Below are 57671 nucleotides of genomic sequence, written 5' to 3' on the forward strand. Positions count from 1 at the left end.
AAATAATAAGTGAAACATAGGCACCTCCAAATATACCCTTACGGGGTATATTAAACCATGAAGTCAAGCTTTTGTCAAGTAAGTTGTTTTGAGTTGGGATGGGGAATGGTTTCGAGAGTCTAGAAAGAAGTCCTAGACCGGCTTATTCTTGACCTTTCAAAGTCTTTTTGATATGATGGCCTCAAACTAAGTGTGAGGTATTAAGATGACCAGTGAATACCAGAAAATGATAGCGGGAGATCCCTATCATCCGTTTGATTCCGAGCTGCGGACCTTGACTCAGACAGCACGTCAGAAGCAGGCGGATTTCAACCAGGAGTTAGATCCCTTGAAAGGGGCGGAGATTATCAAAAGTTGGTTTGGCTCAACTGGGCAAAATCTCTATGTCAATCCACGCTTGGTGGTCGATTATGGAGTCAATATCCATCTAGGGGAAAATTTTTATTCTAATTGGAATTTGACCATGCTGGATGTTTGTCCGATCCGCATCGGCAACAATGCCATGCTTGGCCCCAACTGTCAGTTTTTAACCCCACTCCATCCACTGGATCCGCATGAACGCAATTCAGGGGTCGAATACGGCAAGCCCATCACCATTGGAGATAATTTCTGGGCTGGAGGTGGCGTCATTGTCCTTCCTGGAGTGACACTAGGAAATAATGTCGTTGCTGGAGCAGGGGCCGTGATTACCAAGTCCTTTGGAGACAATGTTGTCCTAGGTGGGAATCCTGCGCGTGTCATTAAGGAAATCCCAGTAAAAGAAAACTAAAAAGAACAGCTTGGGCTGTTCTTTTTATGAGCTCTAATCTTATAGATTTTTCTTCTTTTTGGCTTTTTTAGTCAAAGAGACATCGCACTGAGGAATCTTGCTTGTCAGGTAGCTCGTCAGTTGGAAGTCGTCTACTTGAGGATTGAGATCGACTTCGTAGACGGTTTGCAAGGATTCACCAGCATTGCTGGTATTTACTGAGATGAGGTCAGACTCGGTGCAAAATTGATCCAGCGCGACCTGGATAGTATCTAGGCGGTCTTCTTTATTGGGAAGTGTGATGGTTAAGAGTCTACGACGTTGGTGATTGCTCTTGCTCTGTTGTTTTTCCAAAAGGAGCCAAATGCTTAGGATAAAGACTGTGAAGAGAACGGCTAATAAAAGGTAGCCTGTCCCTGCCGCAAGACCGATGATCATGGCTAGAAAGATAGCGATCAGCTCTCGAGAGCCACTCGTGGCAGAACGGAAACGAATGAGACTAAAGGTCCCTGCTACTGCAATCGATGTTCCGAGACTGCCATTGACGAGGAAGATGACCAGCGTCATCAAACAAGGTAAAAGGGTCAAACTGATGACAAATTCCCGTGTGTAAAGAGTCCGTTGCTTGTAGGCCCAGCTGAGTGCTAGTCCTAGAAAAAGGCTGACGACGAGGGCAAGTAGGAGTTGGAGGGGATCAGCAGTGGCGGTTGCGTCGTTGAAAATAGAATTAAAAAGATTAGACATAAGCATTACCTACACTTTCTCCGATAGGTTGCGGGACATAGGCCAGTCCTTGTGATTTATGGTAGGCGCAGGAGTATTTTGAGAATTTTTGCTCTACCAGACCATGCTTATCAAGGATATCCTGTAGCCATTGCGGTTTGTCACCAGGCGCCTTGATTTCCATGATGACCAGTTCGTCATCTAAGAGAGGCAAACCTTCCTTGTCTGCGAATAGGCTGACATTTTCATCTCGATAGGTCAGGTTTTGATCAAGAGTGACACGAATTTTCTGGTAGGGGAATCCTGGGATTTTCTTTTTTTCTTTTAGTGAAAAACGGTCATAAGAGATATAGATACGCGGTTTGAGAGCTTCACTGTAGCGTTGACGTAGCTTTTGAACCTCTGCTACCAGAAAGTTATCCTTGATCAAGTCTCCTCCCCACCCCTTAGTGATGAGTTGGGTGATGGTATCTGACTGGGATAGGATGCGGTGCTTATGACCGACACCGGCTTCGTCTTTGGACTTGATTTCTAGAAAGACGGGGCTGTCAGCGCTTGGCTGTGCGAGATAGGTCCGCATACGGATTTTTTCCTTCTTATGCTGATCCTGCAGAGAGTCTTGGATGAGCTGAAAATTTTCTGTGTCAAAGTAGATATTGGAAATGGTCGAAGTCGGATAGTCGTCCTCGATGAGGTAGTCTTTCAAATCTTCTATTAAATCGTGTAGGTCTGTTTTAGAAACCATGTACTTGGTTTCGATCCGTTCAAAGCTTGTTTCTAGGGGTTTCATAAGCAATTTCTCCTTTAGATAAATCATAGATTAAACAAGGTAAACTTGCTTGGAACAAGTCTAGAGGACATTTCTAAAAGTTTTATTAAGCGAAACTTAATTGAAACTGAATTTAAGGAAACTTTCAGAAAAGTTTTAGTTTTGTTTCAGGAATCTTCTGTAGACTGTCTAGCTATATCATACGAAGGAGAGGAAAAAGGTATGAAATCAAAAAAATGGACCCTACTCGCAACGAGTTTAACGGCAATGGTGCTGATGGCAGCATGTGCCCAGTCAACAACTACATCCAATACCAATGCAACGACAAATAGTGCAACAACAACTGCAACAAAGACAAACCAATCTTCCTATTTTACAGAGAAGGACAATGATAATTCTTATGATGAAAGTACAGCTTCTAAGATTGAGTTATCTGGCTCATCAGCAAACGTCTCTGGAGATGGGGTGACAGTCTCTGGATCAACAGTGACCATCACAAAATCTGGGACCTATGTGATTTCAGGTCAGTCTGACGGAGTGCAGATCAAGGTCGAGGCAGATAAGTCGGCAGATGTTCATCTAGTCCTAAAAGGTGCGACCATGACCAATACCAATGCAGCGATTTCAGCGACATCAGCTGGCCACGTCTACTTAACTCTAGCAGAGGGAACCACCAATAGTCTCTCTGACTCAAGCTCTAACAGCGACGAAAAGGCTGACGCAGCTCTCTTTTCTAAGGTGGATTTGACCATCAACGGGAAAGGAACTCTCAATGTAGATGGCAAGAAGAACAACGGTATCAAGGCCAATGACACTCTCTATATCACGGGTGGAACCTATAACATCACAGCAGTCGGCGATGCCTTTAATGTCAATGATGAACTCAACATCACTGGTACAACCATGACTATCGATGCCAAGGAAGATGGCGTAAAGGTCGACAATGATGACGATATGACTGTCGGTAATATGTATTTGGCTAACAATACCATAACAGTCACAGCAGGAGATGATGGAATTCACGCTTCTGGTAACCTAGTGATTGATAGCGGTACCTATACCGTTAAGAATTCAACAGAAGGGATAGAAGGAAAATCTATCACCATAAACGACGGCGATATCAATGTCTATGCGACAGATGATGGAGTCAATGCAGCAAATAAAAATGCCCAACAAAGTGAGATTTTCTTTACTATGAACGGTGGGAACCTGACAATAGAAGTTGGTCAAGGGGATACAGATCCAATCGACTCAAACGGGGATATCACGGTTACAGGTGGAACCATTAAAATGATTGGTCAAACAGGTTTTGACTTTGATGGAACGGCGACCTATACAGGTGGTGACATCTATCTCAACGGCGAAAAACAAACGGAAATCGTCAACTCTATGCCTGGAGGCGGTGGACCAAATGGAGGCCCTCAAGGAAATGGTGGTCCTGGCGGTCCAGCCCCTGGCGGACGAGGATAAAAAAGAATCTCCTTTCTCGAAAGAGAAGGGAGAGTTTTTATGTTTGAGAGATGGATTGTAGCTAAAACAACTCCCCATTAGGTCTTGAAAATTTCTTAGTCTGTTTCATATAAAAATGAGTAAAATGAATTTCCATCGCCAAGGTCATTAGAGTTGCGATAGCAATGACGATGCTAGGATTGGCTGAGAAAAGCAGAGGAAGAATAGGCCTTTAAAAAGTGGACAGGAAAGACGATATCGGAGTATCGAGAAGAGATTCAGAAACACTCCTAAAATCAGAGATATTTTTAATAAGCATCAGATAATATCATCTGGTGTTTTTATTTTTTTAAAGAATTTCAACTTTTTTCTTGACAAGTGAGTGATTACTCACTATAATAGGTTTATATTTAGTAAGTGAGTAATCACTCACCAAGGAGGAAGTAAATGAAAACGTTACTACATTTACAAGATTTAGTAAAATCTTTTGACCATCAAATAGTTCTGAATCATGTCAGCTTTGAATTGCAGACAGGAGAAATTATAGGATTAATTGGTCCGTCTGGTGCTGGTAAATCAACTATGATTAAGACTGCGTTAGGAATGGAAAAGGCTGATGGAGGCGTAGCTTTAGTGTTAAATCACACTATGCCCAATCGCCATATTTTAGGAGATATTGGTTATATGGCCCAGTCAGATGCCTTATATGAGGCTTTGTCAGGTCAAGAAAATCTAGAATTTTTTGGGCAGCTAAAAGGGCTATCCAAAAGAGATCTGACAGCTGAAATTACCCATGTGGCTCAAGTTGTGGATCTGACAGAGCATTTGAATAAAACGGTATCCGGTTATTCTGGAGGAATGAAGCGACGCTTGTCTTTAGCCATCGCGCTTCTGGGGAATCCTCAGCTCTTGATTTTGGACGAACCGACAGTTGGAATCGACCCTTCTCTTCGAAAGAAAATTTGGAAAGAATTATTCGCGCTTAGAGACAATGGGATTGGGATATTAGTTACTACCCATGTTATGGATGAAGCAGAGTTAGCGGATAAGGTCGGCTTGTTATTAGGTGGAAAAATCATTGCTTTTGATACACCGCAACACTTAAAAGATAGTTATCAAGTTTCAAGTATTGAAGAAGTATTTTTGAAAGCAGAAGGAGAGTAAGATGAGAACCATTGCTATTGCTAAAAAAGTTATCAAAGAATTGCTTCGTGACAAACGAACCTTGGCTATGATGTTTGTAGCGCCGGTATTTATTATGTGGCTGATGAACCTCATGTTTTCAGCTAGTACAACCGTGAATGTCAAGTTAGCGACACAAGATCTACCAACTGGTTTGGTAACGAAAATGGATGAGCTCGATCATGTGGACGTCGAGACTTATCAAGACTTAGATCAGGCTAAAAAAGCTCTAGCTGACGAGAAAGTAGATGCAGTCATATCGTATAAAGATGGTGAGTATCAGGTCGACTACGCAAATACGGATGCTTCTAAAACAACTATGACACGACAAGTGTTACGAACAAGTATCGTCAATGAAGGCACCGATCAGTTATTATCTCGTGTCAAACAAGCTCTTCCACAATTGAAATTAGATGCAAAGGCGCCTGAAATCAAAGAATCTTACCAATATGGAGATAAAAATACTGGATTCTTTGCACATATGATTCCAATTTTAATTGGCTTTGTGGTCTTTTTCTTTGTCTTTTTGATTTCTGGTATGGCACTTTTGAAAGAGCGCACAAGTGGAACCTTGGATCGCTTGTTAGCAACCCCAGTGAAACGTTCTGAAATCGTCTATGGCTATATGTTGTCTTACGGTATTATTGCGATTTTTCAAACGGCAGTTGTCGTCTTAGCAGCAATTTGGCTACTAGATGTAGAAGTTGTAGGAAATATTTTAAATGTTATAATAGTTAATGTGGTACTGGCTCTTGTAGCACTAGCTTTTGGAATTCTCTTGTCTACTCTAGCAAAATCAGAATTCCAAATGATGCAATTTATTCCTCTCGTGATTATGCCTCAACTCTTTTTCTCAGGGATTATTCCATTGTCATCCATGGGAGAATGGGCTCCAACTGTGGGGAAATTTTTGCCATTAACCTATTCTGGTGATGCAATAAGCCAGATTATTCTTTACGGACACAATCTTGGTGATATTTTGCCAAATCTTGGTGTTTTAATGATTTTCTTGATCATTTTAACAATTCTCAATATTGTTGGATTGCGTCGTTATCGTAAAGTTTAGAAATCAACATAAATAATGCTAAAAAGGTGTGAAGATTAGATGGATAAGACTGTTTTTGAATCGTTTGAAGATTACTTAGAAGAAGCGAATTACCCTCAAGGAAAGAAAAAAATCATGCAGGCAGCAGTGGATCTCATATCAACCAGGAGTTACCATGGGACCTCAACTCTTCACATAGCTGAGCGTGCTGGACTAAGTCAGGCAACTTTGTTTAAGTATTTTAAGACGAAGGATGATCTACTGACGGCTATTTTACATCCTGTAGTCCCAGGTATTTTCGGTAGTTTTTTTGAGGAACTCTTAGCTTTTGAAACGACAGAAGAGAGGGTTCGTTATCTCGTCCACGATCGTATGAGCTATCTCAAAAAAAATCGTGCTTTGATGAAAATCATTCTGCAGGAGAGTTTTTCAAATAAGAAACTAAAAAATGAACAGATTTTTATCTGGAATGCTATTCAAGATAAACTTCGAGTGCTTCATAAGGAATTGCTAGCAGATCCACGTGTGAATTCAGAGTTAACGATTCCTCAAATGGTTCGTATTTGTGTTGGTCCATTGTTGGCTTACTTCGCTCAGCTTTATATCGTTAGCGACAATGGAGAAATAAAAGAGGAAGACTTAGACTTATTAGAAAAACAGATTTTAGGTGGTTTGTGGAAATAAGGGAGTTCTAGAAGAACTAAGGTTTATTTACTTAACTTTCAAACAAGCTAAAAAAGACATGTTCTGCTTATTTCAGATCCATGTCTTTTTGTTATTGGATTTGATATGTTTTTATAAGTCCTTAATCACTTTGCCAAAACAGAAACCAACCTCTCCAGCGGTGCAACGATTTTTTAAATATATGGAAGAGGAGTTTTCTGGCTTGCTAAAGTCAACTCCTTGACACTCCGTCAGCTTTTGATACAATAGTACAAAATTAGAGGAGGTGGGTTATGATTCAGAAACATGCGATCCCCATTTTGGAGTTTGATGACAATCCCCAGGCGGTCCTTATGCCAACACATGAGGGGCTAGATTTAAAGTTGCCAAAGAAGTGCATCTATGCGTTTTTGGAGGAAGAGATTGATCGCTATGCTCAGGAAGTAGGGGCGGATTGTGTTGGTGAGTTCGTTTCGGCCACCAAGACTTATCCAGTCTATGTCCTCAACTACAAGGGCGAGGAGATCTGTCTGGCCCAGGCGCCCGTTGGGTCTGCCCCAGCGGCCCAGTTTATGGATTGGTTGATTGGCTATGGTGTGGAGCAAATCATTTCCACTGGAACCTGTGGCGTCCTAGCCGATATAGAGGAAAATGCCTTTCTCGTCCCTGTTCGGGCTCTGCGAGATGAGGGGACCAGCTACCACTATGTAGCACCTTCTCGTTATATGGAGATGCAGATTGAGGTTATCTCTGCCATTGAGCAAGTCTTGGAACAAAGAGGCATTCCCTATGAGGAAGTCATGACCTGGACGACAGATGGTTTTTACCGAGAGACAGCTGAAAAGGTTGCTTATCGTAAGGAAGAAGGCTGTGCTGTTGTGGAGATGGAGTGCTCTGCTCTTGTGGCAGTAGCTCAGCTACGTAGGGTTGTCTGGGGAGAATTGCTCTTTACTGCAGATTCCTTGGCAGATTTAGACAACTACGACAGTCGTGACTGGGGTTCAGAAGCTTTTGATAAGGCGCTCGAACTCTGTCTTGCTATTGTGCACCACATGTGAGTGCTCTTACTGTTTTTATGGTACAATGTAGCTATGTTATTCAAATCTTTTTTGGAAAAAATCAAGACGACTCTGGTTCGATTATCACCAGCCCGTCGTATCTTTTTAAGTTTTGCCCTAGTTATCTTCTTGGGTTCGCTCCTTTTAAGCCTCCCTTTTGTGCAAGCAACAACGTCACAAGCGACCTACTTTGATCATCTCTTTACAACGGTGTCCATGGTCTGTGTGACAGGGCTCTTTACCCAGTCAGTGGCTTCTACCTACAATATCTGGGGCCAGTTGATCTGTATGCTCTTGATCCAGATTGGTGGTTTGGGGCTCATGACCTTTATCGGAATCTTTTATATCCAAGGCAAGCAAAAGCTCAGTCTTCGTGGCCGGGAGACCATTCAAGAAAGTTTCAGTTATGGAGAAACCCAGTCTCTAAAGGATTTCATCCGCTCGATCTTTCTGACGACTTTTTTGGTGGAAGGGATTGGTGCCTTTCTCCTGAGTTTCCGCTTCATTCCTGAATTTGGCTGGAGCCGAGGGATGTTAACCTCTATCTTTTTGGCTGTTTCAGCTTTCTGTAATGCTGGATTTGATAATTTTGGAAGTACGAGTTTGGTAGCTTTTCAAACGGACCCCTTGATCAATCTAGTAATTGCAGGATTGATTATCACGGGTGGTCTAGGATTTATGGTCTGGTTTGACCTAGCGACCCAGATTGGGAAAAAGAAAAAACGCCGTCTGCGTTTCCATACCAAGTTGGTTCTATTTTTAACAGCGGGAATTCTGCTCTTTGGAACCGTATCGACTCTCTTAATTGAGTGGAAGAATCCTGGAACGATTGGAAATCTCAGCGCTCCAGAGAAATTGCTGGTTAGTTTCTTCCAGACCGTCAGCATGAGAACGGCAGGCTTTGCTTCCATTGACTACACTCAGGCTCGACCAGTTACCTTACTGATCTACATCCTACAGATGTTTCTGGGCGGGGCACCTGGAGGGACAGCAGGGGGGCTCAAGATTACGACCTTCTTTGTCCTGTTGGTCTTTGCTCGTAGCGAACTATTGGGTTTGCCTCATGCCAATGTGGCTCGGAGAACCATTGAACCCCGAACTGTGCAAAAATCTTTCAGTGTCTTTATTATCTTCTTGCTAACATTCTTGCTGGGCTTGATCCTACTAGGGATAACAGCAGAGGGAAATCCGCGCTTCATCTACCTCATGTTTGAGACCATTTCAGCCCTTGCGACAGTTGGGGTGACGGCAAATTTAACACCAGAGCTAGGCAAGATAGCCCTCAGCATCGTTATGTTGCTGATGTTTATCGGCCGTATTGGTCCCTTGACACTACTGGTCAGTGTAGCGGAATACCAGCCAGACAAGAAAGATACGATTCACTATATGAAAGCAGATATCACCATTGGGTAAGAAAGGAAAAACGATGTCAGATCGGACAATTGGAATTTTAGGCTTGGGAATTTTTGGGAGCAGTGTTTTGGCTGCCCTAGCCAAGCATGACATGAATATCATTGCTATTGATGACCATGAGGAACGCATTAATCAATTTGAACCTGTGCTGGCGCGTGGGGTAGTTGGAGATATCACGGATGAAGAACTCCTTCTATCAGCGGGGATTGACACCTGTGATACCGTAGTTGTCGCAACGGGTGAAAATCTGGAGTCCAGTGTTCTCGCGGTTATGCACTGCAAGAGTCTAGGAGTGCCGACTGTTATTGCCAAGGTCAAAAGTCATACAGCTAAAAAGGTTCTAGAAAAAATTGGCGCGGACGCAGTCATCTCACCAGAGTTTGAAATGGGGCGCTCATTGGCACAGACCATCCTCTTTCATAACAGTGTAGACGTCTTTCAGCTGGACAAGAATGTATCGATTGTCGAGATGAAAATCCCCCAATCATGGGTAGGTAAAAGCCTCAGTCAGCTAGATTTACGTGGGCGATACAATCTCAACGTACTTGGCTTTCGTGCCTACGAAAATGCTCCTCTGGATGTCCAATTCGGACCCAATGACCTCTTGCAGGCAGATGCCTACATCATGGCCGTCATTAATAACCAACATTTGGACACCCTGGCTGAACTGAGTGAGTAGGAGAGGAAGGGTATTCTCTTTTCAACAATTAACGAGTCAATATAAGTATTTTATAAGAGGGATTTAAGAAAAATTTTAACTTTTTCTTAATCCTTTTTAATTTTAGGAGATTATACTAGAGTCATCAAAAAAAGAAAACTCTAAGGAGAATCCTATGAAATTCAATCCAAATCAGAGATATACTCGTTGGTCTATTCGCCGTCTCAGTGTCGGTGTTGCTTCAGTTGTTGTGGCTAGTGGCTTCTTTGTCCTAGTCGGTCAACCAAGTTCTGCACGTGCTGATGTCGTCAATCCGACTCCTGCCCAAGTCGTGCCAGACGCTGCTTCGGTGAGTGAAAAGAACGACTTACCAGCAGAGGTTCTCAAAAAAGCAGTCGATGTAGCTCTTCCTTCAGAACAAGCAGACTCAGCACCTAAAGCAAGCTTGGATACTACAAGCTCTTCAGAAAAAGCGGACGCAACTGCTAAAGAGCCTGCAGTAGCGCCAAAAGAAGAAGTACAAACACAACCTGACTCTAAGAAACAAACAGAAGATGCAGTTAAACCTGTGGAAAGTTCTGCGTCTACAGTTTCTGGACAAGACCGTGAAGCCAGTGAAGCGCAACCAGCGACCACCCCAGCTGAAGTGCAAAATGGTGTGGCTGACAACACCAAAGATACAGTAGATGTCCCAGCTAGTTACCTTGACAAAGCCAATTTCCCAGGACCATTTACAGCTGGTGTCAATCAAGTCATTCCATACGAATTCTTCGCTGGTGACGGCATGTTGACTCGCCTGATCTTGAAAGCATCTGATAAGGCTCCATGGTCAGACAACGGCTCAGCTAAAAATTCAGCTCTCCCACCAGTAGAGAAATTGGGCAAAGGTCTTTACTTTTACGAAGTGGATTTAGCAGGCACCCAAGGAAAATCTGATAAAGAGCTTCTTGACCTTTTGAAACAAAATGGTACACAAAGCTATAAGGCAACCATCAAGGTGTACGGTGCAAAAGACGGCAAACCTGACTTGACTAATCTGGTAGCAACTAAAGATTTGACTGTTAATTTGAATGGCTTGACCACTCCAGCTGAAGTGCAAAAAGGTGTGGCCGACAACACCAAAGATACAGTAGATGTCCCAGCTAGCTACCTTGACAAAGCCAATTTCCCAGGACCATTTACAGCTGGTGTCAACCAAGTCATTCCATACGAATTCTTCGCTGGTGATGGCATGTTGACTCGCCTTATCTTGAAAGCATCTGATAAGGCTCCATGGTCAGACAATGGAACAGCTAAAAATCCTGCTCTCCCACCAGTAGAGAAATTGGGCAAAGGCCTTTACTTCTATGAAGTAGACTTGGCAGACACCCAAGGAAAATCTGACAAAGAGTTGCTTGACCTCTTGAAACAAAATGGAACTCAAAGCTATAAGGCTACTATCAAGGTGTACGGTGCAAAAGACGGCAAGCCTGACTTAACTAATCTGGTAGCGACTAAAGATTTGACTGTTAATTTGAATGGCTTGACCACACCAAGTCAGGTTAAAGAGTCTGTTGTTAACAATGTCAAAGACATGATTGATGTTCCAGCTAGCTACCTTGATAAGGTTAAGGTTCCTGGACCTTTCTTGGCCGGTGTCAACCAAGTTATTCCATACGAAGCTTTTGGTGGAGATGGTATGTTGACTCGCCTCTTATTAAAAGCCTCAGACAAAGCCCCATGGTCAGACAACGGAACGGCTAAAAATCCCGCTCTATTGCCACTTGAAGGCTTGGCTAAAGGCCAATATTTCTACGAAGTGGATTTGAATGGCAACACGACAGGCAAAGAAGGACAAGCCCTGCTGGATCAACTTCGAGCTAACGGAACCCATACATACCTAGCTACTGTTAAAGTCTATGGCGCTAAAGACGGCAAACCTGATTTGACCAATCTGATTGCTACTCGTCAAGTAACGATTCAGCTTCGTGGAAAAGAAATGGCGGCAATACCATCGCAACAAGGTCAGATGAATACGAAGCCTTCTGAAACAGGCTCTACAGGTACGACTGAGGGTATGATGGGTACAAATCACCATATGTCAGATATGAAAGTAGATCAACCAGCTTCTAGCCCAATGGCTAATATGATGAAAAAAGATGATAAAGCGATGCTACCAAATACTGGGGAAGCTAAAACGGCTACAGCTGGCCTTGGTATCTTTGGTCTAGCCTTGGCAGGTCTTGTTGGACTTTTGGGTTTGACAACCAAACGAGAAGATTAAGATTCAAATCACTTAAACATTAGGGAAAATAGTGTTATACTAAAGCAAGTATAACACTGTTTTTATCGAAGGAGCGTCAGATGAAAAAGACAATTTTGCTGGTTGATGATGAGATAGATATTCTAGATATTCAAAACCGCTATCTTTTACAGGCAGGTTACGATGTTTTGGTCGCCCATGATGGTAAGGAGGGATTAGAACTTTTCAGAAAAAAATCTATCGATCTCATTATCACAGATATCATGATGCCCAACATGGACGGTTATGATTTTATCAGTGAAGTTCAGTATATCGCTCCGGATCAACCCTTCCTCTTTACAACTGCTAAGACAAGCGAACAGGATAAGATTTATGGATTAAGTTTGGGAGCAGATGATTTTATAGTCAAACCCTTTAGCCCACGCGAATTGGTTTTAAGAGTGAATAATATCTTGCGTCGCCTTAGCCGTGGAGGAGAGACAGAACAGATCGAGTTTGGAGACTTGGTAATCAACCATGTGACTCATGAGGTTCGCATTGGGGAGCAACCTTTGGAATTGACAGTAAAATCCTTTGAACTTCTATGGGTATTAGCCAGCAATCCTGAGAGAGTCTTTTCAAAGACGGAACTTTACGAGAAGGTATGGCAAGAGGACTATGTGGATGATACCAATACACTCAATGTTCATATCCATGCTTTGAGGCAAGAGTTGACCAAGTATACAAATTCAAATGCTCCTGCTATCAAAACTGTCTGGGGTTTGGGCTATAAGATGGAAAAACCAAGAGGTAGAAAATGAAATTAAAAAACTATATTTTAGTGGGGTATCTAGTGTCGACTCTACTAACGATTTTGGTCGTTTTCTGGGCAGTCCAACGAATGTTGATTGAGAAAAGTGAAGTTTACTTTCTAGTTGGAATGACCTTGATTGCTAGTTTCATTGGCGCTGCAGTGAGCATCTTTCTTTTGTCGCCTGTGTTCTCTTCTCTGAAACATTTGAAAAAACAAGCTCAGGATATAGCAAGCAAGGATTTCAGCACAGAAATCGAAACCAAGGGCCCATTAGAATTTCAAGAGCTGGGCCAGGCTTTTAATGACATGTCCCACAATTTGCAAGCCACCTTTCAATCACTTGATGAGAGCGAGCAAGAAAAGAGAATGATGATTGCGCAGCTCTCTCACGATATTAAAACTCCCATTACCTCCATTCAGGTTACTGTGGAGGGAATTCTAGATGGAGTGATTAAGGAAGAGGAGCGGCTCCACTACTTAGCCACAATTGGTCGGCAAACTGAGCGTCTAAACAAGCTAGTAGAGGAATTGGATGTTTTGACTCTTAACACACAACCTCAAGAAATTGCTGATGAAGAAGTCGAAGAGGTCTTTTTAGATCAGTTGCTGATTGAGTCAATGAGTGAATTTCAACTCCAGATTGAACAAGAGGAGCGGGATGTTTACATTCAAGTATCACCTGAGTCGGCGAAAATCAAGAGCCATTCTGACAAACTTTCTCGCATTCTGGTCAATTTGTTAAACAATGCCTTTAAATATTCAGAACCAGGAACCAGAATCGAGGTTCTTGCCCAATTAAAAGAACAAGAGCTGACAATCAGTGTGAAAGACGAGGGTCAGGGGATCCTTCCTGAGGATTTGGAAAAGATCTTTAAACGGCTTTATCGTGTAGAAACTTCGCGCAATATGAAGACAGGTGGGCATGGATTAGGACTTGCGATTGCACGAGAACTAGCTCATCAGCTTGGTGGCGAAATCACAGCAGAAAGTCAATATGGCTTAGGAAGCAAGTTTACATTCAGACTCAATTTGAAATAAAGGTGTAAAATCCCTTTACAAATCTAGCTTTTCATGGTACAATAGCCTTTGTGTGAAATAGCAGCAGGAAAGCATGAAGCTCGTCAACAGGTGTCTTATGACAAGTAACCTTGGCTGTTTAGGCGAAGGGCATCTGCACGAATCAGGGCTTTCTAAGTGACTATTTCCACCGAAATATTATTTATATCAGGAGGACATACACATGTCACGTTATACAGGACCATCTTGGAAACAAGCTCGTCGCCTTGGCCTTTCACTTACAGGTACAGGTAAAGAATTGGCACGTCGTAACTACGTACCAGGACAACACGGACCAAACAACCGTTCTAAATTGTCAGAATACGGTTTGCAATTGGCTGAAAAACAAAAACTTCGTTTCACTTACGGTGTAGGTGAAAAACAATTCCGTAACTTGTTCGTACAAGCTACAAAAATCAAAGGCGGAATCCTAGGTTTCAACTTCATGCTTCTTTTGGAACGTCGTTTGGATAACGTTGTTTACCGTCTTGGTCTTGCGACTACTCGTCGTCAAGCTCGTCAATTCGTAAACCACGGTCACATCCTTGTTGACGGAAAACGCGTTGATATCCCATCATACCGCGTAACTCCAGGCCAAGTGATCTCAGTTCGTGAGAAATCATTGAAAGTTCCAGCAATCCTTGAAGCAGTAGAAGCTACTCTTGGACGTCCAGCATTCGTATCATTCGATGCTGAGAAATTGGAAGGTTCATTGACTCGCTTGCCAGAACGCGACGAAATCAACCCAGAAATCAACGAAGCACTTGTCGTTGAATTCTACAACAAAATGCTTTAATTTTAGGATATGTGATATAGAAAGCCTACAACAGTGGGCTTTTTGTTTTGTCTTAAAAAACTATAGAACACTTCTTAACTGTGAAGGAGGATAAGAAAATTCCCTGCAAAATAAAATTGCAAGGAACTTTTGTTAATGGTTATGGGTAAGCCAGGCGGAATACTTTTTCCCAAGCCAGAGAGCAAAGAGAAGATTGATGATGACGATTCCTGAACCGACCAGTGAAAATAGGAAAAATTCGCTAGTCGAAACCCGCCACAAATGTACAATGTCTGTAATAAAATAAGCACTGACAGGAAAACAAAGGATAGAAGTGATTAGAGCAGGGATATACTTGCGAAGAAAGATTGATTGTCCAATATGGAGCAAGAGATGAAGTGCAAAGGCCACAAATCCTCCTAACCAAACTAATTCGAGCGCTCTAGATTGAGTAAAATACGCTAATAAAGTGATGGATAAGACAAGAATAAACTCCTCAAAAACAGCAAGGGCAAATCCCTCTGTTGTAATTCCTTTGTGAATCTTGAGAATAGCTGGAGCCTTTTGGACCAGTAAGGTTTCGTTGAGATGAATCCAAGGGACAAGACCGATAATTTCTTCCATATCGTGAAAGATAAAAAGTAGAGGAAACATCCAAAGATAAAATGCCATAAATCTCTCCTGAAGGGCTATAAATCGCTAATCAATAAAGCAAAAAACGCCCAGTAAGGCGTTTTGAGGTAGGTGTGCTTACTTAACCTCTGTAAAAGTTAACTTATATGCTTACAAAGCTTATTCTGACAGACTTTATAACAGTCTAATAAAAAAAGGTAGAGTTTTAACTGGCATCACTATAATACAAAACTCCTCGGGCGTATTTATTTTCATCACAATTTTTACTTATTTATTTTTCTATTTCTCTAAATACCTTCTAAATGTACATTAAAGTAGAAAAAGCACGTCATTGGATCTTTGAAAAACATTACACTATTTTTATTCGTATGTTAACTTGATTGAATCTTTTTCTTCAAGCATTTTTTTAATGTTAATGACAGGTAATAGGAAGTTTGGGAACTCATTACCACGAGTGATCATATCAGATACGATAGGCCGAATATAGGACCAAAGAATTGCTAAACCATTCTCTTTAAGAAAAGTTTCAAAACTAATATCAAATTCTGTTTTGTCGTATATAAACGAAAATTCTCCTACAATATCTACAATAAGCTCAAAAGCAGAATCATCTGAAGACATATTTCCTTGCTTTGTTATTAAGTTAACGTAAGCAAGGTTTTCAGACTTTCTTATTAAAATCTGAGCAGATAATTCAGGTTTTAAATTAATAGTACTATTTGTTTGATCAAAACTAGGATTTCTTCGATATGATACTTCATTTAAAAAATAATCTTTAAATTGTAAAGAGGACATTAAGCTGCCACCTCACTACTTTCTTTTGTTGTAATTAAGTTTTCAGAATCTATTGGGAAATATGAAAAACATGATTTCTTGTTTTTTATAATATATTTAGACATTGCATCTACTTTATTTATATAATTCAAATCATAAAAATCATTTTGATTATCTAATTGAGAGGTAAAATGTATTTCATCTTTATATTTTTTAGGACTTCCTAACATATTCAAATAATAATCAAATTCATTGTTTACTGAATAGATTTTGTTGGCCTTAATATTTTCAACTAATTCTTGGAACATTGGAGAATCCATCAAAGAAAATTCTTCAGTTCCTAAAAAGTTTGATAATAAACTCATAAAAGCCTCCTTATTTATAAAATGTTTGTGATACAATTTAAATCACGTATACAAATTTCTTCTCCATTCTTACCGTTAATTACTGGTAAAAATGAAATATCAGTATATGTTTTGGACTGTACGGCTTCAAAATTCTTTCCATACTGAGACGCTAAATCAAGTAGTAGTTCAATAATTAACCCTTGATTTTGGTTAAGAAGAGTAGCTCTATTTTTGGCTCCGCTATCTGAAATACTTGCAATCTCACGTTCAATTTCAATATATGCCTTTTGTCGATATTCATCTAATATACTTTGGTTTGTTGGTTCATCCAAAATAAAAATATTGTCTATAGATTTTATAGTGATTTTGGCGTTAACTAATTCAGGCTTAACCCCAGGTTTGCTTAGTTCAAATGACTTATACTTTGCTACATAAGCAGAAGCAATAGTTTTGCCAGTATCGTTATTAAAAGGCAGAAAAAAGTAAACACCGTTACCCAAGTCGTTCGGATGTCTCTGTTTATTAATACCAGGTTTATATTTTTTATAAGAAAAACCAGCAGATAGGATCTTTTTTTTACTTTTATTGGTGGTGCCGTGCCACCCACTATATTGTAGCATAGAACCTCCTGATAAAGCTACTACCTCTATTATACTGTTAAAGATTAGATAATTCAACCATTAAGGCCTTTTTTGAAAAAATTCTAAACTATTATGAGTAGTTTTTTAACTGTAATAATGTTATAAAATTAATCTTACCAATAAAGCATCTATGGATCTTTGTATGTCTAAAATTTTATAGTAGTAATATAAAATTTTGCATTAATTTTAAGGTGTTTTATTATATCTAAATATAATAGTCTCTAATTAGTTTTTTTGATTTGTGCAAGTCGTTCTATTAAAATATCGACTGCTTCATTTTTTCGGTTAGGATCTAATTCCGCATAGATATCCATTGTGGTTGAAATAGATCTGTGAAACATACGTTCTTGCAATTCTTTCCAATTTGCTCCAGAGTTGAGCATTAAAGATGCATGAGTATGGCGGAATAAGTGAAAACGATAATCATGTAAACCTAGCTCTTTTAATCGTTTAATAAGAGTAGCTCGCTCATTTCGATCAGTCATGTAATTTCCATAGATAGTGGGAATATCAACTTAGATTTTGGAAGCCCATGTTTTTCAAAGTAATTATTCATTTCATTGTTAAAATCTTTAAGTTCTTGAATAATGGTAATAGGTACTGATACTTTGCGATTTCCTGAATCAGTTTTCGCAGAATTTTTACAAATAACCTTACCTTTAGTACCTAAAGTTTTGTCTGCTCTCCTCCACATAAGAGTTTTATTTACGTTGATTTCTGATGATTCGAAAAGTAAGTCATCAACTTCCAATGCTAATAGTTCATTAATTCGTAAGGCAGAAGCTAAAAGAGTATTACAAATAAGTTTAAAGCGCCTGTTAGCTCTTGAGTTTGGGAGCGTATCTAAGTAATTCAACCATATAGCGATATCTTTTTCATGTAGAACTTGAATTCGGTTTTGAGGTGATTTAGGCTTGGGGGGTATCCTGACTTGTTTTGCGGGATTATTCTTTAGGATAAATTGCAAGAATAAGCGCAATATTTACTCTAACTCATCCACTAGAGCTTCATAAGCAGTTCTGTAAGCTAAACATTTTCGTGGTCGGTGATTAATATCATATAAGGCCTTGTTCAAAGCCTCATCAGATATAGCAGCTAAATCTGTTTTCTTTGGGAAATATTCTCTTAGTAAGCCATTTGCGTTTTCATTGCTTCCTCTCTGCCAGGATGAATAGGCGTCCGCAAAGAAAAAGGAAATTCCTAAATTCTCTACCAGAGGATAGCAGGCGAACTCTTTTCCCCTGTCTGAAGTAAAGGTTTTAAGAGTCTTTTTTGGAAATAGCTTACAAAGTTGTTCGTTGGCTGAAAACATGGCTTTGGCTGTTCTATCTGGTATCTTGAAAGCTAAGTAAAAACGAGTTTTTCGCTCTAGAAAAGTCGCTGAACATCCCTTGCTTTTTCCTCTGGGAGACACTACAGTATCAAGCTCCCAATGGCCAAAAGTTTTACGATTCCGAATCTCTTTACGACGAAGGGCGCTTAAATCCAAATCAAGCAAACCAGCATAGAGCCAGTTATAGATGGTTTTAAAGGCTACCATTGGCTTTTGTTCAAGCTGATAGCGACCCCAAATCTGTTCAGGCGTCCAGGAGGATTTTAACCCGTCCTCAATTTCCTTTTTCAACTTTGGTGTTAAACAATACTTCCGACCTTTTTGCTTAGCCCTGTTGTTGTACTGTTCCTGTGCTAAGACTGCGGAATAAGCATTTTGGCATCGTCTTAACTCTCTTGAAATGGTAGACTTATGGACGTCAATTTGGCAAGGTTTCAAACCTAATTCCAAGTAAGCTTCTATCTTTTTTCGGTGGGTTATGGTAAGATGGGAGTAGCTCATAGTTTTTCCTCGGTTTCTGTTTGTGTGGTTACTTACAGTTTACACCAATGAAACGCTATGAGTTTTTTTGTTGCACTATATTTTACAATTTATCAAATAAAAAAGCAGTATAAGTCTGCTAAAGTTTGATATAAAGCTATTTATGAATTACCTGAGATCCAATCTTGTCAAACCAGGTCTTAAGAAAAAAGGTAGAGAAAAAGGTAGAGTTTGAATTGAAATACAGTGCAATATATCGCATTTGACAAAAAGAAAAAACGCTTGAAATCAGCGTTTTTCTTCTGTATTGATTCGTATTGAATGCTTATTTAACTTCTGTAAAGGTTGTGAATGTTATTTTAGCACCCTTTAAACACCGTCATATCAATGTTTTTAGATTATTCTATAGAAAATGTAGTCATAAATGTAGTCATTTTGCTATGCCGTCAATTTTGCAATTTCTTTGAGGTAGATTTCAACTGCTTCTGCCTTCTTTTTCGGTGCTAATTCAGCATAAGTGTCCATTGTCGTTTTGATCGACTTATGGCCCATTCTTATCTGGAGCTCTTTCCAGTTTGCACCAGCATTCAGCATCAAAGAAGCATGTGTATGACGGAAAAGGTGGAAGCCATAGTTTGGCAGTCCCAACTCAGTCAAACGCTTTTTAAGCGTTGCACGTTCATTTCTATCACACATATAGTTACCGTAAATTGTTGGGAAAATTAGGTCCACAGTTGGTAAATCATGACTCACAAAGTAATCACTCATCTCAGCATGAAAAGCTTTCAAGTCATCCAAAACTTGTCTCGGAACTGCAACTCTCCTGTTACCAGCATCAGTTTTAGCACTGCTCTTGCAAATCATCTCACCCTTGATTCCAAGTTTCTTATCTCCAGCTTTCTACATTAGCGTTTTATTGACGATAATTTCATTGGAATCAAAATCAAGATCATGAATCGTTAAAGCAAGAAGCTCATTAATTCTAAGCGCAGAAGCTAGTAACGTATCGCAGATAACCTTAAATCTTCGATTTGCTCGAGTATCAGGAAGAGTATCAAGATAGTTCAGCCAAGTAGCCAAGTCTTCTCCATGCAATACCATGATTCTCTCCTTTACCACCTTCGGTTTCGGAGGGTTTTTTACCGTCCGAGCTGGATTATGAGAAAGTTCGAAATTCGTAATCCCATAATTGAAAATATCACTGAGTTTATAGATAACTGCACCGAAATCTTTTGCGTGTCCCTTTTTGGATTTCTTTACACCGGATTCAACAGATTTTTTAGATTGTTGGGCTAATTTATTAACCTAAATCTGAATATCTGCAGATTTTATCTCTTCAGGCCTATATTCTCCAAACTTAGGGATGAGATAGGTGTCAAGATAGCTTCGAACTCGATTAATCGTATTCTGAGAAGTCACCCAAGTTACAAAACTGACAAACCAGGCTTCTGCTAATTCCTCGAAGTTATTAATCAACAAAGTTTCTTTTAGAGTTGATCCCTTTGCTTCAAAATCAATCCGAGCTTGAATGATTTTCCTGTCCAGACTTTTCAGAGTTTTAGCAGTTATAGATGATGTAACTTTTTTTCCAGTCTTAACATCTACACCAATATACACCCCACGTTGCGTATAGCTAATAGTTCCATTATTTTTGGTAGTTTTAATGACTTTTCGATTGTTGTGAATGATAGTTTCTTTCTGCATAGTAGCCTTTCACGTTCGGATATATATAAAAGGCTAAAATAACAACCTCACATTATTCTATGTGATATTACTATTTTAGCACATTTTTTTAGAATCAAGGAGTTAAATAGGTCAGTACATCCTCTATTCTATAAAACACTGTTCTAGTTCCCTCAATCGGTGGTTCAAGACGCCTTAGTCCGGTCTTCTCCCAAGACTTCAACGTATTTGGTGAAATTTTCAGTACCGAGAGCAGCTCTTTTTGAGTAAGTATACTTACATGTTTTTGAGTATTTTCTTGTTTCTGCATCAAAGCTAGCAAACAATTCAAAATCTGCTCAATTTGATTTAATTTTATGAGTTCATTATTCGTCATTTTTCACTCCCTTTTCTATGACTTGAGTGTCTACGCGAATCCAGATACTTTGCGAAAAAGTACGTCTTATCAATGATGAGATTCAACAGCGAAGGATTTTCAACTCGTGCATATCTAACAAGATTGTTAAACTCAGTAAAGTTGTGAACTTCGATAATATCAATCACAGTTGAAAGAAATTGTTCGTTATTGTTAGTGATTAGAAATTGCTCCAATTCAAAACCACAACCTGATTCAATTTCATCGATATTGTAGAGTGTTTTATCAGGATTCTCTGCGTGTATGAAATAATCGTACATTCCTTTTGGTGACATGACAACTTCTACGTGAGAAGGTGTGTTGAGTTTCTCAGTTAGTAACTCTGATACCTGCGTATAGCTTTTAAGTGATTCGAAAAATAGAACTCCGTGTTTGTGTGCTTTTTTAAATTCTCCAGTTTCTTTGTTGATGTCTTTGTCATGCCAAGGGCTCAGGACAAATGGAATATGCATTTCTTCAAGGACGTCTAAATAATTTTCCGGCGCGCTTTCTTGATAAATCAGGAATGCCCACTTATTCGAACGTTTATCTTTGGGCATGAATACCTCCTTTCAATTAGAATTTCCAAGTTTTTGCAATTCATGTGATTATTGATTATTGAACCAATGGGGGTCGTAGTAACCCCATTGGTTCTGTCAATTAGATTTTATGATAAGGCAGCACTTTCGGTCTTCACTACGTGAACCGAGTACTGCCACTAGTATCTCTTGGTAGATTTAAACCATAGTTTATTTCCTTTCCTGTCTGGTGCAGAGAAATAATAGTCTGGATTGCGACTAGAAATTTCTTCTTTGATATAGGCTTCCATATCTCTCAATAATTTCTGAGCCTGTTGCGTCTTTGGATACTTAATCACAATCGTCACAGAATCTTTTCTTACATCAACAACGCACTTAGATGTTGCTCTATTGAATTTTCTTAAAATAGGATTGAACCTTGTCACAGTAGAAGAGTTATCAATTGAAAATGCTAGTTGAGAATTCTCATCTTGTCGTAAAAACTGTGCTAGTCGAATTGTTTGATATGCAGATTTAAAGTAGTTGACAGGTGTATCATAAAGAGAACGCAGAAGTAACTCTATTATTATGAGTGCTACTGAAATTAACGATAAGAGGATAGATAGGATTTTTGTATAGTACTCACCTTGACTTATCCAATATCGTATAGTTGCAAACAGATTAGATAAGTATGTACTTTGAATATTTTCCATCAAATCATATAGGAGTTTAAATCCTAATGTAATTAAAAGGAAAAGCAAGCTATAGGTTAGAAGGATAACTGTGATATTAAATGTTCTTTGAAAGAAATTTGTTTTAACAATCATAAAATACCTTTCTTAGTGTAATACGTTGGACATAGCAAGGGAAGAACTTGATATGGATGCTCATTATCAATGATTTGAATTAATCCTGTACCTTTCCCTATCGGGATAACAATACCTTCTGGATCCAAGTCTGGGAACAAAAATTGTGTTGTTTTCTTATTGATATTTCCAATCTGGATTAGTACGTTTAATTGCTCACGAACAGAAATCGGAATTGTATTATGATCAAAACGTTGGCTAACTAATAGAAGGTGAACCCTAGTCGCTCGCCCTAGCAGAGCAATTTGGGATAAGAGGGAAAAGAAAGATTCTTTTATCGTTTTATTGACACCTTCTGAAAGAGCTAGAACTTCATCTATTACAATTGTTAAATGCTTAAATTCTTCCTCAGGATTTTCATATAGAATCTCTTGGCGTTCTTGAATAAGATTCAAACTTGAACTTAGATTTTCATTAATTTCTGATACAAAATCTGACTTAGAGCGATTACGCTGAGGATGAAAAACTGCAATCCCATTTTCACGTGCCCACCTGGAAGGTGTATCAAATTTTGGATCTACAATAATCAAGTCCGAAATATTTTTTAGTAAGCTAAGAAAATAGGTTAGAGCATAAGACTTACCAGAACCACTGTTTCCTGCAATAGCCATCGAAGTTACTTTGTTGTAATCAAGAGTAAGATTTTTCATGATTGGAATAAAATACCCTTTTTGATTGCCTACTAATTCATCTAAATCAGGAATTATTAAGCGTTCAGAGATACCTAATTTCCAAGGGAAAAATAATCCTCTTTGAACGTGGATATCATCAGTTTCAAGAGAAAGAAAGTAAGCAGAGTTCTGTTTGAGAACTGTATATCGTGGATAGAGAGCAGCATTAGCAATCAGAAAAATCTTCTGATAAAGTTCATCGTCAATGATATAGCCCGATGGTAGTCTCGGTATAAACATAAAACCTTCTTGCAGGATTTTAATATCAAAACTATTAGTGTAGCTAGTCTCTCCCTGCATAATACTGCCAAGTCCCATATTTAGAGCTTGGAGCAAGTATTGAGCAAGCTCTTTATCAGTCATTATTTAACCTCTTTAAGATTATTAGCACGGAAATAGACATTGTAACCAACTTCGCAAGCTTCAAGGTTGTCAAAATCAACCATCGCTAAATATGCTGGAAGAGCAACTTCAGATTCGAATTTGACTTGGAATGGTGGCAAACCTTTTTGAGTGAACCAGGCTTTGTGGCCGATAATCTCACCAGTTGGTTGACCATCTTCAAACTTGATTTGTGCTTCAAATTCAGTACTCAAGCAGTGAATCGCTTGTTTTTGATCTACATATTGTTTAGCTGTGTTGGCTGAATAGCCGTTTTTACGGTTTCGTGTTTTCATCTGATTTACCTCTTTTAAATTTTATTTTAAAATTATTGTCAAATATGAGCTCATTCATCCGACAAGACTATTATAGCCTAAATACTTTTTTTAAAAATTATGATATTCGTTAAAAAAAATCGTTCGTTCTAACGAACTTCCTAACGAAATTTCAAAAATAAAAATTATAATTACATACGAAAAGGAGAGGAAACACATCCTCTCCTTTTAAAAGACTAATTAGAGCCTCTCACTATATATTTAAAATTGTTTCTTCCATTTCAATAGAGACTGTATTTAAAAAAGTTTTTTGAATACTAGTCAGAGATTCACAAAGTGCTTCAATATCTTGCAAAATATTTTTCGCAAAGAAATTAATCGCTCTTTTGTTATTCTCTATCCGATAGTCAATTCTCAAATCATGCCCACTTTTATTTACTTCATTTATTTTACTATATAAATCTCCGCAACGTATTTCTTCTTCTGAAATAAATTGTTCTTCAAACTCCTCTACATTAATAAATGATGTTTTCACTATTTCTGCGTTTATTATTGAGTCCTGTTGAGCATTTGAATAATCTTTAAATAATCTACTTCTAGCATCAAGTAAATTTTTCACTATGAGTCCTAATGAAAATATCTGATTATTTTCAAGTCTACTAATCACATCAGGAATTATAATATTTGCTACATCTTCATATAACCAATCATTAATTCTCTGGCTTACCTCATGAAATTTTATAGGCTTTTCTTTAGAACCGGGAGGAACTGTTACTAAATATTTAATGATTTTATGCTTAAACGATAGTGTAAATTTGTCTTTTATGAATGCCCAAAAGAATCTGAAAATTTCATTGAAAGGAATAGATATATAGAATAAATCTTCAAAATTATCATTATTTAGAATGGCATTAATTGGTACAAAATTTTGACCAAAGAATCTTATTTCTCGGTCAACATATTCGTAAAAATGCATTTCTGAGATCTTTAAATCTGCAAGATTTTGCCTCTTTGTACAATACTCTGCAGAAAATGAGAAAAGGTTGCATAAACTTTTTTGCAACATTATATCCCGTTTATTTTTCGCTCTAATTCTAGGTTTCGGACCTTTTCTCCCTGCATCTAGATCATGTATAAAAGCAAGTCTAGAAGCGCTATAAAATATTAGATATAATAAACTTTCTAATTCCTCTTCTCCACCAAATATAAAATCAATTTTATCACATTTAAAAATTTCTATACAAGATTGAATAAACCCTTCAGTTATAATACTTGACGTTGTCATTTTCCCATTTTTATATTTATATTCAATAATTCTATCGTCTTCTTCAATTCTCTTTAAATCTGAGTTATTCCCAGGAAAGGTGCTTCTTTTATATCTTGATTTTTTTAAACAATTAGAAAAATTCTGTGATATCCTCCTTGCTAAAATCTGCTCAACTGGTAGATCCATATTGTCATATCCTTTCATAAAATAATTTTAAAAGCTTGCCTTTTATTCTATTTTAAACCACAGAATATGAAAAGTAAAACTATGATAGACAAAATCGAACATAGATGGTTTAGGTAGGTTAAGATAAGGAGTTTTCAAAACCACTTAAATTATTTGAGATATAATTAAATTATGAAAAATTTTAAAGAAAAAAATAATTTGGCAAATACAATGGCAAAGTGATAGACCATCTAAAACGTCGGATATAGTAGCAATACATGCTTAATTATTTCTTATACACTCCAGGATTTGAGCGGAACGATGTATTCTAAACGTCAAATAAATTTACATAACTAAAAAACTGCAGATTTAATCATACAGTTTTTATAATTCAATTTTGTATATAAAATACAATACTACACCGGAACGGAGAAATTATTCATTTTTGTCCATCAAGGAATAATACATTATGTTAGTCTAATCTTTTCATCCCTATTATCGATTAGTATTTATACACTTTAACTAAACATTTTTTTTACAAAAATAAGTGCCAGATAAAAAAGAATAAAAAACAAAAGTAAAATGTAGAAATACCAAGTTCCGAAGAACGGTAAAATGAAAATAATCAGTCCAAAGACACCCATAAAAAGCACAAATAAAATTATACTCGCAAAAATTGTTCTTGCCTTTGCCCCTCTGCCATTAGTCTTTGATATTGATACAATGCTATTAAGCCATCGTAATACAAAATTTTGTCTACTATATTCCATATCAGCACCTAGAAATAGGATTTGAAATATTATCCTTAACTTTTGTAGATCCATTTCAGATATAGGATAAGCAGCCACAGGGTTAATCTTATTCAGATTTATGGACAATTTATCTGCGCTTTTTTTAAACACAAAAACATATTCATTATTATTTAAAATTATATGAGGAATTCCAATAACATCATCTGAATGTTCTATAACCCATTCGCTCTTACCTAGTGATGATATAACTTCTTTAGGAAAATAAATTATATATTTTTTCTTTGTTCGAATTATTCTAATATCCAAAAAATAAATATTTTGATCCGTAAAGATTATATTATCTGAATTTAAATTTTTTGTTATACCCTTATTATTTTTAGAAAATTCTAATACATCCTTTATAATACGCTTCCCCTGTTTCTTGAGGCTATATTTTTCTACAATACTATTGGAACCATATAATATAAGAGTAAAAATAGCAAAAAGACCAAACATTAATAGAAGCACAATTAATAACGAAATTAAAATATCGTTACTAAAAGAGGGAATTATTTCATAAATTTTTTCTTTAAGAATATTAATAATGGAAATTAGATTTTCTAATTGAAGCCCTCCTAAATAGGCTCCCAATAAAGTTAAAAATGACATCAGAGTAAATGTACTTTTTTCCTTCGATTTAACATACGATTCTAAAGTCTCTTGATAAATACCCTCGTTATATAATTGGCATATCAAATCACTATAGATTAGTTTTAATTTAGGATAGTATTTTAAGTCATTAAACCTTAAAAAATATCCTGAATAATATTTACTTAAAATTCTTTCTATCATTTTATAAAATGGATTTTTTAATCTTTCGTTATTTTTATGCCTTTCGTAGAAAACCAGAAAAACGAGTAAAAGCGAAAAATTGAAAACCGACATTAGTTTCGTGATATCCATAATATTTTACTCCTCCACCTCAAATTTAGGCAAACTATTAATTAAATCAACTGTTTGGACAGATACATTGATGATTCTTAATAGTAAATTGAAGATATATTTTTCATCCTCACTATAGTCGTTTGGGTCATCTGTAATTCCTGATTTTTTATCAGTTTTAACTTGATACTGATCGATAATCCATTCAATAGCAGAGCGTCCATTCACAATATATTCATACGCTTTTTCAGGAATATTACTAATGGTGATGTCGCTGTTAAATATAATTGTGGATAAGTCATTCACCGATTTTCCTTTTTCATCACGCTTTTTAGCAAATCTCATCTTAGTTACTTTGTAACTTGGATTAACGAACGGTGTAATCTCTACTCCATCATAAACAGGGACTTCTTCATAGTTGAGGTGTAGATCCATCAAAGCCCTACCAACTTCAACATATCTCTCTTTATTTTGTGCAATAGGAATTCTTGCGAGGTCTTTCTTCAAATCGTTAGCATACTTCTCTTGGTATTCTTTAGAGTTTAGCAACCCATAGACATAAGCAAAGGTATCATCTAAATTTAATCCCAGCTTATCAGCAAATTCTTGATTCAAGTTATCATTATTTTGGAACAATGAAGTTTCATCAACTTCGTTGTCATAACGCATAAAACCTTGACCCTTTTCCATAAAATCATTACTCGGGATGCAATCAACTACCAACGGTGAGAAATCTCGTGTAGCTCCCCGACCTGTTGTATTGATGACGAGATTATCCTGACCGAATTTATTGTAGTAAAGACGGGCTTCTTCATTAAGCGCCTTATCATGATAGACCCATTTCTTAGTAAACGGCCTATAAAGGCTAAGTTTTAAATGACTTTGATGGTATTCTAGTTCAATATCATTTACAGCAAACCTTTCAAGTTTACGTGACCAGTTGATATAATCAGATTTTCTATTCAGCAAATCCTTTCGTTCATTAACTGGAATACTTTTCAAACGTTTCAACTCATTATTATAATTTTGAACAAGTCTTTCTGTATTTTGAGCTACTTTCTCTTTTGAATAGGCATAGACCCAAGCATCCCTACTAGTCAATATCCCCATTGAATTATTATTGAACACAGAAGTAGACTCTCCTGCTAAACTAGCATATTTCTGATAATTCGGATCTCTTTGATTGAGCCAATCGTTGTTTTCATCAGGAATAATCTCTTGCCAATCTAGTTGCGAAACATCGCCAAATCCAGAAATAATTGCTAGTTTTTCCTTTTGTGATAAATAATCACCAATATCATGATAGTGAAGTTTATGACTATCTGAGCCATCTTTTACTAGAATTGAAATTGCAACAGGAGTACGACTACCCGAACCAAAGATTTTCCCGCCTTCTCTTCGGGATTGTTCTCCTAGTGTTCTCTGGTCACCACGGAGATTAAAGATATAAAGATGATTATATTCTTCATAAAGTCCCGCTCGCAAGCCATCCGCTGAATTGGTATTAAGATAGTTGCCATTCGTCACAAACCCAATCACTCCTTGATTTTTAAGGCGATCTGAAGCCCAACGAAATGCTTTTACATAAGAATCATATAGTCCTTTTGTGAGCACTGCATTAGATTTAGCTACATAAGTATCTGCTAAGCGTTTATCTAATTTTGGATACGAGATATTTTGGTTATTGTCATTTTGACTGTTTTGTCCAATCGAATATGGTGGATTACCAATGATGGCAGTAATTGGTTTTTCTTGCTGGCGTTTTAGACGTTTGTCATTTGTACCAAAGAAAGAGTCATCAAGCGTATCTTCTGTTTCTGTTGATTCAAAGGTATCTGTTAATACAATTCCTTCAAATGGTTTATACGGTTCATCACCATTAAATTCATCAAATACAGCTTCAATATTAATAGCAGCAATGTAATAACTTAAGAGAACTATCTCATTTGCATGCAGTTCTTGAGTATATTTTCTTAAAATATCATTGAAAGTAATTTCACCACTATCCATCAGTGATTTCAAATAATGCAACGTTCTAGTGATAAATGTTCCGGTTCCAGTAAATGGATCTAAAATATGAACATTTTCACTCGCTAAAGTCTTACCAAAGTGCTTCCTCAAGACTACATCGACTGATTTGACAATAAAATCTACAACTTCTACGGGAGTGAAGACAATACCTAATCTTTCTGTGGTTGGTTTGAAACCGGTAGAAAAGAATTTATCGTATAGAGTAATAATGATTTTCTGCTTGGCTTGAGCGTTGTCAATTCCTTCTGCTCGTAGTCGAACTGAATCATAAAATGGTTGCAATTCTTTCTGCTCTTTTTCAAAACCAAATTGTGATAGTTCTTCTACAATTAGTTCCATCGCTGAACTTACTGGATTATTCTTAACAAAGCTGTACTCACCAAAAAGTGCATCAAAAATTGGCAAAGTAATCAAGTGTTGTGCCAACATCTCGATGGCTTGATTTTGATCAATGGATTCATTGATATTGTGCTGCAAACTATGCAAAAATTTATCAAAAGCAGATTGACTATCTGGATTTTGTTCTAAGATGAACTCAATTCCTTGAATGTGACGTCTAGCAATGTCAGCTACATCTTTTGACCAGTCTTCTAAGTAGCGTCTGTCCCCCACTTTTTGAACAATCTTGCCATAAATTGCTCCCTCGACAGCTTCCCATTCAAGTTCAAGTTCTGTTTGGTAAGCAACTATTGGCTCTTTCACATAACTATCATTGAAATTAGGATCGTCTGGTGCACCACCAACCCCAATAACTTGGATATTTTTGGGTTTTTGTTTATTTAATTCCAATTTATTAACTGTAGCCTCAAAACGTTCATCTACTGATCGTAAAGCGTTTAATACCTGCCAAATAACATCGTAAGTTTTATTGTTATCAAGAATTGTTTCAGGTGTTTCACCAGCAGGAACTACAATTGGTAGAATTATGTACCCATATTCTTTACTTTCAAATTTACGAATGATTCGTCCTACCGCTTGAACGATATCTACCTGTGATTTGCGAGGTGAAAGGAAGATAATCGCGTCTAGGTTAGGAACATCAATTCCTTCAGTTAGGAAGCGAACATTTGATAAAATACGTGCTGAATCTTCAGGTATATCATCGCTTGCTAACCAATCTAATGCCTCATTTTTCTCAAGGGCATTCATGCTACCATCAACATGACGAACATTAACAGAGTACCCTTCATCACTATTTAGATAGTCATTTACAACATTCTCAAACTGTTGTGATAGACGCTTACTATCTTCAATGGTTCGTGAGAAGGCTATAGCTCTTTTCATCGGTTCTCCAGAAACTTTATCTGCAAAACTTTCACGCTTAATCATTCCATTCCAAACACCAATGATACGTCCTACATCATCAATATTCAGCCCATTCTCTGAATCAGCAAGAGATTTTTGCATATCTTTCTGAACAACTGTTTCATCTACCGCTAGCACCATCAGCTTATAGTCAGTAAGAATATCATGACTAATGGCATCCCCAAAACCTAAACGATAGAATACACTACCATATAGGCTTTCATCATCCATACTAGAAATAACGATTGAATTTTCTTCAGCTTTTTTCTTAGTATCAGTACCATATAATTTTGGTGTTGCTGTTTGGTAAAGGCGCTTAATCCCTTTGACATTTAAATTACTGTGTACTTTTGTAAATGCTGATGCTTCATCTCCCAAAGCTTTTGCTCCTGTAGTTCGGTGAGCTTCATCTGCAATAATTAAATCAAATTCTGGGAATCCTTCCTTTCGAGCCTTTCCAAGAACATCAATTGACTGATATGTTCCGAATACAACTAACAGCTCTTTTTTAGGTCTATCCATTAATTCTAAATAATTTTCAACAACTTTTTTTGATGAAGTTGTTGCCGGATAACCTATATCACTAGCTTTAATTGTTATATTTGATTCATCCTGCTTGACACTTCCACGACTAGCATTTCTATCACTAGTAACTGCCATTGAAGACATAGTCATCTCTGTATCATTATTCCACCCTCTCAATGTTTGGGTAAGAAGTTGAATACTTGGTACTAAATAAAGAATAGTATACTGTTCTTTTTTAGCTTCCTTCGCCATTGCTTCAGCAATTTTTAAACTTGTAAAAGTCTTACCTGTTCCTGGAGCCATTATAAGTTGTCCACGATCATTTTCCTTAAAATGATTCAATGCAGACTGGATCGCACTTTCTTGATAATATCTTAGTTTCTTTTTAGCTTTAACAGTGACTATTTCTGGTGATTCAAAAGAGAATTTTGACCAATCAATTTGAGAATTTCTAAGATCCGAAAGCCCAATACGAATAACATCACTTCGGTCTGCTAGAGCTTTCTCAGCATTTTTGCCCCATTTATCAGTAGAAGCAACGATAATACCTGATTCATAATAGTCTTTCCCAAGTTCCCCTAAAAAAGAATCAATATTAGACTTTTGTATTGTATGATTATAGAACTTTGCCTGAATCGCTACCAATTCACCAGTATACTTTTCAGCAACTAAATCCACTCCTAGATCAACTTTGGGTACCCCAAATTCCTCTGGAACATCTGCTAGCATCCATACATTCTTAAACTCATTCTGGTATGTTGGTTCATTTTGAAAATAGGCACGTGCTAAATACTCAAAGTATGTTCCTCTATCACGTTGCGTTTCAGCAAGTTCATTAATCTGATGTACTAGGTTATCAAAAGTCATTTTATTTCTCCGTTTTGAAAGATAAACTATTATTTAAATAGTAGCCAACCAAAAGCTTACAATACTGTTTTTGTTACTATTATACCATACTTAGATAATTCATATTATTGTTATTTATAATCAGTAAAATAGCAACTATAAGAATAGTTGCTACAGGATTTTATGAAGGAGTTTAATTTATAGTTGGATTACTTTTAATAGCTTAGAATGAATTATTTTCCCATTAAAATACGATAATTTTTTTTCGATTTCAGAGATAAAAGCTATTCTAGCAGGAACAGATTTTTCCTTAGAATTATTTACATCGAAATCTTGCTCGCAAGGAATAAAGTTTAATTCATCCGATAAATGATTGAAAACAATTTTTGGAATTTTTAAACTACATAGATAATACCTAGTTTCATCATTTCGAAAAATTCTTAGGTAGAAGTTGTTCCACTTATCTTGCACTAGAAACAATCTGCATTCTCCATAATACATTACAAGATGGTCAGATTCTTCCATTTTTCTTAACTGTAATGATCTTCGAGGCAAGTATTTTCTAATACCATTTTCATTTGTCAATTCGTAATTTTCATCATCACCTTCATCAACATCAACATCATCATTAGGATTTTGATTTTGAGGTAGATTTACCACAATTATTCTATCATCTAAAATACGTTCTAACATTTGTTCAGCTCTGTCAGGAGCAATTTGATCATAGAATACTCTTAATTCTCTTCTAGCAGCAGGTTTAAGTAAGTACTCACAATTTTCTGTATGAACAGAGTTGGGGTAAGCAGCAAGGTAAATTCCATTACTATTCTCTTTTATAGATAATCGTACTTGTTTACACCCAGGACATAGTAGTTGACCTCTGTATCTGTCTCTTGTTGCTTGTTTGTTTCTATAGAATTCCTCTTCTAGTACGTGAAGTTCAAGTATTTCATTGTTGCTTATACAGTACTGATATTTATTTGTTTCAGGCATAATTATTCCTTTTTAATTATATAAATGAAAGGTAAAGATGTTTGTATTTTATTATACCATAATAGTACAAAATACTCTAATACATAAGGTATCCATAGTTGTTACTAAAGGGTAGGTGGTAGCATAAGCTAGTGAACAAAGAAATTATTTGTTGTAAGTGTATTAAGTGTAAAAATTTTAAGATGTTAATGTTATAATAAACTGGAGGAATTTTTATGGAAGAAAATTTAAACCCTAATATTGACCCACGTATACAATTCAAATTGTTACCACCAGCTACTATTATTAAAAATTTTGTTGATGGAGAGCCCGACTGTAATTATGAGAACTATTTACTAGAGCTACTTAATAAGTCATCTCATTTCAAAGATAAAGGGCAATCTCCTTTCTCTAAACCGTTAAATGAAAATAATGGTCAATGTGATGCAATATCGAAAAATTATGAAATAGACTTTAAATTATTATCATCTAGCACTAGATTACAAGCTAGTCATTTGTTTTCTCCGGGCATTAGCAATTATGGCGATGGTATAATTGGTATTCATGAAAGTAAAAAGAAATTCGGTGAAGTAAAAGCTACTCAGATTCATGTTGCATTCCGAACAAGAGATATATCAGAGCTCACTCGATTAGGGGAAAACTTTTTAAATATTAGAAAGTATGGTATTGAAAGAGATATCATAAAAGTGTTGAAAATGCTTGAAAAACAGAAAAACCTTTTATTATTTTTTCCATATTCGTTTGAGCTGATTGATATACTCGAGACAGATAATTCGGATGATATTATTGTAAGCGCGTTAAATTATGATTTCCACTCACTATTTGAATACAGAAGTTTAAAAGCGAAGGGATTTGATACCTATTTTGTAACTATATTTCAAGATAGATTTTATATTTTTTCTATTCTTGACGACATCCTCTGTTTAATTGAGAAAGTAGATTGTATGTTACTGCCTACATTTATTAAATTAAAGAATTACCATCTATAAGGAGGACGAGTTATTGATCAATCCAGATTTTTACAAAAGACTAGCAAAGATATTCTGTGGAGATGAGACAGAGCTGTTTACTTATAAATCAGGACCTCAGCTAGTTTCTTTTTTTAATACCCATTTCCATACTCAAGATAGTTATGGTCAGGGTTTTCCTACAAGATGGATATATGTGAATGACAAGCTGTTGGACTTTTCATCTAGAGGCATTATCAATTCATTTTTCAGCCTTATACTCAGCAAACAATATCTTTTAACAGAGCGTCAGATAAGTGAAGTGGACGCTATAGAGCATCAGCAGAAAATAATAAATGAATTAGATAAAATTTGTTCTGTTTATTCTTTAAAACTCTCAAGAAAAGGAAATGAATTTTATTTAGTAGAAATTGATTTAGATTTAGTTGAGATTGGAAAGGGTGGCTTTGCTGATATTTATTTCCAAAAATCTACAGGATTAGTTGTAAAAAAACTAAATGAGGAATCTGTGAGACGACAATCGTTGAGAAGTAGGTTAAAAAGAGAGTATGAAATAACTAAGTCTTGTTCGGATATTGAGAGTATTATTCGAGTATTTGATTTCGATAGTAGTAATTGTTCATACACAATGGAAAAAGCCGATGATACATTGGGAAATTATATTGAAGCAAGTGAGCTGACAGAGGATTCTAAACTCAATATATTGCGTCAAATACTTTATACTATGTCTCTTGTCCACCAAAGAGATGTTCTACATAGAGACTTAAGTCCGACCAATGTTTTTTTAGTGAATGGGATAATTAAGATTGCTGATTTTGGTTTAGGAAAAAACCTAAACACTCTGACATCTCATCAAACAATGGACACAACTTCCTTTGGTCAACTCTTTTATTGCGCACCAGAGCAATTAATGCTTTTAAAAGATGCCGATAAACGAAGCGATGTGTATTCGCTGGGACGTATTATTAATTTTGTTATGACTAAGTATCCTAATATTTCTTCTCATTCACTTCGTTCTGTTAGTGAAAAAGCTACGAATTTAGAACCTGATTATAGGTATCAAGATGCTACTGAAATGTTGAGTGCATTAAATGCATGGTTGAGAATTAGAAGCGACGATGCTTTTAAGAAGACAATATGGGAAAAAATTAGCAACGGTGTTTTTGATGACGACATAGAAAACTATATCTATGAAATGCCAGCAAGAGAGTTATGTCAAGCATGTATAAAAAAAAGTAATGTTTTTATTGAAAGCTTAATGATCTTTATGAAGTTAGATGATACCCATGCGATTTATATCATTCAGACGATTCATTCTAACTATGAGCAATATTTGAAACGATTTGAAGATGCAGACTCTTTTGCTACCCTTTCTTATAGAGTTCTAAAGGAACAATTTTCATTCAATGTTAAAGAAGTGGCTGCTCAGATTTTACACTATGTAGCTTATGAAGTTGGGCGCTTTTCTGCTCAGCGTAAGATAGATAACTTGATTGAAAATGGGATTGAACCAATGATTGAGTCAATATTAGAAAGATAGATCAGGAGGAAATGTAATGACAAATGATGAATATTTCAATGAAATAGAGACATATTTTAATAAATTAAGAGAATATCGTGAAGAATCAAAGACAATAGCTGAAGGTATTATTGGTGAAAATCTAACTGAAGATGATTTGTTTTTTATTTCTGCACTTAACAGACGGGTTCAACATATTGATGGAATAATAGATTTACTAAGAATGAGAAATCTGGCTTGTGTAGGAATTTTAGTACGAACACAACTTGATAACCTTATGAGAGTCTTCGCTGCTTTTATATCAGAAGATAGAAGAACCTTTATTAAAGAGAGTTTAAGTGGTAAAGCTATTAGAAATATGAGAGATAATCAAAACAGAAAGATGACTGATTTCAATCTTAAGAAAAGGATATCGGAGTATTATCCTGAGATTGAAGAAATATACAATAAATCATCTGGCTATGTTCATTTGTCTGAAGTCGCATTTCATGAAGCCTTTTGGGCCGAACGTTTTGAAAAAAGAGACAAAATTAAATTTTCAGTTGGATTTCCCCCAAGAGAAAAACTAAATCCTATTTTAATTGAATGTGCTGAAGTATTCTGTCACTTTACAGAGATTGAATATGATTTTTACCAAAAAATCATTGATTCAAAAAAAGTTTTTGATAATAAACAAAAAGAGATTTAAAAATCGATATGAACTATGTTGAAATTGAAATATCAATTTTGATAAAAATAGAAGATTTAATAATAAGATAAAATGAATTATGAAGATAGAGAATATTGCTTCAAAAATCACATTAATCTCAATTGCTTATGATTTATATGATGGTTCGTTGAACATTGATGATTGGAAAGCAAAGATTGAATAGATTATAAAATACAAAAACGCTCTAGACAATATGACTAGAGCGTTTTCTATATATCCGAACATCTAATTTATTTCACAAAAAATGTAGTCAAAAATGTAGTCATTCGGTTGATTTTTATTGCAATACATTGAATTTTGAAAATTCAAGAATCGCGTTAAATCAAGGTTTTTGCGTTTCTACTGAAACGTAATGACCCACTATTTAACCTCTGTAAACACAACGTGTTTGCGAAGTTTTGGTGAGTATTTCTTCAATTGAAGACGGTCTGGAGTGTTACGTTTGTTTTTAGAAGTAAGGTACAAGCGTTCACCAGATTCTTTGTGTTCAAGTGTGATATTTACGCGCATGGTATCTCCCTTCTATTATTCAGCTGATGCAGCTTTAGCGATTTTACGTCCTTTGTAGTATCCTTTAAGTGATACGCGGTGAGAACGTGAGTAATCTCCAGTAGTTTCGTCAAAGTTTACAGATGGAGCTGTTACTTTGTAGTGTGTACGACGTTTGTTTTTCTTCGCTTTTGAAGTGCGACGTGCAGGTACTGCCATTTTGATTTCTCCTTTTAAGATATAATTCAGTTAGGTTTGATTTTCATCAACTTTAATAGTATATCAAAACTTTTTTGTAAAGTAAAGTTACTTGACAAAAAAAGATGAAAAAATTCTCCCGTCTGACCCAGCAGACAGGAGAAGGTGTTAAATATCAATCTCAAATGGTTCGTCAATGGTTTCTGATACGTATTTTCCGTCTTTCTTCCGTTGTTTGACACATTCTGTGAGGAGATATTCGATTTGCCCATTGACTGAACGAAAGTCGTCTTCTGCCCATGATGCGAGTGCAGCGTATAACTTTGTTGAGAGTCGAAGGGGGATCTGCTTTTTTTTAGCTTCAGCCATCTTTAGTAAAGACTTCCTGCGTTGACAATTGGTTGTGCATCATGATTGCCACAGAGAACGACTAAGAGATTTGAAACCATGGCAGCTTTTCGTTCTTCGTCAAGCTCTACCAATTCCCCTTCATTGAGACGTTCTAGGGCCATTTCAACCATTCCTACAGCGCCGTCTACAATCATCTTACGTGCATCGATAATAGCAGATGCTTGTTGACGTTGAAGCATGACAGCAGCAATTTCTGGCGCATAAGCTAGGTAAGTGATTCGGGCTTCAAGGATTTCCAAGCCAGCATCCTCAACACGACTTTGGATTTCTTCACGAATACGTTTAGCTACAATCTCACTAGAACCGCGGAGACTACCTTCATCTGCTTGTCCATCCCCTGTAGTATCTACATTAGGAGACACATCGTAAGGATAGATGCGGACAATATTACGAAGGGCGCTATCACACTGCAATGAGAGATATTCTTTATAGTTATCAACGTTGAAGACTGCCTTAGCGGTATCGACAACTCTCCAAGTTACCGCGATACCGATTTCTACGGGATTTCCTAGACAATCATTGATTTTTTGGCGAGAATTGCTCAAGGTCATAACTTTGAGAGAAATCTGTTTCTTGCCAATTTCAAGGTTTACATCATTGCCATTTGATGATTTCATTCCTGAAAAAGGAGATTTTGTGCTAACATCACCACTTTGACCAAGTCGAGTGTGGTTTGCAGGGTTGACTGCTATGCTAAAAGGATTGACAAAGTAAAAACCAGGTTCTTTGATGGTACCTGTATAATTACCAAAGAGGGTCAAAACCAGAGCTTCCTGAGGTTTGACAACTTTTAAACCAGCATGAGCTAGAACTGAAATTAAGATTAATAAAAGACCGATAATAATTCCAAAAATATTTTCTGAACCAGCACCGATTACAAATATAAAAATGCCAAGTACGAGTGCCAACTCGATAAGTATCAAGGCTACTACACCATTTGGTTTTGAATTGATTAGTTTTTCAGTCATAAGAATGACCTCCTGTTATATGATATCTAAATGATATCACTTTAATTTATAAAGTCAAGAAATAAATGTAACATTATTAAAGAAAATATTACTGTATAGAATTTTCTGAAAATTCAAGAATTTTCTTCTGTTCATTGCCTTTAAAATGTGCTATAATAGTAAAAACTGAAATGGGAGGGATAAGATGACTGAATTAGATAAACGTCACCGCAGTAGCATTTATGACAGCATGGTTAAATCACCAAACCGTGCTATGCTTCGTGCGACTGGTATGACAGATAAGGACTTTGAAACACCGATTGTGGGAGTGATTTCGACTTGGGCGGAAAATACACCATGTAACATTCACTTGCATGATTTCGGGAAATTGGCGAAAGAAGGTGTCAAATCAGCAGGCGCTTGGCCGGTACAGTTTGGAACCATTACCGTAGCGGACGGGATTGCCATGGGAACGCCTGGTATGCGTTTCTCTCTAACATCTCGTGACATCATTGCGGACTCCATCGAGGCAGCGATGGGTGGTCACAACGTGGATGCCTTTGTCGCTATCGGTGGCTGTGACAAGAACATGCCTGGTTCTATGATAGCCATTGCCAATATGGATATTCCAGCTATTTTCGCCTATGGTGGAACCATTGCACCGGGAAATCTTGATGGCAAAGACATTGACTTGGTTTCTGTCTTTGAGGGAATCGGAAAATGGAACCACGGTGACATGACAGCTGAGGACGTGAAGCGTCTTGAATGTAATGCCTGCCCGGGTCCTGGTGGCTGTGGTGGTATGTATACAGCTAACACCATGGCGACTGCTATCGAAGTTCTCGGTATGAGTTTGCCAGGATCTTCATCTCACCCAGCTGAATCAGCTGACAAGAAAGAAGACATCGAAGCAGCAGGACGTGCTGTTGTTAAGATGCTGGAGCTTGGTCTCAAACCATCAGATATCTTGACTCGTGAAGCCTTTGAAGATGCTATTACAGTAACCATGGCTCTTGGTGGGTCAACCAATGCCACTCTTCACTTGCTTGCCATTGCCCATGCGGCTAATGTTGACTTGTCACTTGAGGACTTCAATACAATCCAAGAGCGTGTGCCTCACTTGGCTGACTTGAAACCATCTGGTCAGTATGTCTTCCAAGACCTCTACGAAGTCGGTGGGGTTCCAGCGGTTATGAAATATCTCTTGGTGAATGGCTTCCTTCATGGCGACCGTATCACATGTACTGGTAAGACAGTCGCTGAAAACTTGGCTGACTTTGCAGACCTTACACCAGGCCAAAAAGTCATTATGCCACTTGAAAATCCAAAACGTGCAGATGGTCCGCTTATCATCTTGAACGGGAACCTTGCCCCTGACGGTGCGGTTGCCAAGGTATCAGGTGTGAAAGTGCGTCGTCACGTTGGACCTGCTAAGGTCTTTGACTCAGAAGAAGATGCGATTCAGGCCGTTCTGACAGATGAAATCGTTGATGGCGATGTTGTCGTTGTTCGTTTTGTTGGACCTAAGGGTGGTCCTGGTATGCCTGAGATGCTGTCCCTTTCATCCATGATCGTTGGTAAAGGTCAAGGAGACAAGGTTGCCCTCTTGACGGATGGTCGTTTCTCTGGTGGTACATATGGTCTGGTTGTCGGACATATCGCTCCTGAAGCTCAGGATGGTGGACCGATTGCCTACCTCCGTACAGGCGATATCGTTACGGTTGACCAAGATACCAAAGAAATTTCCATGGCCGTATCGGAAGAAGAACTTGAAAAACGTAAGGCAGAAACAACCTTGCCACCACTTTACAGCCGTGGTGTTCTCGGTAAATATGCCCATATCGTATCATCCGCTTCTCGCGGAGCCGTGACAGACTTCTGGAATATGGACAAGTCAGGTAAAAAATAAACTCAGACTCTTCGAAAATCAAATTCAAACCACGTCAACGTCGCCTTGCCGTACTCAAGTACAGCCTGCGGCTAGTTTCCTAGTTTGCTCTTTGATTTTCATTGAGTATCAAAAAGCAAGCCATCTTCGGCTTGCTTCTTTTTATCTTCAAAAGTGATTTGCCTGCTTAACGAGGTGGCAGTCCAAGGGCAATACGGCCGTAGCGACTGATTCGTGTGATCTTCCAGGCAGGCGACCAGGTAACTTCAACCTTGACATCTTCGATACCCTCGATTTGTTTGAGACCTGCGACGATTTCGATAGGCAAGCTTTCGGCACAATCGCAGGCAGTATCAGTGAAAGTCATGACAATCTTGCAGAGACCCGTTTCATCTAGATTGATTTCATAAATCAACCCTAGATTGTAAACATCCAATTCCACATCTGTATCAAAAACCTTCTCTAGTTTTTCGATAATTTGGTCTTGTAAGGCCAAAGCGCGGTCATTGATTTTGATATCGTCTCTCATAACAGTCCCTCCACCTGATAAATATCCTCTATTTTCTCATAATTCTGACAATTTGGCAAGTTTTTGATGAATTTTCTGAAAAGACTCTCTTGAGATTTTCTACTCTCACTGTTTTAATCCCTCTATTTATGGTAAAATAAGACTATTAAGTTTAAAGAGGATTCCTTATGAAATTACAAAAACCAAAAGGAACGCAGGATATTTTACCTGCTGAGTCTGCTAAGTGGCAGTACGTTGAGGGCTTTGCCCGTGAGATTTTCAAGCGCTATAACTATGCAGAAGTGCGTACGCCTATTTTTGAGCATTACGAGGTCATCAGCCGTTCTGTCGGGGATACAACGGATATCGTAACCAAGGAAATGTACGATTTCTATGATAAGGGTGACCGCCATATCACCCTCCGTCCAGAAGGAACTGCGCCCGTTGTCCGTTCCTATGTGGAAAATAAACTCTTCGCACCAGAAGTGCAAAAGCCAAGTAAGTTCTATTACATGGGCCCTATGTTCCGTTATGAGCGTCCACAGGCAGGTCGTTTGCGTCAGTTCCACCAGATTGGTGTTGAGTGTTTTGGCTCTAGCAATCCAGCTACCGATGTGGAAACAATCGCTATGGCAGCTCATTTCTTGAAAGAAATCGGCATCCAAGGTGTCAAACTACACCTCAACACTCTTGGAAATCCTGAGAGCCGTGCGGCTTACCGTCAAGCCTTGATTGACTATTTGACACCGCTCAAGGAGACCTTGTCTAAGGATAGCCAACGTCGCTTGGAGGAAAATCCTCTCCGTGTCTTGGACTCTAAGGAAAAAGAAGACAAGGAGGCAGTGGAGAATGCTCCGTCTATCTTGGACTTCCTTGATGAAGAAAGTCAAGCTCACTTTGATGTTGTGCGTCAGATGTTGGAAAATCTTGGAGTAGATTACATCATCGATACCAATATGGTGCGTGGACTGGACTACTACAACCACACGATTTTCGAGTTCATCACAGAAATCGAGGGCAATAACTTGACCGTCTGTGCAGGTGGTCGCTACGATGGCTTGGTTGCCTACTTTGGTGGCCCTGAGACTGCTGGATTTGGTTTTGGACTTGGTGTAGAGCGCCTGCTTCTCATCCTTGAAAAGCAAGGTGTGACTCTCCCTATCGAAAATGCTCTAGATATCTATATTGCAGTCTTGGGTGAAGGAGCAAATGTTAAGGCCTTGGAATTGGTACAAGCCCTTCGCCAACAAGGATTCAAAGCAGAACGTGATTACCTCAACCGTAAACTCAAAGCTCAGTTCAAGTCAGCCGATGTCTTTGCGGCTAAGACCCTCATCACTCTCGGAGAGAGCGAAGTCGAAAGCGGACAAGTGACAGTTAAGAACAACCAAACTCGAGAAGAAGTTCAAGTGTCACTTGATGCTATCAGCCAAAACTTCTCAGAAATCTTTGAAAAATTAGGCTTTTAATAGTATTTAAAACTGGTCAGGACCTTACTCCTGACCTTTTTCTTTTACAAAATGACAAAAATCATAAACTTTTTGACAAATATACTTGTCAAAAAGAAAAAGATGTATTACAATGTAAGCAAGTTAAGAGAAAAGGAGAAAGGAATGCTTAAAAATCGTTTAAAAGAGCTTCGAGCTCGCGATGGTCTCAATCAAACCGAACTTGCCAAACTAGCTGGCGTGTCCAGGCAAACCATCAGTTTGCTAGAACGGGATGAGTACACCCCATCCATCGTCATTGCCCTGAAGATTGCTCAGATATTCCATGAGCCAGTCGAATCGGTCTTTCGCTTAGAGGAGGATGAGTGATGAACAAGTATAAAGTGATTTATTATCTTAGTATTCTTGTGTTTATTGCAAATATCTTTGTTATGATTGGAAGCCTATTTGGTTGGTTTACAATTGTTGAAAGTAAGTACCTCTTCTGGATTAACATAGTTTTACTATTAGTCTTTAGATGGGTAGAGAGAAAGATAAAGTTTAAAGAGATCGTAAAAGGAGAAAAGTTATGAAAGAGTTTTTAGCGGGTTTTCAAGTCGATACTGAACACAAAGAACTTGCCGGTGTTTGTGCAGGTTTAGCAAATTATTTTAACATTCAAGCCAATATCGTTCGTTTGGTGACAGTCTTGTTGTTTCTCTCTTCTACAGAGATTGGTATTTTAACAGTTACAGCCTATGCTTATCTAGCAGGTTGGCTTGGCAATGAACCCTTGGGGGATGGAGCAAAAAAAGCTAGAAACCAAGCTATTCTCTTACTTGCTGTTTGTTTGATTTTGGTATCACTTGGAACAGAAGGCTTAACCGCTATCTTCGAATCAGGTAAAGCTTTTGGTCAATGGTTGTCTGGCTTATTTTAGAAAGAGGTTGAAATATGGAAAAGAAACAAATCATTTTTGCACTGAAGATTTTTCTTGCAAGTGTTTTATTAGCAATATTTGCTGGTTTCCTTGGTGTTAATCCTTTAGGTATCAGTCAAGAGCAAGTAGTCGTTGCCTTGAAATCATTCTTTCTTGGTTTAGGGATGCTTACGGTGATTCTAACCTTTTATTTCACTAGAAAAAGCCATCAGGCTTATCAGAATTATCAAAGAGAGGAAGAGGATGAAGGAAATGAGCAAGACTACCTTGCTATGTATCGTTTCTTAGATTATGGTACAGTAGCTTGGAATGTTTGCCAAATTAGTATGCTATCCTGCCTACTTATAGATTTGGGAGCTTTAGGCCTATCAGCAGCATCCTTACTTTTGATAGTTTTAGGTATCTGGGCGGGTGCTTACTGTCTAAAAATCACCAGCAAGATTCGTAACTACAAACTTTCTGTTACGGCGACGCCTAAGGAGATTTTGGAATACCTCGATACTTATGATGAGGGAGAAAAACAGGCTGAAATGGAAGAAGCTTACTTGATCTTGTTCAAGGTCAATCAGATCCTCATTCCTGGTATCTATGTTGTCCTAGTAGTTCTATCTATGGTATTAGGACAAGTACAGTTGGTTGCTCTGCTCGTGGCAGTTGTCATCCATTTGTATACCAATGTTGCACAATTGCGAAAAACAAAACGTTATTTCAAATAGGAGTCTTTTATGAAACTACTTAAAAACCTTGGCTGGTTTCTGCTAGCTTTTCTATCTTTTGTCTTTGTGTATGGTTTTATTCAGAGTTTAGCGGTATCTTCGCTTGCTTTAGGAGCTTCTGTATATTCTGTTGTACTACTTTATACAGCCTTGTCAGGAGTCTATGTTTATTTCATTTATAAATGGTATAAGAAAGTTCCTGTCAGCATTTCACAGACAGGATTCAACCGATTTATTTGGCTCCCTGCCTTTGTTTGGTTGCTTGACCTCGGGATTCAATTCTTCCTTCCGAATGATCCATCACGCAACCAACAAATCGCTAGCAATTTGACCTTATCTCAACCAATCTTTGCTTTCTTCACTGTCGTTGTCTTTGCTCCTCTGACGGAAGAACTCATCTTTAGAGGAATCTTGGCGCGCTATATCTTTCCTAAGCAGGACAATAGCAAACAGACAGCTCTGTTTCTCCTTGTATCGAGTGTGCTTTTTGCCTTGATTCATTTTCCAGGTAGTTTGCAACAGTTTTTAGTCTATGCTAGTCTGGGATTGAGTTTGGGTCTTGCTTATGTGAGCCGAAAAGGCCTTCTTTACAGCATTTCTCTCCACGCTTTGAATAATTTAATCGGCTTTTTGATGATACTCATGCTATAATAGAGTCAGGAGGTCACATGAAACGAGTAATTTTATTAGCAGTGATACAGGCAGTCGTTCTCTTCTTTATCATCGGGGGGCTTGCCTATGCCTTTAAAGGCGACTTCTTTTACAACTATCTAGCAGTGGTTTTTGCACCTATTGCAGGAATCATGCGCTTTGCTTCGGCTTATGCGACGGAGATTGTTCTACCTAAAAAGGCAGCTGAGATTGCTGAAAAGCGTAAAAAAGGTTAAGAATCATAATCAGAGAATCCGATGACGTTTTCATCGGATTTTTTGTCTGTTCGTTTTGATTTCTAAAGGCAATCAAACTTTTCTGCTGATTTTCATGAAGTGCCTGCGCTTTTATGGTAAAATAGTAACAGAATAAAAGAGGAGAGAAAACATGAAACGTAGTATGTATGCTGGTCGTGTTCGTGAGGAACACATCGGACAAGAAATGACCTTGAAAGGATGGGTTGGCCGTCGTCGTGACTTGGGTGGTTTGATCTTTATCGACCTTCGTGACCGTGAAGGGATCATGCAGTTGGTTATCAACCCTGAAAAAGTTTCTGCAGAGGTTATGGCAACAGCTGAAAGTCTTCGTAGCGAATTTGTCATCGAGGTGACTGGACAAGTTGCTGCGCGTGAGCAAGCCAATGATAAGTTGCCAACGGGTGCAGTTGAGTTGAACGTGACAGCTTTGACAGTGTTGAATACAGCCAAAACAACACCATTTGAGATTAAGGATGGTATTGAGGCCAATGACGATACACGTTTGCGTTACCGTTACCTTGACCTTCGTCGTCCAGAGATGTTGGAAAATCTCAAACTTCGTGCTAAGGTGACTCACTCTATCCGTAACTACTTGGATGAGTTGGAGTTTATCGATGTGGAGACGCCATTCCTTTCTAAATCAACGCCAGAAGGTGCGCGTGACTATTTGGTTCCATCTCGTGTCAATAAAGGGCATTTCTACGCTCTTCCTCAGAGCCCACAAATCACTAAACAGCTCTTGATGAATGCTGGTTTCGACCGCTATTACCAAATCGTCAAATGTTTCCGTGATGAAGACTTGCGTGGAGACCGTCAGCCTGAGTTTACCCAAGTCGACTTGGAAACATCCTTCCTTACGGAGCAAGAGATCCAAGATATCACTGAAGGCTTGATTGCGCGCGTGATGAAAGAAACAAAAGGCATTGACGTGACGCTTCCATTTCCTCGTATGAAATACGATGATGCGATGGCTCTTTACGGTTCTGACAAGCCTGATACTCGTTTTGATATGTTGCTTCAGGACTTGACAGAAGTGGTTAGAGGTGTTGATTTCAAAGTCTTTTCAGAAGCACCTGCTGTTAAAGCCATTGTAGTCAAAGGAGCAGCAGATAACTACTCACGTAAAGACATTGACAAGATGACTGAAGTAGCCAAACAATATGGTGCCAAAGGTCTTGCTTGGGTCAAGGTGGTTGATGGAGAATTAAACGGACCAGTTGCCAAATTCTTGACTGGTATCCAAACAGAATTGACTGCAGCACTTGGTCTTGAAGACAAGGATTTGGTTCTATTTGTGGCGGATACGCTTGAAGTGGCCAATGCAACACTAGGCGCCCTTCGTGGCCGTATCGCCAAAGAGCTTGACTTGATTGATAACGATAAATTCAACTTCCTTTGGGTGGTTGATTGGCCAATGTTTGAATGGTCTGAAGAAGAAGGTCGTTACATGAGTGCCCACCATCCGTTCACTCTTCCACAGGAAGAAACCGCTCACGAATTAGAAGGTGATTTGGCTAAGGTTCGTGCCATTGCTTACGATATCGTCTTGAATGGTTATGAGCTTGGTGGTGGTAGTCTTCGTATCAACCAAAAAGACCTTCAAGAACGCATGTTTAAGGCTCTTGGTTTCTCAGCTGAAGAAGCAAATGACCAGTTTGGCTTCCTTCTTGAAGCCATGGACTATGGTTTCCCACCCCACGGTGGCTTGGCTATTGGACTTGACCGTTTTGTGATGCTCTTAGCAGGAGAAGAAAATATTCGTGAAGTCATTGCCTTTCCTAAGAACAATAAGGCAACCGACCCAATGACACAAGCTCCATCAACAGTCGCTCTCAAACAACTAGAGGAACTCAGCTTACAAGTAGAAGAAGATGAAACAAGCAAAACGAATTAAGCGGTGGCGCTATTATCTGCGCCGCTTTGCTTATCAGATAAAAATCTTACGAGTTTTACAAAGTATCTCTCGGGAAAAATATGATGAGAAAGTCTCGGCTTCTCTGGTTTATGGCTTTTTGTCAGCAGTAGCAGTCAATTTCTTTTTTCAACCAGGACACGTTTACTCCAGCGGCGCGACGGGTCTGGCACAGATTATCTCTGCCTTGAGTAATCACTGGTTTGGGTTTTACATTCCGATATCGCTAACCTTTTATGCTATTAATTTTCCGTTAATGATTTTGGCTTGGTATCAAATTGGACATAAATTTACGGTCTTTACTTTTATCACAGTATCCATGAGTTCCCTCTTTATCCAGATTGTACCAGTTGTGACCTTGACAGAGGATCCCATTATCAATGCCCTTTTTGGGGGTGTTGTCATGGGCTTGGGGATTGGTTTTGCACTCCGTAACAATATTTCTAGCGGAGGTACAGATATCGTCAGTCTCACCATTCGAAAGAAAACAGGGAGAAATGTCGGCAGTATTTCTTTCTTAGTGAATGGGACCATTATGCTGATAGCAGGATTGACCTTTGGTTGGAAATACGCCCTCTACTCTATGATTACCATCTTTGTATCTAGCCGTGTGACGGATGCGGTCTTTACCAAGCAAAAACGCATGCAGGCCATGATTGTGACCAATAATCCTAACAAGGTAATCGCAAAAATCCATAAAAAATTGCACCGCGGAGCAACCATGATCCACGATGCAGAAGGAACCTATAATCATGAGAGAAAAGCAGTCTTGATTACGGTTATCACACGAGCAGAGTTTAATGATTTTAAACACATCATGAAACAGGTTGATCCGACAGCCTTTGTCTCTGTATCTGAAAATGTCCATATCTTAGGACGATTCGTAGAAACAGACAATTAATAATACTCAAAAGACCAGCCTTGGGGCTGGTCTTTATTTTTCGATAATTTTGTGGGCAATCAACTGGCGGTAACAGATTTGTCTGTTATTTTTTGCGTCATTGATGATCTGTAAAATCGTCTCAAATGATGTCCGCCCAAGTTCTAGACTATTGATATCGACATAAGCTACGAGGTCAAGTCGAGGATTGACAGAGTCGAAACTCAAGACAGGAACCTTTAACTGATGCTTGCTGATGTAGTCACAAACTCCTTCCGCTAGGAGGCTGTCAGTTGTGATGATAGCATCAATCTGCGGATCGTGATTGAACAGGAGTTCACTGAACTGATAACCTTTTTCTTCTAGAAATTCGGTCGCAAAGTAGGTTAAGTTGGTATCAATTGGAAGTTGGTGTTGTTTGAGTGCGGACTCATAGCCAGTTAGACGATCTTGCGTTACGAAGAGTCGCTTTGTACCCCCGATAAAGGCAATTCGTTTGCATCCTTTTTTGATGAAATACTCTGTCGCATCAAAGCCAGCTTGTACATTGTCATTATCAACAAGAGGGATAAAGGGTGAAGTAGATTTTCCGAGAATGAGGAAAGGGAACTGCTCATCGGCTACTAGCTTGACCAGAGGGTCTTCTTCTTCAGCGTAGAGGAAAATCAAACCGTCAACACGCTTGCCATAAACCATCTGAGAAATCGCATTGAGCCGTTCTTTCTCATCTTTCCCTGTTGCAATCTGAATAGCGTAGTGGTTTTCAGACGCGACTTGGGCGATACCACGAAGGACAGATGGGAAGAAAGGATTTTGGTAAAAGGCATCCGAGTCATCAGGAAGCACCAGGCCGATAACCTGAGTATAGCTGCTAACTAGACTGCGAGCATTGAGGTTGGGATGGTAGTTGAGTTCCTTCATAGCCTTACGAACTCGTTTTTTGGTTTCATCACTAATCGTTGATTTATTTTGAATGACGCGGGTAACAGTTGAAGGTGAGACACCTGCTGCCTTAGCCACATCTTTAATCGTCACGGGCATAAAAATCTCCTATTTATGGTAATCTGGATCACGGAAATGTGTCTTGTAAAAAATAGTGACCAGATAAAGAACAAAAAGAATGTTTTGTACAGTGATAAGGGTTGACATATTTTGGCCAAAAAGTCCCAAAATAAGCGTAATCAGAGTTGGTAATCCTAAACAGTTCAAGATAAAATGATAGCACTCTTTAAAGGTCCTAAATGAAAAGAGGCGTGATTTTTTGGTGATATAAAGGAGAAAGCTAGCCCCAAGAGAGACAATGAAGAAATTCAATCCAAAGAGAAAGCTTGCACCAAGAACGAGAAAGAGACTGATATAGACCCGATTTTGTTGGTACCAATCTTTAGAAATGGCCTGGGTTAGATCTTCCTTGCTCTGGAAACTCTCCGTTTGAATCGCGTGGTAGCGAATGCGAGTCAGCTCCTTACTTTCCTTACTGATGACGAGTTCTTCCGTATCAAAATGAAGTTGCAAGTCCTTTGGCAATTCTTTGTTTTGGCTTGGGCCAATCACAAGAGAAGGTTGCTGATTCTTCGTACCTGAGTAGTTCAGCTTTCCATCTACGATTTGTGTATTCTCTGACAAGTCCATGATGGCTTCATCTGTCAGTGGAGTGTAGACATTGTCGATAAAGGTATCCAGTGGATACGTTTCCTGTGAGCTGTTTTGAATGGCAATCGGAATCATGGACAAACTGATGAGGAAAATGCTAGTAAAGAAAAGCTGAAACCAGTTGAGTCCGAAACGTTTTGATAGGGGCTTACGAAATCCCCAGATACTAGAGAAATACGAGAATGGATATGGAAGCATAGGCATCTTTCTAAAAGTGTTTTCTATATGAGTATTATTATATAGAGAAATGTGCTTTATTTCAAGTCTAGCAAATCAATTCCTTATTGAAAGATAGTTTCAATAAGATTTGTAGAAGGGTGTCCAATCTTGTAGCTGTAGCAACATGCTCCAAAATGAAAAAGGGTGGCGGGGATAGATTATCCCTTGTCGCCACCACTTGTAAGTCCTGAAACAAAGTTCTTTTGTAGGAAGAAGAAGAGAATACAGATTGGAAGGGCGATGAGGATAGCACCTGCTGAGAAGTAGGCAATCTTCATGTTTTTCACATTGCTAACGAAGGTTTGGAGACCAACGGCAACAGTAAAGTATTCTTTCTCACGAAGCAAGAAACTAGAGAGGATATAATCCCCAAAAGGTCCCATGAAGGCCCAAAGAGCTTGTACAGCTACCATTGGGCGAACAAGAGGGAGAACGATTTGCCAGAAGCGACGGAAGTGTCCTGCACCATCTAGTTTCGCAGATTCGTCAAGAGACATTGGCACGGTATCGAAGTAACCTTTCATGAGCCAAGCATTCATCGGAATACCACCACCAACGTAGAGGAAGATGAGGAACCAGCTATGGTTAAGAGCGTTCAACATAAGCGCCATAACGAAGAAGGCGGTCAATGCGGCCATGGTTGGCACCATTTGAATGATCAAGAAGAAGACCAAACTTTGCTTACGAGCCAAGAAGTTGTATCGGCTGTAGGCATAACCAGCAAGTACGATGATACTTGTTTGAACAACCATGGTAATCAAGGCGATAATCAAGGTATTGAGATACCAAGTGCCGTATAAGGTTTCAGTAAAGAGTCCTTTAAAGTTATCAAAATTAAAGTCGATGTTGGTATCGAGTTTAAAGGCTGCGACGTTACCTACTTTAAAGGCTGACATGATAGTAATCAAAAGTGGATAGATAATCACGATTGATAGGCCAATCAAGTAGAGGTAAGTGAGGGTTTGAGTCAGTCTACGTTTGAGTTTGATTGAGTTATTCATCTTAGACGTCCTCCATATCAAATGCGTGTAGTTTCTTGAATGCGATCATAGAGATAGAGATGACAATGATTGAGATAATTAAGGTAACAGCTGCCGCCATAGAGTATTGAGGAGATGTACCTGTTGTCAAACGGTAAATCCATGAAATCAAGATATCAGTTGAACCGGCTCCGCCTCCGACAGTACCAGGACCTCCACCATTAAAGAGATACATGATAGAGAAGTTATTAAAGTTGAAGGTGTATTGGCTGATCAATGTTGGTGCTGCAACAGCCAAGATCATAGGGAAAGTGATGTTGCGGAATTTTTGCCAAGCATTGGCCCCATCGATGTAAGCCGCTTCGTAGAGGTCGTTAGGAATAGACTGCAAGATACCCAAAGTCAAAACGTAAATGTATGGGAATCCTAACCAACCTTGCATCATAATCAAGGCAACCTTCGTCCAAGTTGGATTTGTTTTCCAAGGGATAAGAGCTCCATTTAGGAAAGGAAGAACCTTAGACAAAAGAGGCAAGACTTGGGTGTTGATGGCACCGACACTATCATTAAACATGTTTGAGAATGTCAAGATAGTGATGAAGGCTGGAACTGCCCAAGGAAGAAGGAAAATAACACCAAAGATACGTTTTCCTTTGATAAATGGTTGGTTGGCAATGATGGCTGTAAAGATACCAATGACAATCTGCAAGGTAGAAGCAGCCAAGGCCCAAATAATGGTCCAAGAAAGAACAGAACCAAAGGCTGAACGGAAGGTGCTCAAGCTCCAGATATTTGTGAAGTTCGTCAAACCAACCCAGTCCAACAATTTGTTTGGTGGCAAGTGTTGGAAGTCATAGTTGGTAAAGGCGATCATCAAGGTTACGATAACAGGGAAGATAATCGCAAATGTCATCGCTACATAGGATGGGATGATTAAAAGGTATGGGAACCCATTTTCATAAACGCCCTTAACCATATCCTTGAAGGTACGAGCTACAGGAATACCGTTGTTGATACGTTTAGCAGTCGTATGTGCATCTTTGATATTAAAGATATAAAAGAGTAAGTAAACGACAACAAAGATAGAGTGAAAAGCACCACGAATCAGCATGAAAAGTGAATTATCACGACCAGGTTTGTCACCAAGTGTGATCAAATTGCTCAATTCAGGGCTTGCAAGTGTTAGAAAATACAGAACAAATAAAACAGTAACACCAAGGAAAATAAATCCTTTAGTTTTTTGTTTGTTATAGATTTGTCCTAAACCAGGAATGATTGACAGCAAGGCTGCTTTGCGAGGCTGTTGTTTTTCCATGATTACTCCTTTCATAGGATGCGAGATAAAACTCAGATTCAATCGTAAGATACATACAACTGATAAGAAGCGTATCTATAAATTCAAAGGGGGATTTTGCTTCCACCCCCCTTGAACAAATCAATTATTCACCAAATTTTTGTTTGATTGTTTCCTTGATCAATGTTACAGCATCGTTAGCAGCTGTTTTCGCATCTTTCTTACCACTTACAGCTTCAAAGAGCATTGTTTTAGCTGGGTCCCAAACAGCTGACATTTGTGAGATGTTTGGCATTGGTTGAGCGTTCTTGAACTGTTCAATCACGGCTGTTGTCAACTCATCTTTTTTGCCTTCAGCATAAGTGCGAGCTTCAGTGTTAGCTGGGATTTCATTTGTAGCGTCGTAGAACGCTTTTTGTTGTTCAGTTGATACAAGGAAGTCTACAAATTTTTGAGCTCCTTCAAGGTTCTTAGTGCTTGCTGGGATAACCCAAGCTTTACCACCACCAAATGTTTCGTAGTTTTTACCGTTTGGAAGAGTTGGGATAGTCGCAACACCGTAGTTTACTTTAGCATCTTTGAATGCTTGAGCTTTCCAAGGACCATCGATGATAGCAGCAGTTTTACCTTCTTGGAATTGAGTTTGAATTAAGTTTGGAGCTCCTTCAGTATCTTGCATACCTTTTGGCCATTTTTCGTACCAAGATTTAGCGTAGTTGATAGCTGTGATGGCACCTTCGTTTGCAAGTCCGATATCTTTAGGATCTTTACCGTTTTGGCCGAATACGTAAGCACCGTTACCAGCAAGAAGTCCGTATGAGTAGTAGAAGTTTGTCCAGTCAGCTAGGAAGGCAGTAGTTTTACCATCTTCACCAGCAAAAGCGTATTTGCTGTCTTTAGCAAGGTTTTCTAAATCAGCAAAAGTTTTAGGTGCTTCTTTTAGCAAGTCTTTATTGTAGTACAAAACGAGTGATTCGATAACGGCTGGAGCACCATACACTTTACCACCAACAGTTACAAGAGATTTTGTTTTGTCATCGGTTTTTGCACCATCACTAAGAGTAACTTCTGAAAGTTGTCCGTCAGTACCAAGGCTACCTACACGGTCGTATGGAGCCATCATAACATCAGCAGCCTTACCAGATTGGTTGTCAAGTGAAAGGTTATCAAGACCACCCATTTGGTCACCTGTTTTGATAGTAACTTTTACGCCAGATTCTTTTTCATAAGCTTTTGCAGCTGATTCAGCGAAGGCTTTATATTGGCCTTCAACGTAGAAAGTGAGTTCTTGTGCTTCTGAAGAGCTAGTATCAGCTGCTTTGTCAGCAGATTTGCTTCCGCAAGCTACCAAGAGCAAGCTAGCGAGAGTAGCAGTTCCGAGCACAGCAGCGCTCTTCATGAATTTAGATGACATAGTGTATTCCTCCTAAAGAATAACAGTATAATTTATTTAGAAAACGCAAACGTTTTCTTTTATGAGCCTAGTATAGCACAAATAGAAAACGGTTGCAAGCTTTTTTAAAAAGTTTTTTAAAAAAATTTTAAGGTTTCAAACATTTGTTAAAGCCTTTATATAGGAAAGAACTTAAAACGTTTGCTTCTCTTGAATGGAAAATATATTAGGGAAACGATTGCGTAAATTCTGCTCGATTTTTCAGAAAATAGAGCAGATGTTTGGAATGAATTATCTTAAATCAGAAAATCTTTAAAATTTTTTGGCTCATTTCATAAAATATCAGTGGGAACAAGTTTTGTTTGATTAAAATAATTCAAAAAAATTTTTTAAAAACGCTTGCATTTGTGTTTGAAATACGCTATACTTAATTTAACGCAAACGTTTGCGCCTCGATTGCGCAACGTTTTATAACAAACACATGAGGTGCTATTATGAAAAAACGTCAAAGTGGTGTGTTGATGCACATCTCTTCTCTGCCAGGAGCATACGGGATTGGATCATTTGGCCAGACTGCCTATGATTTCGTTGATTTCTTGGTTCGTACGAAGCAACGTTACTGGCAAATCCTCCCTCTTGGGACAACAAGCTATGGAGATTCTCCATACCAATCATTCTCAGCCTTTGCTGGAAATACGCATTTTATCGACCTTGATATCTTGGTAGAGCAAGGCTTGCTCGAAGCCAGTGATCTTAAAGGTGTTGACTTTGGTAGCGATGCATCTGAAGTTGACTATGCGAAGATTTATTATGCACGTCGTCCACTTTTAGAAAAAGCAGTGAAACGCTTCTTGGAAGTGGGTGATGTCAAAGATTTTGAGAAGTTTGCTAAAGACAACCAATCATGGCTTGAACTCTTCGCAGAGTATATGGCTATCAAAGAGCATTTTAACAATCTTGCTTGGACAGAATGGCCAGATGCAGATGCTCGTGCTCGTAAAGCTTCAGCGCTTGAAAGCTACCGTGAGAAATTGGCAGACAAGTTGGTTTACCACCGTGTGACTCAATACTTCTTCTTCCAACAATGGTTGAAATTGAAAGCTTACGCTAACGATAACCACATCGAAATCGTTGGAGACATGCCTATCTATGTAGCGGAAGATTCAAGCGACATGTGGGCAAATCCACACCTCTTCAAGACAGATGCCAATGGTAAGGCAACTTGCATCGCAGGATGCCCACCAGATGAGTTTTCAGCAACTGGTCAGCTTTGGGGTAACCCAATCTATGACTGGGAAGCAATGGACAAAGATGGTTACAAATGGTGGATTGAACGCTTGCGTGAAAGCTTCAAAATCTACGATATCGTTCGTATCGACCACTTCCGTGGTTTCGAATCTTACTGGGAAATTCCTGCTGGTTCCGATACAGCAGCACCTGGTAAATGGGTAAAAGGTCCTGGCTACAAACTCTTCGCAGCTGTTAAAGAAGAGCTTGGTGAGCTAAACATCATCGCAGAAGACCTTGGTTTCATGACAGATGAAGTCATCGAGTTGCGTGAACGCACTGGCTTCCCAGGAATGAAGATTCTTCAATTTGCCTTCAATCCAGAAGACGAAAGTATCGATAGCCCACACTTGGCACCTGCCAACTCTGTTATGTACACAGGAACACACGACAACAATACGGTTCTTGGTTGGTACCGTAATGAGATTGACGATCCAACTCGTGAATACATGGCTCGTTACACGAACCGTAAAGAGTACGAAACAGTGCCACACGCAATGCTTCGCACAGTCTTTTCATCCGTTAGCTTCATGGCTATTGCAACCATGCAAGACTTGCTAGAACTAGATGAGTCAGCTCGTATGAACTTCCCATCTACTCTTGGCGGAAACTGGTCATGGCGTATGACAGCAGATCAACTGACACCAGCTGTTGAAGAAACTTTGCTTGACTTGACTACAATTTATCGCCGAATCAATGAAAATTTGGTAAAATTAAAGAAATAAGACAATATCAGGAGACACATAAACATGTTACCATTAAACGAATTTGTACAAAAACGTTACAATAAAACTATTGCAGAATGTAGCAATGAAGAGCTTTACCTTGCTCTTCTCAACTACAGCAAGCTTGCTAGCAGCCAAAAGCCAGTCAACACTGGTAAGAAAAAAGTTTACTACATCTCAGCTGAGTTCTTGATCGGTAAACTCTTGTCAAACAACTTGATTAACCTTGGCCTTTACGACGATGTGAAAAAAGAACTTGCAGCTGCAGGTAAAGAGTTGATCGAAATCGAAGAAGTAGAATTGGAACCATCACTTGGTAATGGTGGTTTGGGACGCTTGGCGGCCTGCTTTATCGACTCAATTGCTACACTTGGTTTGAATGGTGATGGTGTTGGATTGAACTACCACTTCGGTCTTTTCCAACAAGTTCTTAAAAACAACCAACAAGAAACGATTCCTAACGCTTGGTTGACAGAGCAAAACTGGTTGGTTCGCTCAAGCCGTAGCTACCAAGTGCCATTTGCACACTTCACATTGACATCTACCCTTTACGATATCGATGTACCTGGTTACAAGACAGCTACTAAAAACCGCTTGCGTTTGTTTGACTTGGATTCAGTTGATTCTTCTATCATCGAAGATGGTATCAACTTTGACAAGACAGATATCGCTCGTAACTTGACTCTCTTCCTTTACCCAGACGATAGCGACAAGCAAGGTGAATTGCTCCGTATCTTCCAACAATACTTCATGGTTTCAAACGGTGCCCAATTGATCATCGACGAAGCAATCGAAAAAGGAAGCAACTTGCATGACCTTGCTGACTACGCAGTTGTACAAATCAACGATACTCACCCATCAATGGTGATTCCTGAATTGATCCGTCTTTTGACTGCGCGTGGTATCGAACTTGATGAAGCAATCTCAATCGTACGTAGCATGACTGCCTACACTAACCACACAATCCTTGCTGAAGCCCTTGAAAAATGGCCTCTTGAATTCTTGCAAGAAGTGGTTCCTCACTTGGTACCAATCATCAAAGAATTGGACCGTCGTGTGAAGGCAGAATACAAAGACCCAGCTGTTCAAATCATCGATGAGAGCGGACGTGTTCACATGGCTCACATGGATATCCACTACGGATACAGTGTAAACGGGGTTGCAGCTCTTCACACTGAAATCTTGAAGAACTCAGAGTTGAAAGCTTTCTACGACATCTACCCAGAAAAATTCAACAACAAAACAAACGGTATCACATTCCGTCGTTGGCTCATGCATGCTAACCCAAGCTTGTCTCACTACTTGGATGAGATTCTTGGACATGGTTGGCATCATGAAGCAGATGAGCTTGAAAAACTCTTGTCATACGAAGACAAGGCTGCTGTCAAAGAAAAATTGGAAAGCATCAAGGCTCACAACAAACGTAAATTGGCTCGTCACTTGAAAGAGCACCAAGGTGTGGAAATCAATACAAACTCTATCTTTGATATCCAAATCAAACGTCTTCATGAGTACAAACGCCAACAAATGAACGCTTTGTATGTTATCCACAAATACCTTGATATCAAGGCTGGTAACATCCCTGCTCGTCCAATCACAGTCTTCTTTGGTGGTAAAGCAGCACCTGCCTACACAATCGCTCAAGACATCATTCACTTGATCCTCTGCTTGTCAGAAGTGATTGCTAACGATCCAGCTGTAGCTCCACACTTGCAAGTCGTAATGGTTGAAAACTACAACGTTACTGCAGCAAGCTTCTTGATCCCAGCATGTGACATCTCAGAACAAATCTCACTTGCTTCTAAAGAAGCTTCAGGTACTGGTAACATGAAATTCATGTTGAACGGAGCCTTGACTCTTGGTACTATGGACGGAGCTAACGTGGAAATCGCTGAATTGGTTGGCGACGAAAACATCTATATCTTCGGTGAAGATTCAGAAACTGTTATCGACCTTTACGCAAAAGCAGCTTACAAATCAAGCGAATTCTACGCTCGTAAGGCTATCAAACCATTGGTTGACTTCATCGTGAGCGATGCTGTTCTTGCAGTAGGTAAGAAAGAACGCTTGGAACGTCTTTACAACGAATTGATCAACAAAGACTGGTTCATGACTCTCCTTGACTTGGAAGACTACATCAAAGTCAAAGAGCAAATGCTTGCTGACTACGAAGACCGTGACGCATGGTTGGATAAAGTCATCGTTAACATTGCCAAAGCAGGATTCTTCTCATCTGACCGTACAATCGCTCAGTACAATGAAGATATCTGGCACTTGAACTAAGATACATTGCATCAGATTATAAAAAACGCATCTAAAAAGATGCGTTTTTTTATCTTTAAAATATTTCACCCTACTTTCCCAACTAGAATCTCTGCTTCAATGGTAATCTCAGTCAACTGAGTCCAGTCAATCTTACTTTGGTCAACGTGAAAGAGTAAGGGCGTCATGGCAAGCAGGGCTTGGCGTTGCTCTGCTGTGATGGATTTGGTCAGGAAGGTTATTTGGCGAGATTGGATGCTGAAATGTCCCTGGAAATGTTCTTTGATATCTTGGTTGGAATAATCCTTCTTTGTCAGCTGGTCCTGCGCCATTTGACAGATTTCTTTGAGGTGATTTTCAGTCGGGATGACCTTGATCAAGATGCCATCTTTGGATAAAACACGGCGAAATTCTCCATAATTGGCAGGCGAAAAGATGTCGAGCAGGATATCCATACTGGCGTCTTTTATAGGAAGACGGGCCAGGTCACCGACAAACCAGTTGACTGCCCAGTTGGGTTCACTCTTAGCAGCGATTTGGACTGAGTCTTTTGAAATATCAAAGGCATAGAAGGTCTTGTCAGGGTGACTTTCTTGGAGTTTACGAGAGTAGAATCCTTCGCCACAACCGATATCTAAAATTGTTTTGGCAGTTTCTAGCCTTGCAAGCAGGTCAGAGATGGTTTCTAAGATAGTCTGATAAAAACCAGCTTCAAGGATTTGCTGACGGTTTTGGAAATTTTCCTTGTCGTAGTTGGTGGATTGTTTGATTTGAGGAGCCAGATTGACATAGCCAAATTTTGCCAAGTCAAAAGAATGGCGGTTGCTACACTTGAGACTAGTTTCGACCAAGGTCAGATCTTCTTGGCAGATAGGGCAGGAAAAGGCAGTCGCAGTAGCAAAACGTTGAAGTTTGGGTTTGAGGTTTGTATTCATAGTTTTAGTCTAGCAAAAAAAAAGACTGGATGGCAAATGCCTCCAGTCTGCTTTTTTAGTATGTAAGAACGAAGTATTTTTTCTTCCCGCGGCGGATAACAGTTAGTTTGTTTTCTAACTTATCTGCA

General features: G+C 38.7%; 55 protein-coding genes and 4 pseudogenes (2 of these 59 running past the window's edge). 27 read left to right on the forward strand and 32 right to left on the reverse strand.

Going from position 1 to position 57671, the window contains the following annotated elements; genetic code table 11:
- On the reverse strand, positions 1 to 18 hold the 5' portion of the coding sequence (locus NML69_RS08085) for a rhodanese-like domain-containing protein (RefSeq protein WP_000468875.1). Its footprint begins 291 nt before the window's first position; the window shows 18 of its 309 coding nt (coding positions 1-18); the start codon lies at positions 16 to 18; the stop codon falls past the left edge of the window.
- A 187-nt stretch (positions 19 to 205) separates the two neighbouring features.
- Here NML69_RS08085 and NML69_RS08090 point away from each other — a divergent pair, with 187 nt between their 5' ends.
- Entirely contained in the window at positions 206 to 769 is a 564-nt protein-coding gene (locus tag NML69_RS08090; RefSeq protein ID WP_254726263.1) for a sugar O-acetyltransferase, read from the forward strand.
- A 39-nt stretch (positions 770 to 808) separates the two neighbouring features.
- Here the strand turns inward: NML69_RS08090 and NML69_RS08095 are convergent, their stop codons facing one another.
- Together NML69_RS08095 and NML69_RS08100 are read right to left on the reverse strand one after the other, a co-directional pair.
- A complete protein-coding gene (locus NML69_RS08095) occupies positions 809 to 1492 on the reverse strand; it encodes a DUF4956 domain-containing protein (RefSeq protein ID WP_254726265.1) in 684 nt (227 codons plus the stop codon).
- A complete protein-coding gene (locus NML69_RS08100) occupies positions 1485 to 2261 on the reverse strand; it encodes a polyphosphate polymerase domain-containing protein (RefSeq protein ID WP_254726267.1) in 777 nt (258 codons plus the stop codon). The genes NML69_RS08095 and NML69_RS08100 overlap by 8 nt, the downstream gene beginning before the upstream one ends.
- A gap of 201 nt (positions 2262 to 2462) precedes the next feature.
- Between NML69_RS08100 and NML69_RS08105 the strand changes: the two genes are divergently transcribed.
- Entirely contained in the window at positions 2463 to 3710 is a 1248-nt protein-coding gene (locus NML69_RS08105) for a carbohydrate-binding domain-containing protein (protein WP_254726269.1), read from the forward strand.
- 61 nt (positions 3711 to 3771) lie between these two features.
- On the opposite strand, the pseudogene NML69_RS09940 reads toward NML69_RS08105, so the two are convergent.
- A pseudogene (locus NML69_RS09940) lies at positions 3772 to 3906 on the reverse strand (low temperature requirement protein A); the annotation flags it as partial.
- A 230-nt stretch (positions 3907 to 4136) separates the two neighbouring features.
- On the opposite strand from NML69_RS09940, the gene NML69_RS08110 reads away from it, so the two are divergent.
- The 10 genes from NML69_RS08110 (at position 4137) to rpsD (ending at position 14595) form a co-directional block, all read left to right on the forward strand.
- Positions 4137 to 4853: an ABC transporter ATP-binding protein gene (locus NML69_RS08110; protein WP_254726271.1), complete on the forward strand. Its 717-nt coding sequence runs from the start codon at positions 4137 to 4139 to the stop codon at positions 4851 to 4853.
- A 1-nt stretch (position 4854) separates the two neighbouring features.
- A complete protein-coding gene (locus NML69_RS08115) occupies positions 4855 to 5937 on the forward strand; it encodes an ABC transporter permease (RefSeq protein WP_084868589.1) in 1083 nt (360 codons plus the stop codon).
- 39 nt (positions 5938 to 5976) lie between these two features.
- The gene (locus tag NML69_RS08120; RefSeq protein WP_084868588.1) at positions 5977 to 6600 is read left to right on the forward strand and encodes a TetR/AcrR family transcriptional regulator; all 624 of its coding nucleotides are present in this window, start codon (positions 5977 to 5979) and stop codon (positions 6598 to 6600) included.
- Positions 6601 to 6872: 272 nt separating this feature from the next.
- Positions 6873 to 7637, forward strand: coding sequence for a nucleoside phosphorylase (locus NML69_RS08125; protein WP_084921515.1), 765 nt, complete (start codon positions 6873 to 6875; stop codon positions 7635 to 7637).
- A gap of 33 nt (positions 7638 to 7670) precedes the next feature.
- Positions 7671 to 9050 (forward strand): TrkH family potassium uptake protein, encoded by a 1380-nt coding sequence (locus NML69_RS08130; protein WP_254726273.1) that lies wholly within the window; start codon positions 7671 to 7673, stop codon positions 9048 to 9050.
- Positions 9051 to 9063: 13 nt separating this feature from the next.
- A complete protein-coding gene (locus NML69_RS08135; protein ID WP_038806509.1) occupies positions 9064 to 9729 on the forward strand; it encodes a TrkA family potassium uptake protein in 666 nt (221 codons plus the stop codon).
- 154 nt (positions 9730 to 9883) lie between these two features.
- On the forward strand, positions 9884 to 11971 hold the full coding sequence (locus NML69_RS08140; protein ID WP_254726275.1) for a fibronectin-binding SSURE repeat-containing protein: 2088 nt from the start codon (positions 9884 to 9886) through the stop codon (positions 11969 to 11971).
- Between the two features lie 80 nt (positions 11972 to 12051).
- The gene (locus NML69_RS08145) at positions 12052 to 12750 is read left to right on the forward strand and encodes a response regulator transcription factor (RefSeq protein ID WP_254726277.1); all 699 of its coding nucleotides are present in this window, start codon (positions 12052 to 12054) and stop codon (positions 12748 to 12750) included.
- Positions 12747 to 13781 carry a cell wall metabolism sensor histidine kinase WalK gene (locus NML69_RS08150; RefSeq protein WP_254726279.1) on the forward strand — a complete coding sequence of 345 codons (1035 nt, stop codon included), beginning with the start codon at positions 12747 to 12749 and terminating at the stop codon, positions 13779 to 13781. The genes NML69_RS08145 and NML69_RS08150 overlap by 4 nt, the downstream gene beginning before the upstream one ends.
- A 202-nt stretch (positions 13782 to 13983) precedes the next feature.
- A complete protein-coding gene (rpsD, locus tag NML69_RS08155) occupies positions 13984 to 14595 on the forward strand; it encodes a 30S ribosomal protein S4 (RefSeq protein ID WP_000092756.1) in 612 nt (203 codons plus the stop codon).
- Positions 14596 to 14727: 132 nt separating this feature from the next.
- Here the strand turns inward: rpsD and NML69_RS08160 are convergent, their stop codons facing one another.
- The 16 genes and pseudogenes from NML69_RS08160 to NML69_RS08235 all read right to left on the reverse strand — a co-directional run bounded on the left by NML69_RS08160 (position 14728) and on the right by NML69_RS08235 (position 32375).
- Positions 14728 to 15246: an HXXEE domain-containing protein gene (locus NML69_RS08160; RefSeq protein WP_254726281.1), complete on the reverse strand. Its 519-nt coding sequence runs from the start codon at positions 15244 to 15246 to the stop codon at positions 14728 to 14730.
- 321 nt (positions 15247 to 15567) lie between these two features.
- Positions 15568 to 16002, reverse strand: a complete 435-nt coding sequence (locus NML69_RS08165) for a protein-export chaperone SecB (RefSeq protein WP_254726283.1) — start codon at positions 16000 to 16002, stop codon at positions 15568 to 15570.
- Positions 16002 to 16346 (reverse strand): hypothetical protein, encoded by a 345-nt coding sequence (locus NML69_RS08170; protein WP_254726285.1) that lies wholly within the window; start codon positions 16344 to 16346, stop codon positions 16002 to 16004. Before NML69_RS08170 ends, NML69_RS08165 begins: the two co-directional genes overlap by 1 nt.
- A 14-nt stretch (positions 16347 to 16360) precedes the next feature.
- Complete coding sequence (locus NML69_RS08175; RefSeq protein ID WP_254726287.1) at positions 16361 to 16948, reverse strand: hypothetical protein; 588 nt, start codon at positions 16946 to 16948, stop codon at positions 16361 to 16363.
- Between the two features lie 242 nt (positions 16949 to 17190).
- Positions 17191 to 17900: pseudogene (locus tag NML69_RS08180) on the reverse strand (tyrosine-type recombinase/integrase); the annotation flags it as partial.
- A gap of 51 nt (positions 17901 to 17951) precedes the next feature.
- Positions 17952 to 18803, reverse strand: a complete 852-nt coding sequence (locus NML69_RS08185) for an IS30 family transposase (protein ID WP_254726289.1) — start codon at positions 18801 to 18803, stop codon at positions 17952 to 17954.
- 417 nt (positions 18804 to 19220) lie between these two features.
- Positions 19221 to 20486: pseudogene (locus NML69_RS08190) on the reverse strand (tyrosine-type recombinase/integrase).
- Positions 20487 to 20580: 94 nt separating this feature from the next.
- Complete coding sequence (locus tag NML69_RS08195) at positions 20581 to 20841, reverse strand: AlpA family transcriptional regulator (RefSeq protein ID WP_198458973.1); 261 nt, start codon at positions 20839 to 20841, stop codon at positions 20581 to 20583.
- The gene (locus tag NML69_RS08200; RefSeq protein WP_084925272.1) at positions 20838 to 21419 is read right to left on the reverse strand and encodes a replication protein; all 582 of its coding nucleotides are present in this window, start codon (positions 21417 to 21419) and stop codon (positions 20838 to 20840) included. Before NML69_RS08200 ends, NML69_RS08195 begins: the two co-directional genes overlap by 4 nt.
- Before the next feature lie 158 nt (positions 21420 to 21577).
- Positions 21578 to 22204, reverse strand: coding sequence for a hypothetical protein (locus NML69_RS08205; RefSeq protein WP_198458972.1), 627 nt, complete (start codon positions 22202 to 22204; stop codon positions 21578 to 21580).
- Positions 22201 to 23277 carry a cell division protein FtsK gene (locus tag NML69_RS08210; protein ID WP_198458971.1) on the reverse strand — a complete coding sequence of 359 codons (1077 nt, stop codon included), beginning with the start codon at positions 23275 to 23277 and terminating at the stop codon, positions 22201 to 22203. The genes NML69_RS08205 and NML69_RS08210 overlap by 4 nt, the downstream gene beginning before the upstream one ends.
- Positions 23277 to 23591: a hypothetical protein gene (locus tag NML69_RS08215; RefSeq protein ID WP_198458970.1), complete on the reverse strand. Its 315-nt coding sequence runs from the start codon at positions 23589 to 23591 to the stop codon at positions 23277 to 23279. The genes NML69_RS08210 and NML69_RS08215 overlap by 1 nt, the downstream gene beginning before the upstream one ends.
- A gap of 232 nt (positions 23592 to 23823) precedes the next feature.
- Positions 23824 to 25023 (reverse strand): hypothetical protein, encoded by a 1200-nt coding sequence (locus NML69_RS08220; RefSeq protein WP_198458969.1) that lies wholly within the window; start codon positions 25021 to 25023, stop codon positions 23824 to 23826.
- Positions 25024 to 25520: 497 nt separating this feature from the next.
- Entirely contained in the window at positions 25521 to 26696 is a 1176-nt protein-coding gene (locus tag NML69_RS08225; RefSeq protein ID WP_254726291.1) for a hypothetical protein, read from the reverse strand.
- A 6-nt stretch (positions 26697 to 26702) separates the two neighbouring features.
- Positions 26703 to 31403 (reverse strand): type ISP restriction/modification enzyme, encoded by a 4701-nt coding sequence (locus NML69_RS08230; RefSeq protein ID WP_254726293.1) that lies wholly within the window; start codon positions 31401 to 31403, stop codon positions 26703 to 26705.
- Between the two features lie 177 nt (positions 31404 to 31580).
- On the reverse strand, positions 31581 to 32375 hold the full coding sequence (locus NML69_RS08235) for a hypothetical protein (protein WP_198458967.1): 795 nt from the start codon (positions 32373 to 32375) through the stop codon (positions 31581 to 31583).
- Positions 32376 to 32590: 215 nt separating this feature from the next.
- Between NML69_RS08235 and NML69_RS08240 the strand changes: the two genes are divergently transcribed.
- The 3 genes from NML69_RS08240 to NML69_RS08250 are packed head-to-tail and all read left to right on the forward strand — an operon-like array spanning position 32591 to position 35550.
- Positions 32591 to 33364, forward strand: coding sequence for a hypothetical protein (locus tag NML69_RS08240; RefSeq protein ID WP_254726295.1), 774 nt, complete (start codon positions 32591 to 32593; stop codon positions 33362 to 33364).
- Positions 33365 to 33377: 13 nt separating this feature from the next.
- Entirely contained in the window at positions 33378 to 34883 is a 1506-nt protein-coding gene (locus NML69_RS08245) for a serine/threonine-protein kinase (protein WP_198458965.1), read from the forward strand.
- Between the two features lie 16 nt (positions 34884 to 34899).
- Positions 34900 to 35550 (forward strand): hypothetical protein, encoded by a 651-nt coding sequence (locus NML69_RS08250; protein ID WP_198458964.1) that lies wholly within the window; start codon positions 34900 to 34902, stop codon positions 35548 to 35550.
- A gap of 381 nt (positions 35551 to 35931) precedes the next feature.
- On the opposite strand, the gene rpmG is transcribed toward NML69_RS08250, so the two are convergent.
- From rpmG to NML69_RS08270, 4 genes are all read right to left on the reverse strand, one after another.
- Positions 35932 to 36081: a 50S ribosomal protein L33 gene (rpmG, locus tag NML69_RS08255; RefSeq protein ID WP_001265622.1), complete on the reverse strand. Its 150-nt coding sequence runs from the start codon at positions 36079 to 36081 to the stop codon at positions 35932 to 35934.
- Positions 36082 to 36096: 15 nt separating this feature from the next.
- Positions 36097 to 36279 carry a 50S ribosomal protein L32 gene (rpmF, locus tag NML69_RS08260; RefSeq protein WP_000290417.1) on the reverse strand — a complete coding sequence of 61 codons (183 nt, stop codon included), beginning with the start codon at positions 36277 to 36279 and terminating at the stop codon, positions 36097 to 36099.
- A gap of 147 nt (positions 36280 to 36426) precedes the next feature.
- Complete coding sequence (locus NML69_RS08265) at positions 36427 to 36627, reverse strand: PTS ascorbate transporter subunit IIC (protein ID WP_000796544.1); 201 nt, start codon at positions 36625 to 36627, stop codon at positions 36427 to 36429.
- A 2-nt stretch (positions 36628 to 36629) separates the two neighbouring features.
- The gene (locus tag NML69_RS08270; RefSeq protein WP_254726297.1) at positions 36630 to 37637 is read right to left on the reverse strand and encodes an SPFH domain-containing protein; all 1008 of its coding nucleotides are present in this window, start codon (positions 37635 to 37637) and stop codon (positions 36630 to 36632) included.
- Between the two features lie 184 nt (positions 37638 to 37821).
- On the opposite strand from NML69_RS08270, the pseudogene ilvD reads away from it, so the two are divergent.
- Positions 37822 to 39608: pseudogene (ilvD, locus tag NML69_RS08275) on the forward strand (dihydroxy-acid dehydratase).
- Between the two features lie 83 nt (positions 39609 to 39691).
- Here the strand turns inward: ilvD and NML69_RS08280 are convergent.
- Complete coding sequence (locus tag NML69_RS08280) at positions 39692 to 40033, reverse strand: metal-sulfur cluster assembly factor (protein ID WP_001204052.1); 342 nt, start codon at positions 40031 to 40033, stop codon at positions 39692 to 39694.
- 167 nt (positions 40034 to 40200) lie between these two features.
- On the opposite strand from NML69_RS08280, the gene hisS reads away from it, so the two are divergent.
- The 9 genes from hisS (at position 40201) to NML69_RS08325 (ending at position 46816) form a co-directional block, all read left to right on the forward strand.
- Positions 40201 to 41481, forward strand: a complete 1281-nt coding sequence (hisS, locus tag NML69_RS08285) for a histidine--tRNA ligase (RefSeq protein ID WP_042901954.1) — start codon at positions 40201 to 40203, stop codon at positions 41479 to 41481.
- A 144-nt stretch (positions 41482 to 41625) separates the two neighbouring features.
- Entirely contained in the window at positions 41626 to 41829 is a 204-nt protein-coding gene (locus tag NML69_RS08290) for a helix-turn-helix transcriptional regulator (protein ID WP_000916944.1), read from the forward strand.
- The gene (locus tag NML69_RS08295; protein ID WP_042901955.1) at positions 41829 to 42032 is read left to right on the forward strand and encodes a hypothetical protein; all 204 of its coding nucleotides are present in this window, start codon (positions 41829 to 41831) and stop codon (positions 42030 to 42032) included. The genes NML69_RS08290 and NML69_RS08295 overlap by 1 nt, the downstream gene beginning before the upstream one ends.
- On the forward strand, positions 42029 to 42379 hold the full coding sequence (locus NML69_RS08300; RefSeq protein ID WP_042901956.1) for a PspC domain-containing protein: 351 nt from the start codon (positions 42029 to 42031) through the stop codon (positions 42377 to 42379). The genes NML69_RS08295 and NML69_RS08300 overlap by 4 nt, the downstream gene beginning before the upstream one ends.
- A gap of 14 nt (positions 42380 to 42393) precedes the next feature.
- Positions 42394 to 43095, forward strand: a complete 702-nt coding sequence (locus NML69_RS08305) for a DUF3169 family protein (RefSeq protein ID WP_254726299.1) — start codon at positions 42394 to 42396, stop codon at positions 43093 to 43095.
- A 9-nt stretch (positions 43096 to 43104) separates the two neighbouring features.
- Entirely contained in the window at positions 43105 to 43746 is a 642-nt protein-coding gene (locus tag NML69_RS08310) for a CPBP family intramembrane glutamic endopeptidase (protein WP_254726301.1), read from the forward strand.
- A 17-nt stretch (positions 43747 to 43763) separates the two neighbouring features.
- Positions 43764 to 43982 (forward strand): hypothetical protein, encoded by a 219-nt coding sequence (locus NML69_RS08315; protein WP_254726303.1) that lies wholly within the window; start codon positions 43764 to 43766, stop codon positions 43980 to 43982.
- A 151-nt stretch (positions 43983 to 44133) separates the two neighbouring features.
- On the forward strand, positions 44134 to 45897 hold the full coding sequence (aspS, locus tag NML69_RS08320; protein WP_254726305.1) for an aspartate--tRNA ligase: 1764 nt from the start codon (positions 44134 to 44136) through the stop codon (positions 45895 to 45897).
- Complete coding sequence (locus NML69_RS08325) at positions 45875 to 46816, forward strand: YitT family protein (protein WP_198458955.1); 942 nt, start codon at positions 45875 to 45877, stop codon at positions 46814 to 46816. Before aspS ends, NML69_RS08325 begins: the two co-directional genes overlap by 23 nt.
- Positions 46817 to 46849: 33 nt before the next feature.
- On the opposite strand, the gene NML69_RS08330 is transcribed toward NML69_RS08325, so the two are convergent.
- From NML69_RS08330 to NML69_RS08350, 5 genes are all read right to left on the reverse strand, one after another.
- Positions 46850 to 47836 (reverse strand): LacI family DNA-binding transcriptional regulator, encoded by a 987-nt coding sequence (locus NML69_RS08330; protein WP_198458954.1) that lies wholly within the window; start codon positions 47834 to 47836, stop codon positions 46850 to 46852.
- 9 nt (positions 47837 to 47845) lie between these two features.
- The gene (locus tag NML69_RS08335; RefSeq protein ID WP_254726307.1) at positions 47846 to 48646 is read right to left on the reverse strand and encodes a DUF1189 domain-containing protein; all 801 of its coding nucleotides are present in this window, start codon (positions 48644 to 48646) and stop codon (positions 47846 to 47848) included.
- A 179-nt stretch (positions 48647 to 48825) separates the two neighbouring features.
- Positions 48826 to 49668: a sugar ABC transporter permease gene (locus NML69_RS08340; protein ID WP_254726309.1), complete on the reverse strand. Its 843-nt coding sequence runs from the start codon at positions 49666 to 49668 to the stop codon at positions 48826 to 48828.
- A gap of 1 nt (position 49669) precedes the next feature.
- The gene (locus NML69_RS08345) at positions 49670 to 50962 is read right to left on the reverse strand and encodes a sugar ABC transporter permease (protein ID WP_254726311.1); all 1293 of its coding nucleotides are present in this window, start codon (positions 50960 to 50962) and stop codon (positions 49670 to 49672) included.
- 124 nt (positions 50963 to 51086) lie between these two features.
- Positions 51087 to 52355, reverse strand: a complete 1269-nt coding sequence (locus NML69_RS08350) for an extracellular solute-binding protein (RefSeq protein WP_254726313.1) — start codon at positions 52353 to 52355, stop codon at positions 51087 to 51089.
- Positions 52356 to 52828: 473 nt separating this feature from the next.
- Here NML69_RS08350 and malQ point away from each other — a divergent pair, with 473 nt between their 5' ends.
- On the forward strand, positions 52829 to 54346 hold the full coding sequence (gene malQ, locus NML69_RS08355; RefSeq protein ID WP_254726315.1) for a 4-alpha-glucanotransferase: 1518 nt from the start codon (positions 52829 to 52831) through the stop codon (positions 54344 to 54346).
- 24 nt (positions 54347 to 54370) lie between these two features.
- On the forward strand, positions 54371 to 56629 hold the full coding sequence (gene glgP / locus NML69_RS08360; RefSeq protein WP_198458951.1) for a glycogen/starch/alpha-glucan family phosphorylase: 2259 nt from the start codon (positions 54371 to 54373) through the stop codon (positions 56627 to 56629).
- Positions 56630 to 56694: 65 nt separating this feature from the next.
- Here the strand turns inward: glgP and NML69_RS08365 are convergent, their stop codons facing one another.
- Both NML69_RS08365 and tyrS read right to left on the reverse strand, forming a co-directional pair.
- Positions 56695 to 57543 carry a putative RNA methyltransferase gene (locus NML69_RS08365; RefSeq protein ID WP_254726316.1) on the reverse strand — a complete coding sequence of 283 codons (849 nt, stop codon included), beginning with the start codon at positions 57541 to 57543 and terminating at the stop codon, positions 56695 to 56697.
- Between the two features lie 55 nt (positions 57544 to 57598).
- Positions 57599 to 57671 carry the final stretch of a tyrosine--tRNA ligase gene (gene tyrS, locus NML69_RS08370; protein WP_254726318.1) on the reverse strand. The gene runs 1184 nt beyond the window's last position, so only the last 73 of its 1257 coding nucleotides appear in the window; its start codon lies off the right edge, out of view; it ends in the stop codon at positions 57599 to 57601.

The organism is Streptococcus sp. CF8-6, assembly GCF_024295845.1.
Taxonomy (GTDB): domain Bacteria; phylum Bacillota; class Bacilli; order Lactobacillales; family Streptococcaceae; genus Streptococcus; species Streptococcus oralis_BO.

Coding starts and splice junctions, on each gene's coding strand:
- NML69_RS08120 (WP_084868588.1), top strand. CDS start 5,977: ATGGATAAGACTGTTTTTGAATCGTTTGAAGATTACTTAGAAGAAGCG.
- glgP (WP_198458951.1), top strand. CDS start 54,371: ATGTTACCATTAAACGAATTTGTACAAAAACGTTACAATAAAACTATT.
- NML69_RS08125 (WP_084921515.1), top strand. CDS start 6,873: ATGATTCAGAAACATGCGATCCCCATTTTGGAGTTTGATGACAATCCC.
- aspS (WP_254726305.1), top strand. CDS start 44,134: ATGAAACGTAGTATGTATGCTGGTCGTGTTCGTGAGGAACACATCGGA.
- NML69_RS08350 (WP_254726313.1), bottom strand. CDS start 52,355: ATGTCATCTAAATTCATGAAGAGCGCTGCTGTGCTCGGAACTGCTACT.
- NML69_RS08330 (WP_198458954.1), bottom strand. CDS start 47,836: ATGCCCGTGACGATTAAAGATGTGGCTAAGGCAGCAGGTGTCTCACCT.
- NML69_RS08265 (WP_000796544.1), bottom strand. CDS start 36,627: ATGGCTGAAGCTAAAAAAAAGCAGATCCCCCTTCGACTCTCAACAAAG.
- NML69_RS08170 (WP_254726285.1), bottom strand. CDS start 16,346: ATGAGTTTATTATCAAACTTTTTAGGAACTGAAGAATTTTCTTTGATG.
- NML69_RS08140 (WP_254726275.1), top strand. CDS start 9,884: ATGAAATTCAATCCAAATCAGAGATATACTCGTTGGTCTATTCGCCGT.
- hisS (WP_042901954.1), top strand. CDS start 40,201: ATGAAATTACAAAAACCAAAAGGAACGCAGGATATTTTACCTGCTGAG.
- NML69_RS08300 (WP_042901956.1), top strand. CDS start 42,029: ATGAAAGAGTTTTTAGCGGGTTTTCAAGTCGATACTGAACACAAAGAA.
- NML69_RS08185 (WP_254726289.1), bottom strand. CDS start 18,803: ATGAGCTACTCCCATCTTACCATAACCCACCGAAAAAAGATAGAAGCT.
- NML69_RS08195 (WP_198458973.1), bottom strand. CDS start 20,841: ATGACGAATAATGAACTCATAAAATTAAATCAAATTGAGCAGATTTTG.
- NML69_RS08250 (WP_198458964.1), top strand. CDS start 34,900: ATGACAAATGATGAATATTTCAATGAAATAGAGACATATTTTAATAAA.
- NML69_RS08205 (WP_198458972.1), bottom strand. CDS start 22,204: ATGATTGTTAAAACAAATTTCTTTCAAAGAACATTTAATATCACAGTT.
- NML69_RS08305 (WP_254726299.1), top strand. CDS start 42,394: ATGGAAAAGAAACAAATCATTTTTGCACTGAAGATTTTTCTTGCAAGT.
- NML69_RS08115 (WP_084868589.1), top strand. CDS start 4,855: ATGAGAACCATTGCTATTGCTAAAAAAGTTATCAAAGAATTGCTTCGT.
- NML69_RS08210 (WP_198458971.1), bottom strand. CDS start 23,277: ATGACTGATAAAGAGCTTGCTCAATACTTGCTCCAAGCTCTAAATATG.
- NML69_RS08225 (WP_254726291.1), bottom strand. CDS start 26,696: ATGGATATCACGAAACTAATGTCGGTTTTCAATTTTTCGCTTTTACTC.
- NML69_RS08165 (WP_254726283.1), bottom strand. CDS start 16,002: ATGTCCTCTTTACAATTTAAAGATTATTTTTTAAATGAAGTATCATAT.
- malQ (WP_254726315.1), top strand. CDS start 52,829: ATGAAAAAACGTCAAAGTGGTGTGTTGATGCACATCTCTTCTCTGCCA.
- NML69_RS08270 (WP_254726297.1), bottom strand. CDS start 37,637: ATGACTGAAAAACTAATCAATTCAAAACCAAATGGTGTAGTAGCCTTG.
- NML69_RS08335 (WP_254726307.1), bottom strand. CDS start 48,646: ATGCTTCCATATCCATTCTCGTATTTCTCTAGTATCTGGGGATTTCGT.
- NML69_RS08290 (WP_000916944.1), top strand. CDS start 41,626: ATGCTTAAAAATCGTTTAAAAGAGCTTCGAGCTCGCGATGGTCTCAAT.
- rpsD (WP_000092756.1), top strand. CDS start 13,984: ATGTCACGTTATACAGGACCATCTTGGAAACAAGCTCGTCGCCTTGGC.
- NML69_RS08135 (WP_038806509.1), top strand. CDS start 9,064: ATGTCAGATCGGACAATTGGAATTTTAGGCTTGGGAATTTTTGGGAGC.
- NML69_RS08345 (WP_254726311.1), bottom strand. CDS start 50,962: ATGGAAAAACAACAGCCTCGCAAAGCAGCCTTGCTGTCAATCATTCCT.
- NML69_RS08090 (WP_254726263.1), top strand. CDS start 206: ATGACCAGTGAATACCAGAAAATGATAGCGGGAGATCCCTATCATCCG.
- NML69_RS08150 (WP_254726279.1), top strand. CDS start 12,747: ATGAAATTAAAAAACTATATTTTAGTGGGGTATCTAGTGTCGACTCTA.
- NML69_RS08295 (WP_042901955.1), top strand. CDS start 41,829: ATGAACAAGTATAAAGTGATTTATTATCTTAGTATTCTTGTGTTTATT.
- NML69_RS08105 (WP_254726269.1), top strand. CDS start 2,463: ATGAAATCAAAAAAATGGACCCTACTCGCAACGAGTTTAACGGCAATG.
- NML69_RS08325 (WP_198458955.1), top strand. CDS start 45,875: ATGAAACAAGCAAAACGAATTAAGCGGTGGCGCTATTATCTGCGCCGC.
- NML69_RS08220 (WP_198458969.1), bottom strand. CDS start 25,023: ATGGATCTACCAGTTGAGCAGATTTTAGCAAGGAGGATATCACAGAAT.
- NML69_RS08110 (WP_254726271.1), top strand. CDS start 4,137: ATGAAAACGTTACTACATTTACAAGATTTAGTAAAATCTTTTGACCAT.
- NML69_RS08130 (WP_254726273.1), top strand. CDS start 7,671: ATGTTATTCAAATCTTTTTTGGAAAAAATCAAGACGACTCTGGTTCGA.
- NML69_RS08215 (WP_198458970.1), bottom strand. CDS start 23,591: ATGAAAACACGAAACCGTAAAAACGGCTATTCAGCCAACACAGCTAAA.
- NML69_RS08175 (WP_254726287.1), bottom strand. CDS start 16,948: ATGCTACAATATAGTGGGTGGCACGGCACCACCAATAAAAGTAAAAAA.
- rpmG (WP_001265622.1), bottom strand. CDS start 36,081: ATGCGCGTAAATATCACACTTGAACACAAAGAATCTGGTGAACGCTTG.
- NML69_RS08095 (WP_254726265.1), bottom strand. CDS start 1,492: ATGTCTAATCTTTTTAATTCTATTTTCAACGACGCAACCGCCACTGCT.
- NML69_RS08230 (WP_254726293.1), bottom strand. CDS start 31,403: ATGACTTTTGATAACCTAGTACATCAGATTAATGAACTTGCTGAAACG.
- NML69_RS08365 (WP_254726316.1), bottom strand. CDS start 57,543: ATGAATACAAACCTCAAACCCAAACTTCAACGTTTTGCTACTGCGACT.
- NML69_RS08235 (WP_198458967.1), bottom strand. CDS start 32,375: ATGCCTGAAACAAATAAATATCAGTACTGTATAAGCAACAATGAAATA.
- NML69_RS08160 (WP_254726281.1), bottom strand. CDS start 15,246: ATGGCATTTTATCTTTGGATGTTTCCTCTACTTTTTATCTTTCACGAT.
- NML69_RS08340 (WP_254726309.1), bottom strand. CDS start 49,668: ATGAATAACTCAATCAAACTCAAACGTAGACTGACTCAAACCCTCACT.
- NML69_RS08315 (WP_254726303.1), top strand. CDS start 43,764: ATGAAACGAGTAATTTTATTAGCAGTGATACAGGCAGTCGTTCTCTTC.
- NML69_RS08100 (WP_254726267.1), bottom strand. CDS start 2,261: ATGAAACCCCTAGAAACAAGCTTTGAACGGATCGAAACCAAGTACATG.
- NML69_RS08280 (WP_001204052.1), bottom strand. CDS start 40,033: ATGAGAGACGATATCAAAATCAATGACCGCGCTTTGGCCTTACAAGAC.
- rpmF (WP_000290417.1), bottom strand. CDS start 36,279: ATGGCAGTACCTGCACGTCGCACTTCAAAAGCGAAGAAAAACAAACGT.
- NML69_RS08240 (WP_254726295.1), top strand. CDS start 32,591: ATGGAAGAAAATTTAAACCCTAATATTGACCCACGTATACAATTCAAA.
- NML69_RS08310 (WP_254726301.1), top strand. CDS start 43,105: ATGAAACTACTTAAAAACCTTGGCTGGTTTCTGCTAGCTTTTCTATCT.
- NML69_RS08200 (WP_084925272.1), bottom strand. CDS start 21,419: ATGCCCAAAGATAAACGTTCGAATAAGTGGGCATTCCTGATTTATCAA.
- NML69_RS08145 (WP_254726277.1), top strand. CDS start 12,052: ATGAAAAAGACAATTTTGCTGGTTGATGATGAGATAGATATTCTAGAT.